Here is a 53,924-nt window from a genome sequence, read left to right on the forward strand (position 1 = left end):
GGAAAATGAGGCCGTTGGTCAGCGGTCCGGCAAACAGGATGATGATGTTGGCGAGCTTCGAAGGTGGGGGCGCCAGCATCTGCGCGTAGCCGTAGAATCCGCCGACGAGGATTTCGCCCACGGGTACGCCAAAGAGCCGGGCGAAAAGCGCGTGGCCGAACTCGTGCTGCAGCAGGATGGAAAGGAAGACACCCGCGACGAGCACCGAGAAGCCAACCAGCGACTGCTGAAGCACGCCGAAGAGAAAGATCGGCACAAGCGCAAACGTGATGTCCACCTCCACCGGGATGCCGGCGATGCGGAGCAGCTCCAGTCTCGGCGTATCGGCGAGGAAGTTCATGCGTCAGCCTCTCAAAACGCCGAGCCCTGAAGGTCCTTGGACGTGCGGCCGTACCAGCTCCGCTCAGACGATGGTCTTGGCGTAAAGATCCGTACGGCGATCGCGGAAGAAGCCCCATTCCGCGCGGTAGGTCTCGACGAGGTCGAGATCGAACGTGTGAATGAGCACGCCTTCGTCTTCGGCGCCGAACTTTTCGACGAGTTCGCCGCGGTGGTCGGCGATGAATGAGTGGCCGTAGTACTTCTGCTTCACGCCGTCGTTGTTTTCTTCGCCGATGCGATTGGCGGCAACGATGGGCACGGAATTCGAGACCGCATGACCTTGCATCGCGCGCTGCCACTGCAGGTGCGTGTCGAGCGAAGGATCATAGGGTTCCGAGCCGATGGCGGTCGGGTAGAACAGGATTTCTGCGCCCTGGAGCACCATGGCGCGGGCGCTTTCCGGATACCACTGGTCCCAGCAGATGCCGACGCCGATCTTTCCGGCCTTCGTGTTCCAGGTTTTGAAACCCGTATCGCCGGGGCGGAAATAGTACTTTTCCTGATAGCCCGGGCCATCGGGGATATGGCTCTTGCGGTAGACGCCCAGGATCTCGCCGTCGGCATCGGCAATGGCAATGCTGTTGTAATAGCGCGGCCCATCCTTCTCGAAGAAGGAGATCGGGATCACGACCTTCAGCGACTTCGCCAAATCGCGCAGCGCCAGTACGGCCGGATGCTCGTTGACGGGGCGGGCGTTCTGAAACCACTTCGGCTCCTGACGCGTGCAGAAGTAAATGCCCTCGAAAAGCTCCGAAGGCAGGATGACTTCAGCACCACGATCCGCGGCTTCGCGTACGAACGCCTCGGTCTTTTCGATATTGGTTTTGATATCGTGGCCGTAGGACGTTTGAATGCTGCCGACCGTGATCGAGCGTCGCGCCATCTACAGGGGCTCCTGTTGTGTGATGCAATGAAACGATCCGCCGCCCGCCGTGCCGCAGCCGAGAAGGCCACGGGACGAAACGCCGACGACGGCGCGGGTGGGGAAGACGGCCTGCAATGCCTGCAGCGCATCGGCCTCGGTCGCGGTGCCGTAAATGGGCACAACCACGACACCATTGGCGATGATGAAATTCATATGGGATGCGGGCGAGATTTCGCCAAGAGCATTGCGGTAAAGGCCGACGCCCGGAATGCGCACGACTTCGAGCTTGCGGCCCTGCGCGTCGGTCGCGTTTTCCAGGCTCGCCGCGATGGCGTTCAGCGTCCCGGCATTCGGATCGTCCGGGCCGGCCGGCGCCTGGCAGACGACGCGGCCCGGCGCGACGAAGCGCGCGATGTTGTCGACGTGGCCGTCGGTGTGGTCGTTCTTCAGGCCTTCATCGATCCAGATGACCTTCTTCGCGCCGAACGCCTGTGCGAGCGCCGTCTCGGCTTGTTCCTTGGTCCAGCCATTGCGGTTCGGATTGAGCAGGGTCTGACGCGTGGTCAGGATCGTGCCTTCCCCATCGTGATCGACGGCGCCGCCTTCCAGGACGAAATCGAAACGCCGGATGGCGGTTTTCGCAAGCTCGGCAACGTCGTCGCCAACGGTCGCATCATCGGGCAGGTCGTACTTGCCGCCCCAGCTGTTCGTCTTGAAGCGCAGGGCGACGGTGTCTTCGCCGATGCGGGCAAAGATCGGACCCGTATCGCGCAGCCAGATGTCGCCGTACTTGCCAGGAATGACTTCGGCGGCGTCGCCGAGCGCTGCGAGCGCCGAGTTTCTGGCTTCCTCGCCGTTGACGAGCAGGCGGACCTTGTTGCCGGCGATGCTGAGGGCGCGGATGAGAGCGGCCACGTCGCGGCGCGGCGTCTCGAGGTCGCCGCCCCATTCGTCGGGATCGGCCGGCCATGCGGTCCAAATCGCTTTCTGAGGCGCCCATTCGGCGGGCGTCACCACCGCCGTCGCGTCCGCCGCAAGCTTCATTCTCAAGGTCCTCGCCGTTCTGCTTTAGGAAAAGCATTTCATTATCCGAGCACGCGATGTCGGAGATCGAGCCCCCGCCGTCAAGGCCGGACATGCGCCGGGGCGAATATTGGCCTCAGGCGAGCTGGCGGTGAAGCCTAAGGTTAAACGCGTTTGCCGAAGACGGTCGCGAAGAGGCCGACAACGATTGCCGCAGGGATGACGATGAGGGCGATGGCGCCGATCGTGACGGCCAGTCCGAGGAAAAGGAAGGCCATGACGCCGAACAGAAGGACGGCCGCCATGAAAACCACGATCTTGACGACCCATTCGCGCCAGCCGGTGAGGACAACCGTCTCGCCGTTCCGGTTGATGACGATCATGATCTCATTCTCCGTTTCATCCGGCTCAAAACTGCCTTGCCGTCACTGGACGCGAGCGGCCATCGCATCGGCGATTTCCTGAGATCCTTGAATGACGACGTTGGCGCCGCAGGCCTTCTGATGCGCCACTTCCGCGTCGGAATGGCCGCGGACGATGATCGGCAGCAGGGGGTTTGCCGCACGCGCCTGAGCTACGATCTGTCCCGCTTCGAAGCTGTCGGGTATGGCGACGAGCAGGCAGCGTGCTTCCGGCAGATTGGAGTATTTCAGAAGCTCGATGGCATTGCCTGAGACGGCTTCGATTTTTTCCGCCCTGAGCTTGTTCACGATCTCATCGTCCTCGTCGATGACGTACATCGGCAAGCCGCGCTGTTTGAGCATTTCGCCGATCGGCCGGCCAACGCGACCATAGCCGATCAGGACGACGTGGTTCTTCAGCTCGGTCTTTTCGATTTCATCCGGCGGCTCTGGCAGGGGCTCCGCCGCTTTCGCCTCTTCGCGCTTGGCAAGCTTCTCCTTGTAGCGGTCGAGGGCAAAGAACAGCACTGGGTTCAGCATGATCGAGCCGATGGCGCCGCCGAGGACAAGCTCGCGGCCGAGCTCGGGCAGCACGCCAAGCGTCACGCCGAGGCCGGCAAGAATGAACGAGAACTCGCCGATCTGAGCGAGGCTCACGGAAATCGTCAGCGCAGTCTTGGAAGAATATCCAAACGCGCGAACGATGCCGTAGGCGGCTGCGGATTTGCCGACGATGATGATCACCAGCGTGGCGATCACGGCAAGCGGATCGCGCAGCAGAATGACCGGATCGAACAACATGCCGACGGATATGAAGAACAGCACGGCAAAGGCATCGCGCAGCGGCAGCGTTTCTGAGGCTGCCTGCTGGCTGAGCGTCGATTCACTCAGGATCATGCCGGCGAAGAAGGCGCCGAGTGCGAACGATACGCCAAAGAGCTTGGCTGCTCCGAAGGCGGTTCCAAGCGCGATTGCGAGCACCGCCAGGCGGAACAGTTCGCGCGAGCCCGTATGAGCCGCGTAATGCAAAACCCACGGGATGATGCGGCGTCCCGCCACCAGCATGATCGTCACGAAGGCAGCGATCTGCAGAAGGGTGATCGCGAAGGTCTTCATCAGATCGAAGTTGTCGGCTTTATTGGCCGTTTCGTCTGTCGTCGTAACGCCGAACAGCGGCAGCAGCGCCGGCAACAGCACCAGCGTCAGCACCATGACGATGTCTTCGACGATCAGCCAGCCGACGGCGATGCGGCCATGCTCGGTATTGAGAAGCCGCCGCGCCTGCATTGCCCGCAGCAGCACGACTGTACTGGCGACCGAGAGTGCGAGGCCCATGACGATGCCGGCACCCGGCTGCCAGCCAAGGTAAAAGGACAGCCCGACGCCGAGCAGTGTTGCGACGAAGATTTGGACGACCGCGCCCGGAATAGCGATCTTGCGGACCGACCAGAGGTCCTTCATCGAGAAATGCAGCCCGACGCCGAACATCAGCAGGATGATGCCGACCTCGGCGAGTTCGGTGGCGATCGATTGATCTGCAACAAAACCCGGTGTTTGCGGGCCGATTGCGACGCCTGCAAGAAGGTAGCCGACGAGCGGAGATGCACGGAGCCGCTGGGCTATAGCGCCAAAGACAAAGGCTAGGCTCAGGCCGACGACAATCGTTGCGATAAGAGGCGTATCGTGGGGCATCTATGCTGCTTCCGGACGGGAGGGAAGCAACACTCTTCACTACGAGCGGCGTAATTTCAACCTTGGTCAAATCTGGGCGCCTTCCGGCGGCCCAGATGATCGCGCGTTGGTTGGGCAGTGCCTGCCCTTGGCACGCGTCTTAGGATTTGTCGCGCTGGCCCAGCGTGCGCAGCCGCAGAGCATTGAGCTTGATGAAGCCCTGCGCGTCCTTCTGGTCGTAGGCGCCCTTGTCGTCTTCGAACGTCACGAGTGTTGGGGAATAGAGCGATTTAGCGCTCTCGCGGCCGACGACGATGACGTTGCCCTTGTAGAGTTCGAGCGTGACTTCGCCTTCGACGTTCTCCTGGCTCTTGTCGATCAGCGCCTGCAGCATCTCGCGCTCGGGCGAGAACCAGAAGCCGTTGTAGATGAGCTCGGCGTAGCGCGGCATGATCTCGTCTTTGAGGTGGGCTGCACCGCGATCGAGCGTCAGGCTTTCGATGGCGCGGTGGGCGGCGAGCAAAATCGTGCCGCCCGGCGTCTCGTAGACACCGCGCGATTTCATGCCGACGAAGCGGTTCTCGACGAGATCGATGCGGCCGATGCCGTTGTCGCGGCCGAGATCGTTCAGCGTCTTCAAAAGCGTCGCGGGCGACAGCTTCTTGCCGTCGATGGAGACGGGGTCGCCCTTTTCGAAGCCGATTTTGATCGTCGTCACCTTGTCGGGTGCGCTCATCGGCGAAATGGTGCGCTGATAGACGACCTCCGGCGGCTTCTTGGCCGGGTCTTCGAGCACTTTGCCTTCAGAGGAGGAGTGCAGAAGGTTGGCGTCGACCGAGAAGGGCGATTCACCCTCCTTGTCCTTGGCGACGGGGATCTGGTTGCGGCGGGCGAAGTCGAGCAGGTCTTCGCGGCCTTTGAAGGTCCATTCGCGCCAGGGTGCGATAATCTTGATGCCGGGTTCCAGCGCGTAATAGCCGAGTTCAAACCGGACCTGATCGTTGCCCTTGCCGGTGGCGCCGTGGCAGACGGCGTCGGCGCCGACCTTGCGGGCGATCTCGATCTGCTTTTTCGCGATCAGCGGGCGGGCGATCGACGTGCCGAGCATGTAGACGCCCTCATAGACCGTGTTGGCGCGGAACATCGGGAAGACGAAGTCTCGGACGAATTCTTCGCGCAGGTCTTCGATGAAGATGTTTTCTTCCTTGATGCCGAGCATCAGAGCTTTCTTGCGCGCGGGCTCCAGCTCTTCGCCTTGACCGAGATCCGCGGTAAACGTCACCACCTCGGCGCCGTAGGTCTCCTGCAACCATTTCAGGATGATCGAAGTGTCCAATCCGCCGGAATAGGCGAGAACGACCTTTTTCACGGATTTGGGCGCGGCGCTCATGAGTGATCTGGCTTTCGAATTTGGATGGGCGGGAAATCGCGCGGCACTATAGGGTCGGCGGCGCTGCCTGCAAGTCCAGTCGGGGCCATATCACGAGATGTCGCAATCCGCTCTGGCCCGTGAGAGGGTGGCAAGACAGCGAGGAACAGCAATGAAGCCAACTGTCGTTTTTTGGTACGAGTTCGCCTCCACCTATTCCTACCTCAGCGCGATGCGCATCGACGAGGCGGCGGCAAGCGCGGATGTTGCCGTCGAGTGGAAGCCGTTCCTGCTCGGGCCAATCTTCCGGGCGCAAGGCTGGGAGACTTCACCCTTCAACATTTATCCGGCGAAGGGGCGCTACATGATCCGCGATATCTCGCGGATGGCGTCTGCGCGGGGAATTCCTTTCCAGATGCCGCCGAAGTTTCCAACGAATGGCCTCAAGGCGGCGCGGCTCACGATTGCTGCGCGGAGCCAGGGCGCCGACGCAGCGTTCAGCCGTGCCGTATACGCCGCTCATTTCGGCAAAGGCTTGGATATTGCTGATGACGACGTGTTGACGGATTGTCTGACGACCGCCGGTCTCGATGCGGACGAGGTTCGCCTGCTCAGCGTGGACGCTGCAGTCAAGGCTGAACTGCGCGCCAACACGGAGGAAGCCGCTGCGCTGGGTATCTTCGGTGCACCAAGCTTCACCACGCCAGATGGCGAAGTCTTTTGGGGCGACGACCGGCTGGAACAAGCTTTGGACTGGGCGAGAAAAAGGGCGCCGAACTAATGGGATTCAAAGCTTTAGGCTCTGGTCCGCACGCGCACTAGAGAGGGCTTGGACACCAGCGTCTGTTGCGCAAATGCCCCGTGTTAACGCCTTTCGCAATGCATCAGACTCATGAACACAAAAAAGGCATTCGACGGGTGTTTGCGATGTTTCCGATCAACGTGAGCTGATAAAAGCGCGGGAACATATCTCATCGGGGGAGAGCGGCCGTGATCGGGTCTAATCGCGTCGTCGGGAAACTGGTGTGGTTGGGTGTGCTTGCCGCCGCGTTGGCGCTGCCGCTCGCTGCTGAAGAAATCACGGTCACGATCCCTCCCGATGATCCGTCGGCGCAAGCCGAAGCCGCCGCTCCGCAGGCTCAGGCGGCTCCTCAGCCGGAGGCGCAACCGGCCCATTCCGCTGCGCTTCCCTCCTATTCGCCCGCGGAACCGCTGCAACAGTCCGCCGACAGCAGCGATGTGGCGTCACCGCCGCCTGCCGCTGCTCCCCTGGCCCAGCCGAATAAGAAGGCTGCAGAGGCGCCGGCGGACGTTTCGCCCGGCCACACGGCTGCCGAAGCCCCTGCTGCACCTGCTAAGCCTGCGCAGAAGCCGAAGAAGACGGCTTCGCCGTGTCTCAATCTCGATGAAAACGCCTGTGCCGGGAACACCCAGTGTATCTGGGTCGCTGCCGGCACCAACGACGCCGGTAAGCCGACGAAGGCTCGCTGCCGGTCCCTTGCGATGCTGAAAAAGGAAGAAGAGCGGGGGAAGGCCAAAGCCAAGGCTGCTGCTGCTCACGATGCGAAGTCAGCGGCGCCGGAAGTTCTGCCATGGGCCACGAACGGCGCGGCGGCGACGCCGCCTGCTGAAGTGGCACCTGCGGCGACGACCGATACAACTAAACCTGTGAAGAAAGCTGCGGTGGCGAAGAAGGCTGCTAAGCCCAAGCCCGAAGAAGCCCCCGCTCCGCCCGTCATCACGGGACAGGATGGGGACGCGTCGGCGGGATCAGAGCCCGCGGCGCAATAGCAGCGAGCGGGCTGTCCCACGAACGGGCCGAGCGTCGTTTTCAGTGCAGATAGGCCGACCAGGGCGATTGTGCCGCGAAGTGGCGGTCGAGCGCCTTTTGGCCTTCCGGATTTCCGAATACCAGCCGCCACTGCGTGCAGGCTGCGTCGGCGGCATCCATCGCCGAGGTGCTGGCGCGCGCCGCCGGTGCGGCCACCGCATACGGGATGCCGTAGGACAGCATCATCGCCATCATCGGGCCCTGATAGAGCGCCCATGGCGTCGTGCCCCAGGCAGCGGGGATCGAGGCGGGCCAGAACGGAGCGCCGCCAGGAAAAACGCGGGAGGCGATGATCGATTGCTGAGCGCCCGGCCAGCAGGCGAGCGAGGCGCTGGCCATCGACATCCAGGCCTGCATCATATCCGACTGCACGGCCGTGGGCGCTTGAGCGACCGGCGTCCAATTGCCGAACCAGGCGGGCCAGGTCGTTTCAGGCGTGCTGCGATCTTCGGGAGCCATTTCGCTGATGAGACGCTTCTGGCAGGCCAACGCGGCCGCGACAGAGGCCTGGCCCATCTCGAACATCGCTTCGGTTGCTTTTTGCAGGAAGCGGAAATGCAGGGCGCAATCGAACAAGGATCTATCCCTTCAGCTCAGCGGACCCTAGCAGGGATGCTGCATCGCAGCAACGCTGAAGCACTTCTGCCTCAGATTTGGTTAATCAACACTTCGCGAGGTCGTCGTTAATCCGTGGGCTCTCCTTTGGAGACCGCAGCCGTGGAGGTGATCGGCTTTGGCGCCGCAATCGCTTCGCTGCGATCGTCTGGGCGGCCTGCAAACTGACCGGCGGCAAGCCAATAGAAGAAGCCGCCGAAGAAGCCGATCGTGAGAAAGGCTTTGATGGCGTAATTGTTGAGGATGGTTGGCTGGCCTGCCACCTCGCTCGCGTACTGAGCGGTGAAGCCCAGCATGGCGATGGCAATTCCTGCGAACAGATAAAATGCTGGCGAGCGGATCGAGAAAACTTCGCTCAGCAGAGCGACGATCACGACGAAAAGGCTTGAAAAAATCGCCAGATGCGTCGCGGCGAGCAGTGCGAGGTCGAAGGTATCGCCGACGGTTTTCGGCAGCCGGTCGAAGGGCTCCGTCAGCACTTCGGCGGGCGTGGTGACGAAGAGCACAGTGACGAGGCCCGCAGCCAAGCACGCGAGCGCAAATCCGAACATCACGCGTATCAGTGTGCTGAAAAATTTGAGCACGATGCCCCCCGCCCCGGCGTTGCGCATTGCGCTGACTATATTCGCCGGCGGGCAGTTCTCAAATACGAATAACGGGAGCGTGCCAGCTAGCGCGCGTCAGCCGGCTTCGGACAGGGCCTTTCGCTCGCTGGCGGAAAGCTTCAGGCTTTCAGACCTCAACTGCCCGCAGGCGGCCAGAATATCGCGGCCACGGGGTGTGCGAACGGGGCTCGCGTAGCCGGCGCGATTTACGACGTCGGCAAAGCGTTCGATCGTCTCCCAATCGGAGCACTCGTAGCGGGTATTCGGCCACGGATTGAACGGGATGAGATTGATTTTGGCCGGGATTCCCGACAGCAGGCGGACCAGGGCGCGGGCTTCGGCGAGGCTGTCGTTGACGCCCTTCAGCATGACGTATTCGAACGTGATGCGGCGCGCGTTGGAGAGGCCCGGATAATTGCGGCAGGCTTCCATCAGCTCGGCGATCGGATACTTGCGGTTGAGCGGCACCAGCTCGTCGCGCAGCGGGTCGTTCGTCGCGTGCAGCGAGATGGCGAGCATGGTGTCGGCTTCTTCGCCCCAACGCGGTATTTCGGGCACGACGCCCGACGTCGAAAGCGTGATGCGCCGCTTCGACAGCGACAGGCCTTCGCCGTCGGAGGCGATCTCCATGGCCGCTTTGACGTTGTCGAAATTGTAGAGCGGCTCGCCCATGCCCATCAGCACGACGTTCGTTATCTTGCGCTCGCTCTGCGGAATGAGGCGGCCGTCGTCCGGGCCTTTGGCACCCGGCCAGTCGCCGATGCGATCGCGCGCCAGCATGATCTGAGCGACGATCTCTTCCGTTTCGAGATTGCGCACGAGCTTCTGCGTGCCCGTATGGCAGAACGAGCAATTCAGCGTGCAGCCGATCTGGCTCGAGATGCACAGCGTGCCGCGGTCGCTTTCGGGGATGTAGACGGTTTCGATCTCGGGCGCGCGGGCTTCGTGGCCGCGCTTCGGGAGCCGCAACAGCCATTTGCGCGTGCCGTCGACCGAGATCTGCTCGGAAACGATCTCGGGGCGGTCGAGCGTGTAGAGCTCTTGGAGCTGGCGGCGCAAATCCTTCGACACGTCCGTCATGTCTTCAAAGCGCGTCACGCCGCGCACGTAGATCCAGCTCCAGAGCTGGCCGACGCGCATGCGGAGCTGCTTTTCGGGAACGCCCGCCGCTGCCAGCGCCGTCTTCAACCGGTCACGCGTCAGCCCCGCGAGCGAGAGCTTCGCTGAGGGTTCTTCGGCGGTAATCTTAATTAACGGCGCGGCGGTCATGACAAAAACATGCTTTCAGTTCGGAAAGGGCCCTTTTACAGGGCTTCGCGAAAAGTGCCTAGCGGCACATTTTCGCTGGTTTTGATCGGCGCATGGCGACTCGCGTTCCGCGAGCCCGCCGCCATGCGCGGTTAATCACAAAATAAAACGGCTGAGGTCGGCGTTCTTCGAGAGCGAGCCGACGCGTTCGGTCACGTAGGGGCCGTCGATGACGACGGTCTGCGCGCCGCGGTCGGACGCCTCGAACGACACGTCATCCAGCACGCGTTCGAGCACTGTCTGGAGGCGGCGGGCGCCGATGTTTTCGACGGTCGAATTCACTTCGACGGCGGCATCCGCAATGGCGTCGATGGCATCCGGCCTGAAGTCGAGCGTGACGCCTTCGGTCTCAAGCAGCGCAACCGACTGGCGGATGAGGCTCACCTGCGGTTCGGTCAGAATGCGCTTCATGTCTTCGCGCGTCAGAGCGTTGAGTTCGACGCGGATCGGAAGGCGGCCCTGCAGTTCGGGAAGCAGGTCGGAGGGCTTCGACACGTGGAACGCGCCTGAGGCGATGAAGAGGACGTGGTCCGTCTTCACTGGGCCATGCTTCGTGGCAACCGTCGTGCCTTCGATCAGTGGCAGCAGATCCCGCTGCACGCCTTCGCGGGAGACGTCGGCGCCGCCGCGCGCAGCGTCCGCGCGCGAGGAAATCTTGTCGATCTCGTCGAGGAAGACGATGCCGTTGTTTTCGACTGCCTGGATGGCTTCGCTCGCAATCTGATCGGCGTCGATCAGTTTGTCGCTTTCTTCCGCGATCAGAATATCGAAGCTGTCCTTGACGGTGACGCGGCGCGGCTTCGTGCGCTGGCCGAGCGCCTTGCCCAGCATTTCGCCGATATTGATCGTCGCCATAGTGCCGCCCGGCATGTCGAACGAGGGAATGGGTGAGGACGTATCGGCGACGAGGATGTCGATTTCCTTGTCGTTCAGCTCGTTGTTGCGCAGGCGCTTGCGGAAGCTGTCGCGCGTTGCGAGCGAGGCGCCGGAGCCCACCAGCGCGTCGAGCACGCGCTCTTCGGCGGCTTTCTCGGCTTTGGCGCGGACCGATTGGCGCTTCGTTTCCTTGACGAGGGCAATGCCGACTTCGACGAGGTCGCGGATGATGCTGTCGACGTCGCGTCCGACGTAGCCCACCTCGGTGAATTTCGTTGCCTCGACCTTCAGGAAAGGTGCTCCGGCAAGCTTTGCCAAGCGCCGCGAGATTTCGGTTTTACCGACGCCGGTTGGCCCGATCATCAGGATGTTCTTGGGGAGCACCTCATCGCGCAACTCGCCCGTCAGCTGCTGGCGGCGCCAGCGGTTGCGGAGCGCAATGGCGACGGCGCGCTTGGCGTCGGCCTGGCCGACGATATAGCGGTCGAGTTCGGATACGATTTCGCGGGGTGAAAAATTCGTCATTGTCTCGGTTCGGGAAGGTAAGGAGCCAGTGGAGTTTTCAGCAGGTACGGCAGCATGCGGTTTCTGATCGGGTGCCAGAGGGCGCCCAGGAACAGCACGAAAGCGCCGACGACGGCGAGCGTCAGGACGAACGAGGACGAGCCTCCAATCAGAGGCATACCGCTGTTCAAGAGATCGAAGACGGCGACCGTAAAGTAGATGAGGGAAGAGACGAGCAGCGCGCGCCGGTCGATGGCGAGCGCGAAGATAGCAAGGACGAACACTGTCGCCAGGATGATGGCGGAGGTCGCGCCGCCCATGGTCGTGCCTTCGATGAAACGGATGACCGGCGATACGATGAGCGGCGCCGCCACCAGCTGCAGCCAGAAGGCGCAATCGGACAGGCGCGTTACGCGTTTCGTGTCGCGGGCATCATAGGCAAGCGCTACGGCGAGCACGGCGAGGCCGTAAAGGAAGGCGACGAGCGACGAGTCGACGCCAGTCGTCTGCAGGATGCCTTTGCTGACGACGGCGTAGCCGAAGAAGGCGATGAGAGCGACCGCGAACGGCAGCTTAAAACGTACATAATAGATGATCGCTGCGACGAGGGCGGGCGCTCCGAACGTCAGCGAGGGGTTACGCCAGAATGCGAATTCGGAATCGACGTTCCAGTTGGCGGACGTGAAGTTCGTCCAATGCATCTGCACGACGAAGGCCGCCGCCGCGAAGGCGACGAACAGAACCGAGAGCACCATTCCCGGCAGAACGGCGCGCCTCCGCGCGACCAGGATCTCGCTCAGGATCCAGAACGTGGCTGCGGCCAGCGCGAGGGTCCCGATCCAGCTCATGCCGAAGGTGCTGGCCGTCGAACTCGCGATCAGGAATGCGCCCGCGACGAGCAGCACGCCGATCGTCAGGAAGACGTCGTTGAAGCCGTTCAAGAAGCGGAAGCGCTCTTCGTCGGCGAACGCGGCTTCTCCGTCCGGGCCGACCGCGCCTGAGCCTTTCCGCATGGCTGCGAGCTTTTCGGCCTGCGCCGCGTCGATGACGCCGGCTTCGACGGCAGCCTTCAGGTCTTCAGGTGATAATGCGCTTGGCATCTGTCGGTGGTCCGGCTGTTGGCTGTTGGTCAGCGTCGCGGCGTTCAAGCCCTAGGGCCTACCGTTAGCTTGCGGCGTCGAGGGCTTCGACGACGATGTTCCTGTTCGTATAGACGCAGATCTCGGCGGCAATGGTCATCGCTTTCCGGGCGATCTCCTCGGCGTCGAGCGGCTGGTCGAGCAGCGCGCGGGCGGCGGCCAGCGCATAATTTCCGCCCGAGCCAATGCCCGCCAGCGAATTTTCGGGCTCCAGAACATCGCCCGTGCCGGTCAGGACCAGCGTGGTCGTGGCGTCCGCTACGATCATCATGGCCTCGAGGCGGCGCAGGTAGCGGTCGGTGCGCCAATCTTTCGCCAGTTCAACGGCGGCGCGGGTCAGCTGGCCCGGATACATCTCGAGCTTGGCTTCGAGGCGTTCGAAAAGGGTGAAGGCGTCGGCGGTGGCGCCGGCAAAGCCGCCGATCACGTCGCCCTTGCCCAGGCGGCGGACCTTACGGGCGTTGGATTTGATGATCGTCTGGCCGAGGCTGACTTGGCCATCACCGGCAACTACAACCCGGCCGCCCTTGCGAACGGTAAGAATTGTGGTGGCGTGCCACGAGGAATCGCCAGCATTTTGGCTCTGTTGGGTCATTTGTACCGCGTCAGTTAAGCTTTTGCAGGCAGGATGCAAGGGAAGCCGGTCGCCTGCGGCCACGGGGCCTCAGTGCCGGCCTTGGCCGGGCGGGCAACAAGCTGATAAACGCTCTCGCAGGTTTCGGGAAAGAGTCTTTGTTGAATTGATCCTGGCGACTCTCCTTCGGAGAGCCGGCCGCCAGGATAGAGTGGGTTAACGACATGGCGGGCGCCGGAGAGATTCACGTGAAGCAAAGACAGGCCTCGATTACACGCAAGACGAAAGAGACGGAGATCTCTGCAACCGTCAATCTCGACGGGTCGGGCGCCTACGACATCTCGACCGGCATCGGCTTTCTCGATCACATGCTGGAGCAACTCGCCCGGCATTCGCTGATCGACATCACGCTGCGGGCCAAGGGTGACCTTCACATCGATTTCCACCACACGGCCGAAGACACGGGCATTGTCATCGGGCAGGCCATTGCGCAGGCGCTGGGCGACAAGGCCGGGATCGTTCGCTATGCCGATGTGCATCTACCGATGGATGAAACGCTGACGCGCGTGGCGCTCGACGTCTCTGGGCGGCCGTTCCTCATCTGGAAGGCGGAGTTCACACGGCCGAAGATCGGCGAAATGGACACCGAGCTTTTCCGTGAGTGGTTCCAGGCCTTTGCCCAGAACGCCGGCATCACGCTGCACGTCGAAAACCTGTACGGCGAGAACAATCACCATATAGCCGAGACCTGCTATAAGGGTTTGGCGCGGGCGCTTCGGGCCGCTATTGCCGTCGATCCGCGGCAGGCGGGGCGCATCCCGTCGACGAAGGGCATGTTGCAGGGCTGAAGCCGCGGCGCGCGCGTTGGAGTGAGCGCCGGCAAACGTTTGAAGGATCAAGGAGTGTCGAGTTCCGTGGCGACCTATACCGTGCACGAACCCCCTGAAGCCGACGCTGACCGCGTCGATCGCGCAGTCGAGCTCGTGTTCGTCAAGGACGGTTTTTCCTGGCTGACGGCGATTTTTCCGCCTCTCGGGTTCATCGTGAACGGGCTATGGCTCATGGCGCTCGCCTATTTCGCGGGCGTGGGCCTTCTCAGCTATGTGCTCGCCGCGATGAAGGTTGAGCCGGGCTGGATCAGCCTCATCGTCTTCTTCATCGACATCTATCTGGCGTTTGAAGTCTCGACGCTGAAGCGCTGGATGCTGGCGCAGAAGGGCTATCAGATGCTCGGCGTCGTCAACGGCCGGACCTATGCCGAATGCGAGCGGCGGTTCTTCGAGAGCTGGCTGCCGGACCAGCCGGTCATTCAAAGCGATTTGCCCGCGGGTTCGAACAAGCCGGCTGGTGGCGCGAGCGGTGCGCGCTTCTGGCCGTTCGGCGCGGGGGCTTGAGGCCAAAGCCCTGATGCAGAACGTCGTCATCATCGATTACGGGTCGGGAAATCTTCACTCGGCCGCCAAAGCTTTCGAGAGCGCAGCTCGCGACAGCTCAAATCCGTCGAAAATCATCGTCAGCCCGCGTCCGGAGGACGTTCTGGCCGCCGATCGTATCGTGCTGCCGGGCGTCGGAGCCTATGGCGACTGCAAGGCAGGTCTCGAACGCGTTCCGGGGCTCATCCCGGCGCTGGAAGAGGCCGTCCGGCAAAAGGGACGGCCGTTTCTCGGCATCTGCGTCGGCATGCAGCTCTTGAGCGAACGGGGGCTCGAATTCACCGAAACGCCAGGGCTCGGGTGGATCAAGGGCGAGGTGCGGGCGATCAAACCTAAGGATCCGGCGCTCAAGATCCCGCACATGGGCTGGAACACGCTCAACGTTTTGACCCCGCACGCGCTGCTCGATGGCGTGCCGACGGGGCCCGATGGCTGGCACGCCTATTTCGTGCATTCCTTCGCGATGGCGCCGAAAGAGCGCCGCGTCGTCGTCGCCGAGACGGACTACGGCGGGCCGATCACAGCGCTCGTCGCCGACGGCAACATCGCCGGCACGCAATTCCATCCCGAGAAGAGCCAGAAGCTCGGCCTCAAGCTGATTGCGAACTTCCTCGGCTGGAAGCCGTAACGGCATCCTTGGCTGATGCTGCGGCGCCGGCCAGAAGCTCGAGTGCGGAGTTCAGCGTCGAGAGCACGCTGCGGGGCATGTGCCAGGAGCCGTCCTGCTCGTCATCGTCTTCGAGACGGCCCTGCAGCCAGTTGAGGCGGCCCGTCGCGGCGCGGTCGGCGCGGCCCAACTCATGCACGTTCAGTTCGTCGGGATGATCGAAGAGAATGGCGAGGCGGCGCTTGATCTGCTCGGCGCCGAGCCATGTCCGCACGTACCAGACGCCGTTGCCGGCGGGGGCGTATTCCGTTGCGATGTAGGGGAGCGAGAATGTCACCGTCCAGGTGTCCTGGTTGGCGGCTTTCGGCGTGTGGTGGAGCAGGAAAGTTTTCATGGCGAAGCATTCCGGTGCGGGGGGCTCAAACGGAAACGCAGGAACGCAACTAGGCTACAGATGGTGATAAATGCGGTCGTTTCAAAGGGAGCCGGAGATCATGAGCTGCTAGGGGGCTGTTCGCGCATGATCCCCGGGCTTCCTGCATCGGGCTTTGGACGGAGCGAACCCCGTTTTTGAACGGCGAGGGGGAGAAGGCCCGCCCCGCCCAAAGACCGGAAGTGTTTTGTTCGTGCCGCTTTCGGCGACACAGCTTCAAATCAAACCGCTTGAGCGAACGGCAGCTCAGGCTCCATCGGCTCGGGTGCGGCGATTGCCGGAAGCGGGAAGGCGATGACGTTGCCATCGGGTGCCAAGTCTAGGCCCGGACGACGCTGGCGAAACCAACGCAGCGACGTATTCGTCAGCACCGCGTCACGCTTCGTCGCCTGGATGAGCAGACCGTCCTCTTCGGTGAGGAGCTCGCGCAGCTCGCTCTCGAGTTCGAACTCCTCGCGATCGGACGTCACGTACCAGGTGTTTGAGAGAGGGCGCGCCCACTTATCGCCGAGGCCCATGATGAGCTGCGCAAGAACATGCTGGTTGCGGGTCGGGTGAGCGAGATCATAAGAGATGAGATAGGTGCGCATGGGGGCTCTCCTGTCGTTTCGGGGAGGGTCTAACACGCTACACTGACCCGGTGAGGCGCCTGTTTTGGGGCGCCAGTGAACATAGACAGAACATGCCACGACTCACGGGCTTTGTCCAGGGTTTGTTCCGAAAATGTTCTGCTGAAGTGCTTAACGTGGTTGCCCGCGCAACCTGCTTTTAAGCGCCGTAATTAGCGGATTTTGAACCGATGAATCGTGGTCGGGCAGGCAAAAGGCCGGCAACGACGGTGCCGGCCCTTTTCAGAACTTCCGCTGGTAATCGTCAGAACCGGTAATTGATGCCGGCACGGCCGATGTGCATCTGCTGGTCGGCCGAGAAGGTCTCGACGTAAGGCACATTGCCTCCGGGTTTCGTGGTCCCCTGGAGTTGGTAGTCCTCGCTGCCGAAGTCGAGGAAGAGGTACTCTGCCTTGAGCGACCAATGTTGGGTCAAAGCCCATTCCAGGCCGCCGCCTACTACGAAACCGAGATGATTGAAATTCCCCGAGGTGCGGCTGCCTTCGCAGTCGACAGAGCATCCAGAGCCCTCGACGAACGTCGTTGCTTGCTTCACGTCGAATTGCCCCCAGGCCAGACCGCCCGTCGCATAAATGAGCAAGTCCGGGCGGACGAGAACGCCGGCCTTGCCGCGCACTGTTCCGAAAATGTCCGGACTCGATTTGATATTCCACTGCGAGCCGAGCGGTGTCGTGAAGGTCCCTTCATTCTCCGTATCGGTCCAGGAGACATCGGCCGCGACGCCGACGACGATACTATTGAACTGGTGGTTGAAGCCCACTTCAACGCCGCCGACGACGCTGTCGTCGGAGCCGAGGTGTCCGGCCGACGGGACGAACGGGTCATTGTAAAAGATTGCGCCGGTCGAATGCGAAAGATCAACGTCGGTTCTGCTTTCGCTGAAACCAACGTTCGCGCCGACATACAAGCCGGACCAGTTGTAGCCCTCGATGATCGCTGGGCCGTCTTTCAAGCTGCCGCGGTATTCGTCGGCAGAGCCTGTTTGAATGCTTAGAGCAAACGCGGACATGCATGCCGCTGCACCAACTAATTCACGCAACATAACTTACCCCACTCAACGCTACGAAACTGCGCGGGAGGGTAACGATGCTCCGTATGCGGTGCTATTTATGAATGGTATTCACAAATTGGTTGTAGTCAGCGTGTGTCTTACATGCAACCGCTTGCGCCCTGCGTTCACAAGTTCAAGAGAACAGGCTCAGCTGGTCCGGGTTGGGCTGAGCCGAAACCCTGCGGTGAGGACCCGGATCGAAGCGCGGTTCGAGGCCTGGAAAGCGGCGCTGGAACTCTTCGAGGGCCTTCTTGCGGCTGCCGGGAAAGCGGCTTTCCTCCCAAATCTCATAAAGCCGCCGCGGGTCGCAGGCGTAGCGGCGCTGCAGGTCCACGGGCCTAATCCTCAGCCAGCGCGCGATCCAAATGTCGACGGCGTCGTTCTCGGTCAGAGGACGGCGGGCGACAGGCGGCGGGGGCTCGTTGAGGAACACGGTGGCCATGTTCATTATCTTCGCATTGGGACCGGGCTTCGCCAAGCCTGCCGCAATGTGCGAAAGCTGATGCTTGACGCCGGACGCGATCCGCGATTGATCGCACTGAAAAATTAGAAACCCAAGATAGCAATCTGATGGCCGCGTACGCACATTCGGGCGTCGCGGAGGCAAGCGAGACCCGTTGATCCTTTTTCCTGCAATCGACCTCAAGGACGGCCAGTGCGTCCGGCTGAAGCTCGGCGAGATGGACGCCGCGACCGTGTTCAACGACGATCCGGCGGCGCAGGCGGCCAGCTTCGAGAGCCAGGGCTTCAAATATCTGCACATCGTCGATTTGAACGGCGCGTTCGCGGGCAAGCCCGTCAACGGCGCGGCGGTGGAAGCGATTTTGAAGGCGATCACCATCCCGGCGCAACTCGGCGGTGGCATCCGGGATCTCGCGACCATCGAGGCTTGGCTCGACAAGGGCATTGCCCGCGTCATTCTGGGCACCATTGCGGTTCGCGATCCGGCCCTCGTGCGGGAAGCCGCGAAGCGCTTTCCGGGGAAAGTTGCCGTCGGGATTGACGCCAAGGGCGGCAAAGTGGCCGTCGAAGGCTGGGCGGAAACGTCGGAGCTCACGGCTGCCGATCTGGCGCAGCGGTTCGAGGATGCGGGCGTCGCCGCGATCATCTATACCGACATCGAGCGCGACGGGGTCCTGAAGGGCCTCAATCTGCCGGCAACTGCGGCCTTGGCGAACGCGACGCGCATTCCGGTGATTGCGTCGGGCGGTCTCGCCTCGATTGCCGACGTGCGGGAGCTCATCAAACCGGAATATCGCATGCTCGAAGGCGCGATTACGGGGCGTGCCCTATATGATGGGCGGATCAACCCCAAAGAGGCGCTCGAACTTCTGGAGACGGCATGAACATTGGTGACAAGGTCCGCGTGCTGAGAGTGCCCGCCGACCTGCCGAAGGACAACAAGCAGCTCACAACGCTTTTCCGCGGCTGCGTCGGCAAGACCTTCCCGATCGTCAAGTTCGACGACGGCCTGGTCGAGCTGCACGTGGGCGAAGTTTTTGGGAAACCCGCCGAATATCACCAGATCTGGCTCGAGCCGAGCCAGGTTGCGCTGGTCGAGGCCTGATACTTTTGAATTTGATGGACCAATCCACGCTCGCCGAAACCGAGCTGCCGCCCGAGATTGCGCGGCGGCGCACGTTTGCGATCATTTCGCATCCCGACGCCGGTAAAACGACGCTGACGGAAAAGCTGCTGCTGTTCGGCGGAGCGATCCAGATGGCCGGCGCCGTCAAGGCGCGCGGTGAGCGGCGCCGCACGCGTTCGGACTGGATGCAGATCGAGCAGCAGCGCGGCATCTCGGTGACCTCCTCGGTCATGACGTTCGAGCGCAACGGCATCGTCTACAATCTGCTCGATACGCCGGGCCACTCCGACTTCAGCGAAGATACCTACCGCACGCTTTCGGCCGTGGACGCGGCCGTCATGGTGATGGACGCGGCCAAGGGCATCGAGAGCCAGACGCGCAAGCTTTTTGAAGTCTGCCGCCTGCGCGACATTCCGATCGTGACGTTCATCAATAAGATCGACCGCGAGGCGGAAGACCCGCTGACGCTGCTCGATCTGATTGCGTCCGACTTGGCGCTCGATCTTGTGCCGATGGGCTGGCCCGTCGGCATGGGCTCGGATTTCCGCGGTGTTCTCGATCTCATGGGCAATAAGCTCCTGCTGCCGGAGAGCGCGGAGCGTGGTGCGCAGTACGGCCGCTCACAGCCGCTCGATACCTTTGAAGACTTGCGCCGTGTCGAGGGTATCGACGAGCGCATTGCGGAACGGACGATCGAGGGCGTGGAGCTGGCGCAAGGCGCGCTGCCGCAGTTCGATCTCGCCGCCTTCCGCGAGGGGCATCTGTCGCCCGTCTTCTTCGGGAGCGCGCTCAAGAATTTCGGCGTCGAGCAGTTGCTCGATGCGCTGGCGCTGTGGGCGCCGGGTCCGTTGCCGAGAGCCGCGACACAGCGGGTCGTTGAACCCGGCGAAGACCAAGTGACGGGCTTCGTCTTCAAGGTGCAGGCGAACATGGACCCGAACCATCGTGACCGCATGGCGTTCGTGCGGCTCTGCTCCGGCCGGTTCAAGCGCGGGATGAAGCTCATCCACGTACGCGAGAACAAGGCGATGACGGTGTCCTCGCCGACGTTCTTCTTCGGCCAGGGCCGCGAGACGGCGGACGAAGCCTGGGCCGGTGACATCATCGGCGTGCCCAACCACGGCACGCTGCGCGTCGGCGATACGCTGTCGGAGAAGGAAGCCCTGAAGTTCACGGGCATCCCGAACTTCGCGCCGGAGCTTTTGCGCCGCGTCGTCATTCAGGATGCGATGAAGGCGAAGCAGCTCAATCGGGCGCTCGACGACCTTGCCGAGGAAGGCATCGTGCAGGTGTTCACGCCGATCGCCGGCGGCCGGCAGATCCTGGGCGTCGTCGGGCAGCTGCAGTTCGAGGTTCTGCAGTCGCGCGTGGCGGCCGAGTACGGCGTGCCGGTGACGCTGGAACAGCCGCCTTATGAGCTGGCGCGCTGGGTATCGTCGGACGATCCTGCAAAGCTGCAGAAGTTCGTTGACGGGCACCGCGGCGAGCTTGCGACCGACCGCGACGGGGCGCTCGTGTTCCTCGCGGAAAGCGCCTGGATGCTGAAGTACAAAACCGAGAAATTCCCCGACATCAAATTTGCCGCGCTGCGGGAGCGGGGCACCTAAGGCTTAGGGAATGGTGACGTTGGGCTTGCGCTGGGGATCAGCGAAGCTCTTCTCGACGGTTGCGAGCCAGTCGGTCAGCGCCTTTTCCAGGGCGTCGGTTTGCGCTGACGCCTTGCTGTGCTGAAGCTCGGTCACGGTGCCTTCGGTGTCGAGGGAGCCGCGGATCGCGTCGTGCTGGTCGATGAAATTCGTGAGCGCATCGGCTTGGTCGCCGACGATGCCATGCGCTTCCAGCTGATGTCTCGCCTGAGCGATGCGATCCTGCACCGCGTCGAGGCGGGCGCGCAGGTTCTTGGGAGCAAATTCTTCGACCATAAAGCCGTTCCTTGGAAGCGTGCCGGAAATTAAGCGAAACGTTCCAACGCAGCTGGTCGTGGGAAAGTTCCATGGCCGGCTAAAAGTCTCGACGTTATCTTGAGGCCCGTGATACTTGCCAAGCCTCACCGCAGAAAGCTGACTTTGCAAATATGCTGAAAATCCGCATCATTCCCTGCCTTGATGTCAAAGACGGGCGCGTCGTCAAGGGCGTCAACTTCGTCGATCTTATCGATGCCGGGGATCCGGTCGAAGCCGCAGCTGCCTATGACGCGGCCGGCGCGGACGAGCTTTGCTTTCTCGACATCACGGCGAGCCACGAGAACCGCGATACCATCTTCGATGTGGTAGAGCGGACCGCCAACCGGTGCTTCATGCCGTTGACAGTCGGCGGCGGCGTGCGGACGGTGGATGACATTCGCCGGCTGCTCGAAGCCGGCGCCGACAAGGTTTCGATCAATACGGCAGCCGTCACCAATCGCGCCTTCGTCAAGGAGGCGAGCGAGAAGTTCGGCGCGCAGTGCATCGTCGTTGCGATCGATGCGAAGAAGGTATCGGGCGAGGGCGAGCCGCCGCGCTGGGAGATCTTCACGCACGGCGGGCGCAAGCCGACGGGGCTGGATGCCATTGCCTATGCGCGGGAGGTGGCGGACTTGGGAGCGGGCGAGATCCTGCTTACGTCAATGGACCGCGACGGCACGAAGGCCGGCTTCGATGTGGAGCTGACGCGGGCCATAGCGGACGCGGTGTCGATCCCGGTTATCGCGTCGGGCGGTGTTGGCACGCTGCAGCATCTCGTTGATGGCGTCGAGAAGGGGCACGCGAGCGCGGTGCTTGCCGCTTCGATCTTCCACTTCGGCACCTATTCGATCCCCGAGGCGAAGGATTTCATGGCGAAAGCCGGCCTCGCCATGCGGCTCGATACGTAAGGGGCAGCAATCATAAACGCCGTCGGAGCGCGATGCTCGATGGATCCTCGGGACGAGCCCGAGGATGACATTTGGGGTTCTCAAAGAGCCGCGTTACCGGGATCGTTGAGTTATCCGAGCAATGGGTCCCGGGTCTCGCAAGTGGGCTCGCCCGGGATGACAGCTGTGGGCTTCGTCTCTGCCGACACAACCCTTGTCATCCCGGCCGGAGCGCAGCGGAGAGCTGGGACCCAGAACGTGCAAAGGCGACGTCGAACGAGGGATCCCCGGGACAAGCCCTCAACTGTGGGTGCAGCGTAGCCGGAGCCGACCAACTAGGGCAGTGGCTTATCCGCTTGGATTCCCCTCCCCTTGACGGGGAGGGGTTAGGGGTGGGGTGAATGCCAGGTGCATGGACGCCGCTTGTCTCGCTCGCCCTCGGCAGTGTCGATTGAGAACGTGGGGCTCAAGCTTTGAAGCCCCCCACCCCCGACCCCTCCCCGCGAGGGGGAGGGGAGAAGAGGGTAGCGGCGCGCTCAGAGCGCGCATATCCACCGCAGCTGTTGAAGCTTGTCGTGGATCCCGGCCTTCGCCGGGATGACGTCGGGTGCGGGCGGTCACAGCACCCGTCACGTCCGTGTCATCCTCGGCTTCATGCCGAGGATCCATCGTTCCAAAGGCGCCGGAGCATGCTGCTCAATGGATCCTCGGGACAAGCCCGAGGATGACAACCGTGGCTTAGTATCGCCACCGCTGCTCAAGGTGCCGGGGTTTTGTCCGGATAGAGGCAGATGTCGTTGATGAGGCAGCGCCAGCATTCAGGCTTGCGGGCCTTGCAGACGTAGCGCCCGTGCAAAATCAGCCAATGATGCGCGTGCATCGCGTATTCCGCAGGCACGACGCGCAGCAGATCTTCTTCGACGGCAAGCGGGTTCGCGCCGTGCGAGAGGCCGACGCGATTGGCGACGCGGAAGACGTGCGTATCGACCGCCATCGTCGGTTGCTCGAATGCCATGTTCATCACGACATTCGCGGTCTTACGGCCGACGCCGGGCAAGGATTCCAGCGCGTCGCGGTCGGCGGGGACCTGTCCGCCGAAATCATCGACGAGGCGCTGCGATAGGCCAATGACGTTCTTCGCTTTGGCGCGGTAAAGGCCGATCGTCTTGATGTAATCGCGCAGCTTTTCTTCGCCGAGCGCCAGCATTTTCTCTGGCGTATCGACCACTTGAAAGAGCGGGCGCGTCGCCTTGTTTACACCGGCGTCGGTGGCCTGCGCTGACAGCACCACCGCGACCAGGAGCGTGAACGGGTTGATGTGCTCCAGTTCGCCCTTAGGCTCAGGGTTTGCCTCTTTGAAGCGGCGGAAAACCTCCGCGATTTGCGCTTCGTTCAGCAGCCGGGCCTTGCGGGTTTTGCTGGTGGCGATGGGTCCCGGCTTTCCCGTCTTGCCTTTTGAAACGGAACTGCCGATCTTTGGGGTGACTATGTTCAAAGGCCCTTTGGCCATCAGAGCTCCGGTTCTTTGATGCGCAGCGGCCTTGAAAAGACATTTACGCGAGGTCCCCAGTCAGGGACGACGAGAAATGATCGATAACTGGTCCGAAAAGCAACCCTCGACGGCGGCGCAGTTTCTGCTTCATCCGCACAGGTCGCTGCCGCCCAGCGGCTTCGTGATCATGATGGTGCTGATCGGCCTTGTCAGCTTCACGGTCGGGATGGTCTTCTTCCTCATGGGAGCCTGGCCCGTCTGCGGATTTTTCGGCCTCGACGTGGCGCTGATCTATTGGGCCTTCAAGCTCAACTACCGCTCGGGCCGGCTTTATGAGACGGTTGAGCTGTCGCCTGAGCTTTTGAAGCTGACGCGGGTGCATCCCTCCGGCAAGCGCGAGGAGTTCGACTTCAATCCCTATTGGGCGCGTGTTCGTTGCACAGTCGACCAGCCCGACGGGCGCACCTCGCTCAGACTTGCCGCGCAGGGCCGGGAAGTTCTGTTCGGGCAGTTTCTGACCGACGACGAGCGGCGCAATTTCGCCGATGCTCTGAGTGGCGCGCTGGTCGCTGCGCGCGGCTCGCGTTTTTAGGGCGCCGCGTCAGCCGTTCAGCATCGTCAGCGCCGCGCGGCGGTCGCCGGGCTTTAGCCGCAGGAATTGCGTTCGCGCGGCCTTGATGTCTTTTTCAGCGCCCGTTTCGGATGCGGTTTTCAGCGCCTTCGTGGCGGCGTGATCGCCGCCAACGATAAACGACAAGGCGGCTGCAAGGCGGCCCATCATGGCCGCGTCGAACTTGAAGTCGTCGTCGGCCATTGCCATCCCCGCTCGTTACTGGAAGCGCCCGCCGCGTTCCAGGACTTCAATTTTGTAGCCGTCGGGATCTTCGACGAAGAAGAACGTCGCGAAGGGCTCACCTTCGAAGTTCATCGTCTTGATGTCTTTCGGCTGGTAACCCGCATCTGCGATCCGCTTGTGGGCGGCTTTAAGGTCGGGCGTTACGAAAGCGACATGGCCATAGCCGTCGCCCAAATTGTAAGGCTCGGTGCGGCCTTTGTTGACCGTCAACTCAACCTCGAAGCCCGTTTCGATGTTCCGCATGTAGGTCAGCGTGAAGTCCGGCCATTCCTTGCGCTCGGCGATTTCGAGCCCAAAGCACGCCTGGTAGAATTTCACCGAGCGCGCCTCGTCGAGCACGCGGATCATCATGTGGACGAATTTGGCCATTTAGGGCTCTCCTGTTTCAGCGTGCTCAGTGGCGGTCAGAAAGACATTGGCGCCAAGCCACCAGCTCACGGCTGCCGTCACGAACATGAACGGCACGAACAGAGACGCTGTGATCCCGTACCAATGAAGCAGCTCCGGCGACGCCGCGAAGGCAAGAAACACGACATTGGGAACGAACAGCGCCAAACCGATGCCAGCTGGCATGACGGCCGGTGTGAATAGTAGAACCGAGGCAATCACGAAGACCGCCTGCCGGTTCCAGTTCGACAGCGGGACTCGGGCAAGAATGGCGCGGAGCCTATAGAGAAGCGCCGCTTCCAGTATGATCAATGCGAAAACGTTGATGACCAGAAGCGTGAGCAAGCTATGCCATGCCCGAATCTAGAGCCAGGGGCGCGATGAAGCCGTCGCCGTTTCGAAGGAGGCGATCTCGTTGCCCTTCTCGAGCGTCAGGCCGATGTTGTCGAGGCCGTTGAGCAGGCAGTGCTTGCGGAACGGGTCGATCTCGAACTTGATGACGCCGCCGTCGGGCCCATGAATTTCCTGCTTCTCGAGGTCGACGGTCAGCCGCGCGTTGGCGCCGCGGCTCGCGTCGTCCATCAGCTTGTCGACATCGCTCTGCGGCAGCTTGATCGGCAGAATGCCGTTCTGGAAGCAGTTGTTATAAAAAATGTCGGCGAAGTCCGTGGCGATGACGCAGCGGATGCCGAAGTCGAGAAGCGCCCAGGGCGCGTGCTCGCGCGAGGAGCCGCAGCCGAAGTTGTCGCCCGTGACGAGGATCGTCGCATCGCGGTACTGCGGCTTGTTCAGGACGAAATCGGGGATCTCGTTGCCGGTCGCGGGATCGTAGCGCATTTCGTAGAACAGCGACTTGCCGAGACCCGTGCGCTTGATCGTCTTCAGGAACTGTTTCGGGATGATCATGTCGGTATCGACATTGCGGATCGGCAGAGGGGCTGCGACCCCAGTCAGAACCGTGAACTTGTCCATATTCCAAAGTCTCCGCTAAATTCCTGGCCGTCAGGCGCGCAACGTATCCGCAAGCGCCCGGAAATAGCCTTCCGCCGAAGAGAGACGCCGGGCGTGCCGGAAAGCACCAAACTCCCGGATGGCGGCCTCGAGATCGAAGGGCTGCAAATGTTCTAGGCGCCGTTTAACGCCAGCGCGCTTGCGCCCGTCAAGATGATCTTCGAGCGTCGCGACAATCGTTTCGACATAGCCTGAAATGCGGCCCAATTCGCGGGTGGCCGAGAGGAGCGCTGCGCGGTCGCTGGGGCATACCTCCAGAGACGCAAGGCTTGCTGCGGCCCGGGCGAGGGTGGCGGCCACCTCTTCGGCATAAAGCGCGACCTTTTCGCGCCGCAGAATGTCGAGCCGGGCCGCGAGCGCCAGCCAACGGTTAACGGTCTTGGCAAGCTCGGAAAGGCGCGTCGTGTAGTCGGCAAACCGCATCGCAGATCCTCAAGCCGTCGGATCTGCGATTGTAAGCGCCCCCCAGGGAGCGGGGATAAGTTTAGGCCGATGCCTAACCACCGACGTCATCGCCGCGTAGGCGGGGATCCGTCCAAGTGTCTGGTCCACGCCAAGTCCTTGGGCCTGGACAGATCCCGGCCTTCGGCGGGATGACGACGCTGAGAGAGGGCGGCAGTGACGGCCTCGGTGCAGCCCGCGTCAGCGGATATTGGGGTCCGCGTAGCACTTGCGCATGTATTCGCAGCGGTAGGAGCCCGAGAAATGCATGCTGTCGCCCTTGGCGGGCTTGATGAAGGTGCAGATCTCTTCCAGTCCGTCAGGTGTCAGCCATCCCTGGCGGCGGCCGCGCTGGACGGCGAAGCAGTCGGCGGTCTCTTCATCGGGGCCGCGGAACTGGTGGCCGCACTCGTGGGCGTAGATCCACTGCTTCACGGGCGTCGAGACGCGGTCGAGCAACTTCGGGTTCATGATCAGGAAGCCGGGGTAGGCGGCGCCGTAATCATCGAGCTTGTTGTCGATCACGGTCGGACGCTGGCCGCAGTATTGCTGCCGGCCGTCGAGCTTGAATTCGCCGGGCGGCACGATGTGGCTCTCGCCGCCGACGGTCGCCACGTACTGCTCGGGCGTCGGGATGCCGTCACGAATGGGCGTCGTCGTGTCCTGGGCGGTGGCGACCGGCATAATGGCCAGCGAAGAAGCCAAAATTACGCTCAAGACGAATCCGCAAATGAATCGCCGTGCTCTCATCCGCCCATGCTTTCAGAAATTGCCCCGCATGCCCTGCTCGGCCTGCCCCTACAACATGGCCTGAAACGGTCCGAGGCTCAAGCTGCGCTGTCTTGTGACATATTGGAGGTTAAGTTGATGTGACCACCGCGACGTGCCCGACGCCATCAGCCGGACGTCTGCTGCTCGATCTCTTCCATGTCCTCATCGGAAAAACCGAAGTGGTGGCCGATCTCATGAATCAGCACATGGGCGATGAGATGGCCGAGTTCCTCGTCGCTCGATGCCCATTCATCGAGAATGGCGCGGCGATAGAGAAAGACCATGTCCGGCTCGCGGGTCTCGGGCGTCGCGCCCTGCCGGTTCAGGCTCACGCCCGAGTAGAGCCCGGTGAGTTCGAAGGGATCTTCAATGTCGAGTTCGTCGAGGACATCCTCGGAGGCCAAGTCCTCGATGCGGATGACCACGTCGCCGGCCATCGCGCGAAACTCGGACGGCAACGTCATCCACGCCGCCTGTGCCAAAACTTCGAAATCGGCAAGCGTCGGCGGCGTTGCGTGGGTCCAATCAGTCGGCATGCGCTCTCTCCGGAAAGCTGAGTGCAGGAGATAGGTCCGGTCGCTGCAAATAGAAAGGCTAATGCGCTCAATCAGTTTTTGCAGGCGACGAGCAGCAACTCCTGCAGCGTGAAATGCAGTTCACCTTGCGGGTCGCGCCGTGGTTTCAGGAACGATCGCAGGCATGAGCCCTCCTCGTCCAAGATTCGCTTCAGTTCGGCAATCACGTCTGGCGTGCAGCGCATGCGCGCAACCCACGCATCGAACGCCAGTTCTTTTTCCATCTGCTCGCGTGCCACGATCTTGAAGCCAGCTGAGCTGAGGACATCGCACCAATGATCGGGCGGCGGTGCGAAGCCGTGACTAGGATCGCGCAGCGTCTCGAACGCATTGTACGCGCGAACGGCGTCGCTGATTTGAGCGGGGCTGGCGCTGGGAAGGCGTTCGCGATCGGGCGCCACGTTATCGACGAGCGCGAAGCGGCCACCCGGTTTCAAAACGCGGTGGGCTTCGCGGGCGAAGTTTTCGAGGCTCGGAAAGTGATGCGCCGCGAGGCGGCAGCAGACGAGGTCGAAACTTGCGTCGGGAAACGGCAGCGCATCGGCGGACGCGACTGCCGTCGTCATATTGGCGAGCCCGCGTGAGGCGGCAAGCTTCGCCGCTTCCCTCAGCATCTCATCGGTGATGTCGCTGGCGATGATGCTTGCAACGTGCGGAGCGAAGATCGCTGCGGTATGTCCGGCGCCTGTCGCAACGTCGAGCGCGCGCCAATCTCGCCGTGGCGATACAAGCTCGACGATGCGCGCCAGGCTCTCGCCCTTTGCATGCACGTCGGATGTCGCGTAGTCGGCGGCCGCAGGTCCGAATTTCGAGCGGACTACGGCACTCAAGTCATCTGTCATGTTGCAGCCTAGCATCAGTTGGGGAGCAGCTTCGTGGCTCTCGGGTAACGACTGCGGTGCTAATACCACTCAAAGAACTTTTGCCACATCGGCGGGGTAGCAAAGGATCAATATCTCTGCGACTAACATAGCAAAACAAATCCTCCGCAGTCCTTTCGAGAATACCATTCATGTCCATACCGCTGTCGTTTCGTCCCCGGCAGGAGTCACTGCCGCCTGAGGAAGGCTCTTGGCATGGGGACAGACAGTCGTTCGAATTGCGCGTCCTCACCGAAGAAGCCGACATCGCAGATGCGACCGCGCTTCGGCTGCGCGCCTATCAGGCGATCGGCTACGACGTCTCGAGCGATAACGGCCAATACACCGATCGGTTCGACGATCTGAAAACGACGGTGATCCTCGGGGCCTACGACCGCGGCCGTCTCGTCGGCTGCGTCCGCCTTTGCTTCAACCATCCCTGGCAGACGATCGCGTCGTTGCCCTGCGGCTCGTATTATCCGGCGCTGAAAGAGATCAAGAGCAAAGCCGATGGTCCGCTCGTCGAAGTCTCGCGGCTGTCCATCGAGCCTGAAATCAACAACACGTCTTATCGCACGACGCTTTACGCATTCCTCGTGCGCGCTGCATTGACGGCGGCGCAGGCGGCGGAAGTTTCGATGCTGCTGATCGCGACGCGGCCGGACTGGGTGAAGTTCTACAAGTACATGCTGGGCTTCCAGCAGATCGGGAAGCCCGCTCTCTATCCGCCGGGCGATTTCAAGATCACGCTGTTGGGCGGCAGCCTGAAGCTCGCAGAGACGCGGCAGAAGCTGCAGAATCGCTTCTTCAAAATCACGCCCGAGGAAATCGCCAGCATGCGGATCGCCATTCAGCCCGCGATCGATGCTGCGGCCGGTCCAGACGACGACGGCAAGATCGCCGCGCAGGCCTCTTAAAATCCCAGGCGCGCAATCGAACGCTCGAGCGAGCGATCGATCACGCGGGATTTCGGCAGGCCGTTAGGCCTGCCAGTTTCTCACATCGACGAAGTGGCCTTCGAGCGCCGCCGCCGCCGCCATGATCGGCGAGACGAGATGCGTGCGGCCCTTGTAGCCCTGACGGCCTTCGAAGTTGCGGTTGGACGTCGAGGCGCAACGCTGACCGGGCTTCAGCTGGTCGGGGTTCATGCCGAGGCACATCGAGCAGCCGGGCTCACGCCATTCAAAGCCCGCATCCTTGAAGATCTTGTCGAGACCTTCGGCTTCCGCCTGCTCTTTGACGAGGCCCGATCCCGGCACGATCATCGCGTAGGCGAGGCGCGAAGAGATCTTCTTGCCATCGACGATCTTGGCGACGGCGCGCAGGTCTTCGATACGGCCGTTCGTGCAGCTGCCGATCCAGACGACGTCGAGCGGAATGTCGGTCATCTTGGTGCCGGGCGTCAGACCCATGTAGTCGAGCGCGCGCTGCATTGACACGCGCTTGTTCTCGTCCTGCACGTCGGCGGGGTTGGGAACGGTGGCGGTGATCGCGGCCACGTCCTCGGGGCTCGTGCCCCATGAGACGATCGGCGGGAGCTTCGCCGCATCGAGGCGGACGACGCGGTCGAAGTGCGCGCCTTCGTCGGTGTGCAGCGTTTCCCAATACTTCATCGCCATGTCCCAGGCTGCGCCCTTCGGCGCGCGGGGGCGGTCCTTGATGAAAGCGAACGTCTTCTCGTCGGGCGCGATCATGCCGGCGCGAGCGCCGCCCTCGATCGACATGTTGCAGACCGTCATGCGGCCTTCCATCGACAGCGCGCGAATGGCTTCGCCCGCGTATTCGATGACGGAGCCGGTGCCGCCTGCCGTGCCGATCTCGCCGATGATGGCGAGGATGATGTCCTTGGCGCCGACGCCTTGCGGTGCCACGCCATCGACCTGCACCAGCATGTTCTTGGCTTTTTTCTGGATCAGCGTCTGCGTGGCGAGCACGTGCTCGACCTCGGACGTGCCGATGCCGTGGGCCAGCGCGCCGAATGCGCCGTGCGTGGAGGTGTGGCTGTCGCCGCAAACGATCGTCGTGCCCGGCAGCGTGAAGCCCTGCTCGGGTCCGACGACGTGAACGATGCCCTGGCGCTTGTCGAGTTCGTTGAAGTACTCGATGCCGAAGTCGCGGGCGTTCGTTGCCAGCGTCTCGACCTGCACGCGGCTCTGCTCGTCGGCGATGCCCTTTGTGCGGTCCGTGGTCGGAACGTTGTGGTCGACGACGGCCAGCGTCTTCTCAGGCGCGCGGACCTTGCGGCCGGCCATGCGCAGGCCTTCGAATGCCTGCGGGCTCGTGACCTCGTGGACGAGGTGGCGGTCGATATAAAGGAGGCTCGTTCCGTCCGGCGACTGTTCAACTACGTGATCGTCGAAGATTTTATCGTACAGCGTTTTTGCCATGACTTCGTTGAGCCTTTGGAGGACGGCGGATGAGGATGAGCCCGTTAGATAGCGTCTCGTGCCCGTTTGCGCAAATCAGCGCTGGTCGCAGCTGCCATGAGCGCAGAGCGGAGCGTTTTCAGGCCGTCGCAGGCAAAGCTTAACGCCTGAGGCAGCCCACCACGGACAGAGCTGGCGGGCTGATTAATTGTTTCTGTTCTTCGAGATCTTGGAGACCAGGAAGTCGCGGAGCAGCTGCACCTTCTTGGAGGATTTCAGCTCTTCCGGATAGGCGAAGACCATGTTGAGCGAGGGCTGCTCGATCTCCGTCAGCACGGGTACGAGATCGGTCTGCTCTTCGGTCAGGTAGTCCGGGATCATGCCGACGCCGATGCCGGCACGGATGGCGTACTTGATCGCCACGACGCTGTTGACCCGGAGCGCCGCTTCTCGCGACGAGCCCGGGCCGTTGCGGCCGGCGGTCTCGATCCAGGACATCGCGTCCAGGTGCTGCGCGGAGGGTCCGGTGTAGCCGATGATCCGGTGCTGATCGAGGTCTTCCAGGCTTTTCGGCGCGCCGTACTTGCGCACGTACTGGGCGGAAGCAAACGCGCGCACGCGGCTTTCGAACAGCGGCCGGCGGATGAGGTCGGCCTGTTCGGGCTCGCGCGTCCAGATCGCAGCGTCGGCCGCGCGCATGCCGATATCGACCTGATCGTCGTTGAGGATCAGCTCGACGCGGATTTCGGGATAAAGCTCGCCGAACTCTCTGAGGCGCGGCGTCAGCCAGATCGTGCCGAAGCCGATCGGCGCGGTGATGCGGAGATCGCCCGAAGGCTTGGTCGTCGAATCCGACAGCAGGGTCTCAGCCGTCTGCAGCTTGGCGAAGACTTCCGCGACGGTCCGGTTCAATAGCTCGCCCTGCTCGGTCAAGACGAGACCGCGCGCATGGCGATGGAAGAGCGTGACGCGGAGGGTGGCTTCCAGGGCGGAAATCTGCCGGCTGACGGCCGATTGGCTCATATGGAGCTGTTCGCCGGCGTGCGTGAAGCTGCCAGCCTCAGCGGCCGCATGGAAGATGCGAAGCTTATCCCAATCCATTCTCGGAGACCTGCTAGGGCAGTTGGTGGGTCATTGCATTTAGCTATGCGCTAAACGCAATGCAACAGAAGCATGGCAGAATCCCGGCGCGGTGGGGCGCCGAGGGCGCTCTTGTCGCGCCGGTTAAGCAGATTGAACCGCCGTTACGGCCTATTCCGCCGCGTCGGCCTGGTTCTCGACGGCTGCCAGATAGCGCTCGGCCTCAAGTGCAGCCATGCATCCCATACCGGCGGCGGTGACCGCTTGGCGGAAGACTTCGTCTTTGACGTCGCCTGCTGCGAACACGCCGGGGATCGCCGTCGCCGTCGAATCGGGCGCCGTGATCAGATAGCCGGACGGCTTCATCTCGAGCTGGCCCTTGAAGAGCTCGGTCGCCGGGGCGTGGCCGATCGCGACGAAGACGCCGTCCGTCTGCAATTCGGACGTCATGCCGGCTTTGAGGTTCTTCAGCACGACGCCGGTCACGGACTTGGGCGCATGCGTACCGACGATCTCTTCGACGACGCTATCCCAGATGACCTCGACCTTCGGGTTCTTGAACAGGCGTTCCTGCAGGATCTTCTCGGCGCGCAGGAAATCGCGGCGATGGATGAGCGTCACCTTGCTTGCGAAGTTCGTAAGGAAGATCGCTTCTTCGACCGCGGTATTGCCGCCGCCGACGACAACGACTTCCTTGCCCTTGTAGAAAAAGCCGTCGCACGTTGCGCACGCCGATACGCCGTGGCCCTGGAAATGCTCTTCCGATTTGAGCCCCAGCCAACGCGCCTGCGCGCCCGTCGCGATGATGAGCGCATCGCACGTGTAGGTGTCGCCGCTATCGCCTTCGAGGCGGATCGGACGGCTGCGCAGTTCGACCTTGTTGATGTGGTCCATCACGATGTGCGTACCGACGTGCTCGGCCTGCGCCTGCATCTGCTCCATGAGCCAGGGGCCCTGGATCGGATCTGCAAATCCCGGATAGTTCTCGACATCGGTCGTGATGGTGAGCTGGCCGCCGGGCTGTGTGCCCTGAATGAGGGTCGGTGCGAGCATGGCGCGGGCGGCGTAGATCGCAGCCGTGTAGCCTGCGGGGCCGGAGCCCAGGACGATCACCTTCGCGTGATGCGGTTTTTTGGTCATGCTCAATCTCCGGCCCGTCGCGGGGCAATCAGGGGTGCTAATTAGGGGGGCCGTCTGCCAATCGTCAATGTCGCCAGGGGAGGCGTCCGCGTTACGCCGATATGTGCGGCACTCAGGCACAGCGCGGGCAGAAGCGGCCAAATGGGGAGAAATGGACGCGTGCAAGACATGAAGCCTCAGGCAGGGCTCAGCCTGTCGCAACGAATCAAGTCTATTCTGGTGGGCTCTTCGGGCAATCTCGTCGAGTGGTACGATTTCTACGTCTACGCGGCTTTTTCCCTCTATTTCGCCAAAGCGTTCTTCCCGGAAGGCAATCAGACGGCGCAGCTCTTGAACACGGCTGCGATTTTCGCCGTCGGCTTTCTGATGCGTCCGATCGGGGCGTGGTTTTTCGGACGGATGGCGGACAGGCATGGACGGCGCGTGGCGCTGACTGCATCCGTGCTGTTGATGTGCTTTGGCTCGGCGCTCATTGCGGTGACCCCCGTCTATGCAACGATCGGTGTCGCCGCGCCCATCATTCTGCTCTGCGCGCGGATGATCCAGGGTTTGAGCCTCGGCGGCGAGTACGGCACCAGCGCCACGTATCTGTCAGAAATGGCGACGTCCGAGCACCGCGGGTTCTATTCGAGCTTTCAGTACGTGACGCTGATTGGCGGGCAGCTGACGGCGATGCTCGTGCTGATCATCCTGCAGAAGTTCGTGCTGACGCAGGCGGAACTGGAAGACTGGGGTTGGCGCATCCCGTTCGTCATCGGCGCGGTTCTCGCCATTATCGCCTTCGTGATGCGCCGCGATCTCGCGGAGACGGATTCTTTCAAGCGCGCGAAGCGCCACGAAGGATCGATCTCGGCGCTGATGAAACACCCGCGCGAAGTCGCGATTGTCGTCGGGCTGACGCTTGGGGGAACGCTCGCGTTCTATACGTTCACGACCTACATGCAGAAATTTCTCGTCAACACGTCGGGCTTTTCGAAAGATACGGCGACGATGATTTCGGCATCGGCGCTGTTTCTTTACATGCTGCTGCAGCCTGCGATCGGCGCGCTGTCGGATGTCGTCGGGCGCCGTCCGGTGCTGATCACTTTCGGCGTGCTCGGATCGCTCTGCACTGTGCCCATTCTTACGACGCTGCAGGGCGTCAGCGATCCATTGCATGCGTTCTTTCTGGTGATGGCGGGACTCGCTATCGTGTCCTGCTACACGGCGATCAATGCGGTCGTGAAGGCCGAACTCTTTCCCACATCGGTGCGCGCGCTGGGCGTCGGCTTGCCGTATGCGGTCACGGTGGCGGTCTTCGGCGGCACGGCGGAGTGGATGGCGCTCTGGTTGAAGCACCTCGGCAACGAGCACTATTTCTACTGGTACGTCACGGGCTCGATCCTCGTTTCGCTGTGCGTCTACGCGACGATGCGCGATACGCGGAAGGATAGCGCGATCGACAAAGCGGGCGGCTAGAACAGAAAACCCACCCCTAGCCCCTCCCCGCAAGGGGGAGGGGGATTCTCAGATCAAGCGCAGGGCTCTGAGGCTCGCGTGGCCGTTGCGGCCGACGATGATGTGGTCGTGAACGGTGACACCGAGCGGGCGCGACGCGTCGATGATCTGCTTCGTCATGTCGATGTCGGCGCGCGAAGGCGTCGGATCGCCGGATGGATGATTGTGCACGAGAATGATGGCCGACGCCGAGAGTTCGAGCGCGCGCTTGACGACCTCGCGCACGTAGACTGGCGTGTGATCGACCGTGCCGCGTCCCTGCACTTCGTCGGCGATGAGCTGGTTCTTCTTGTCGAGGAACAGGATGCGGAACTGCTCGCGCGTCTCGAAACCTTGCACGAGGCGCAGGTAGTCGAGCACCCCGTCCCATGACGACAGAGCGGGCCGGGATTTGATCTGGCCTTTCGTCAAGCGTTCGGCCGCGGCTTTGATGAGCTTTAGTTCGTCGACCGCGCGATCGCCGACGCCTTCGACTTCCTTCAGGCGTTCGGGGGCGGCGTTGATGACGTCCGCGAACGATCCAAATTTTGCGAGCAGCCGTTTCGCGATCGGCTTCGTGTCGATCCGCGGGAAGGCGCGGAAGAGGATCATCTCAAGCAGTTCGTAATCGGGTACGGCGTCGGCGCCGCCGTTCTGGAAGCGCTCGCGCAGACGCTGGCGATGGCCCGCCTTGTCGTCCGGCGCGGGCTTTCGCTCGGTCTTGGGTTCGGCCTTTGCCTCAGCCGTGATGGAAAAGAAAGTCGCTTGCTCGGCGGCGCTTGTCTTGTCGCGAAATCCATCGGAGCGCGACATCGACAGTCACTCCATCAAGCGGCAGCGCGGGCGCCATAGGGCGGGAAGTGCAGCCCGGCAGGACTTTCGGTGAAGATCTCGCAGCCGGTTTCCGTCACGCCGACGGTGTGCTCGAATTGCGCGGAGAGTTCGCGGTCGCGCGTCACCGCTGTCCAGCCGTCGGCCAGAATTTTCACGTGCGGCTTGCCGAGGTTGATCATCGGCTCGATCGTGAAGAGCATACCCGGCTCGAGCACAGTGCCTTCGCCCGGCTCACCGTAATGGAGAATGTTCGGGCGGTCGTGGAAGACGCGGCCGAGGCCGTGGCCGCAGAAGTCGCGGACGACGCTGCAGCGCTCACCCTCGGCAAAGCGCTGGATCGCGGCGCCAATGTCGCCCGTGGTGTTGCCGGGCTTCACGACGGCGATGCCGCGCATCAGCGATTCGTAGGTCACGTGCATCAGGCGCTCGGCGCGGCGCGAGACGTCACCCACGGCATACATGCGGCTCGTGTCGCCGTGCCAGCCGTCGACGATCAGCGTCACGTCGATATTGACGATGTCGCCCGGGCGCAGCGGCTTGTCGTTGGGCATGCCGTGGCAGACGACGTGGTTGATGGACGTGCAGGTCGCGTAGCGATAGCCGCGGTAATTCAGCGTTGCCGGAATGGCGCCGTGGTCGAGCGCGAAGGAGAGCACCAGCTCGTCGATTTCCGACGTCGTGACGCCGGGCTGGACGATGGGGACGAGCATGTCGAGTGCTTCGGCTGCAAGGCGGCCCGCCTTACGCATGGCGGCGAAGGCTTCGGGTCCGTGCAACGGGATTTTGCCGTCGCGGCTGGCCGTCTTTGAAACTTCGATGTTCGACATACTACTCCACGCCGCGCCGGGCTGATGGCTTTTACTTGATGCCTCTATACTTAGTGCGAAATCGCCTCCGGCGGAATGCCTTGCGTCCCTGTGCGGCACTTCCCGTGCGAAAGCTCAGCAAAAAAGCGCCGGAGAGGTTCTCCGGCGCTTTGAATTTTAGCATTCCATGAGCCTTGCGTTAGCTCTTAGCCCTTGTTTTCTTCGGCCGGGACTTCGGCGGCGGTCAGCTCAGCGAGGAGACGCTGTGCCTGGCCGGTCCAGTCCTGCTTCTCGATCGCGCCCTTGAGGTTGAGCGTCTCGTCGAGGTTGGCGATGTCTTCGTCCGACAGGTTCGCGATCTGCTCCACCTTGTAGCAGTTGAGCTGCTTCAGGCGGTTCTGCAGGTCGATGTCGATGCCCTTGATCTGCGTCAGATCCTCGGCCTCGCCCTTCGGCTTCTTGAAGCCCTTCCAGGCGGCGTTCAGGCGGCGGGCGCGTGCGTCCGTACGTTCGAAAATACGGGCAGCCTTACCGCGACGTCCGCGGAGATAGTAAAGCTTGGCGCGGCGGACCTTGCCGCGGCGGATAACTTCGATCTCGCCGATGTAGGGCGAGTAAACCGGGAATACGCGCTCAACGCCTTCGCCGTAGGAAATCTTGCGGACGGTGAAGCTCTCGTTGAGGCCGGCGCCCGAACGCGCGATCACGACGCCTTCGTAAGCCTGAAAGCGGATCGTCGGCTCCTTGACGGCGCCCTTCTTCTTCTTGTCCTTCGGGTCGTCAGCGGCTTCGACGACCTTGACCATCACCTTGACGGTGTCGCCGGGACCAAATTCGGGGACGCCTCGCTTGGCGAGGATGGCGTCCATCTGCTCGCGCTCGAGCTGCTGGATAATGTTCATCTTGTTGATTCCGTTTAGTTATTTGATGACGCAGAGGATCAGCTTGGCATCCATCAGGACCCGAGCCGGTCATGCAACCCATAAAGGGCGCCCCGTTTGTGGGAATTATTGTTGGGCGCGTGATAGCGGAGAAGGCTCGTTTTGTCGAGTGGGCGCAGAGCCTATCGCGGCGATCAGACCGCGATGCGGCAAAGTTTCTGGCTCGCGCCTGATCAGAAGCTCAGGCCCAAGGCATTACCGATCAGGTCGGTGACGTTTGCGCTCTTCTTTTTCGACGGCGGCCCGTACGGGTAGTCGCTGTTCAAATTCTGGCTGCGTGCGGCCACCGCGGCCGGGTTGAACGAGGGTTCAACCGGCGCCAGGTGATCGCGGCCCTTGCTGATCTTCTCCCACTTGCCGTCGAGCGCGAGTGTGATGCGCTTCTCGTGGCCGTAGACGTCGCGGAAGGTTTTGAGCTTGCCGTCTTCGCCGACCCAGGCCGTGAAATAGACGAGGTGGATCGGGATTTCCTTCTCGATCGAGATCTCGTTGTTCAACGGTCCGGACCGGTCGAGTTCGGCGATTTTTGCTGCATCCCAGCCCTTGTCCTCTTTGAGGATCATTTCGGCCAGCTGCATCGGCTTCTGCACGCGCAGGCAGCCATGGCTCAGCGTGCGTTGCGCCGACTTGAACATCCATTTGTCCGGCGTGTCATGCATGTAAATCGTGTGCTGGCTCGGGAATGAAAACTTCACGTGGCCGAGCACGCTTTTCGCCCCCGGCGGCTGCATCACGACATAGTCGCGAATGTCGCTCGTGGACCAATCGATGCTGCGATAGTCGACAAGCTTGTCGGTATTCTTCGTGCGGATCTGCAGCCCGTACTGGCGCATCATGCCGCCGCCGCGGATGAGGTTCGGCCAAAGTTCGTTGACCATGATGCTTTCGGGCACGCGCCAAGCCGGACGCAGCACGACATGCTTCAAGGGCCGTGAAAAAATCGTCGACTGCTTGTCGAGCATCCCGGCGACGATCTTCTCGGAGCGGATGATCTGTCCGTCCTTGTAGACGTACTGCATGAACTCCGGGATGTTGTTCAGCACGTAGAAGTCGCCCATGTTGAGCCACATCCAGCGCCACATCTCCATGTTCGCCCGGATGCGCTTGGCGGCGGGGCTGAGCTGGCCGGGCTTACCGTCCTTGCCATCCTTCGACAGCATGGTGAGATAAATCTGGCGGAGCTTTTCGAACTGCGGTTGCTGCGGCTGCAGGCTGCGCAGATAGGCATCGGGTTCGTGCGTTTGCGCCAGCGCGTCGATGACGATCTTGGGCTCGATCCACTGCGGGCGGCGGTCGAGGTTTGTCGAGAGCATGCCGGCGGGATCGGGAATGCGGCCGCCGCGCGCGTCGCGGGCGTAGAGAAGGGCGGCTTTCGAGAATTGGATTTCGGCCGCTGCGAGCGCGTCCGTATCGGTCGCGGTCAGGTCGCCGTTCGTGCGCTCGGGCAGCTTAAAGCGGGCTTTATCGAGGCCATAGCTGTCCGCATTTTCGATCTCGGTCGCCAGCGTTTTGGCTTCGGGTTTCAGGCCCGACGCCATCACCCAAAGCGCTTCGCCGTGGCGGGCATTATAGAATTCGATGAGTGCCGAATGATCTTTGCGGTCGCGTTCCTCATCGGCTGCCGGTTCGGCAGCAAGCTTTGCGCGCACGGCCATTAGAACGGCGTCGTCTTGAACGTCGGGCGCTGGGGTCGCTGTCGCGGCGGGGGTCTCTGCGGGAGCCGCCGCTTCCGTAGGCGGGGTGGCCTCCTCGGCGCGGATTGGTGATGCTATCAGCAACTCACTGACGAGCACCGAGGCCGAAACACCCAGCAAAAGGTTCTTGAAGATCTTCATTCGCCGTCTCGCAAATGGCAACGCGCACGTGGCCTGAAGAGCCCTATTCGCGAACGCCTCCGAGGCATGCCGGCGAATCTCTTCCCGGCGCATTTGCGCAAGAAATCCGGGCCATGCAAAGGCGAAGCGGCGCTGGCCGTCACTTTGAGGAGCGGGTGGGGCGCAGGAGATCCGGCCGGCGGTTCGCGGTCAACGCTTCGGACTGGCGGCGTCTCCACTCCGCGACCTTCTTGTGGTCGCCGGACGTGAGGATCTCGGGGATCGCGCGGCCTTCCCAGTCACGGGGCTTAGTGTACTGGGGATACTCGAGAAGTCCGGTCTCGAAGCTTTCGCTGGCAAGGCTCTCGGCCGCTCCCAGCACGCCCGGCAGCAGGCGGACGCAGGCTTCGATGAGGACCATGGCGGCGAGTTCGCCGCCCGCCAGCACGTAATCGCCAATCGAAATCTCCTTGAGGCCTCGGGCGTCGATCACGCGCTGGTCGATGCCTTCGAAGCGGCCGGCGAGCAACGTCACGCCCGGCCCTTCGGCGAGATCGCGCGCGAGGCTTTGCGTCAGCGGGGTGCCGCGTGGCGACAGGTAGATGAGCGGCGCATCGGGTGAGAGGGCCTGCGCATAATCGAGAGCTGGGCCCAGAACGTCGGCCCGCAGCACCATGCCGGCACCGCCGCCTGCGGGCGTGTCATCCACCTGCCGATGGCGGCCGAGGCCGAAGTCGCGGATCTGAAGCGTATCGAGCGACCAGATGTTCGCGGCGCGGGCTTGCCCCAGCAGCGAGACGTCAAGCGGGCCCGGAAACATTTCCGGAAACAGCGTCAGCACGAGTGCGCGCCATGCCGGGCGTCCATCATTGGCAGGGAAGTGAGGCATGGGGCCGGACTCGGTTCGACGCCTCGGTTGGACGTCTCGGTTGGAGCATCCCCGGGGATGGCCCCGGGGATGGAAGAGTGAGCTTATCGCGAAAGTCGTCTCAGACGCCTTCGACGATGGTGATGTCGATTGTGCCGGCGCCCTGGCGCAGCGCCTTAGCTTCAGCGTATTCGGGCGAGGTCGCGTAGCCGTGCGCGTGCTCGTAGCTCGGGAATTCGAGCACGACGTTGCGCGTCGTGCCGTTGCCTTCGATGACTTCGCTTCTGCCGCCGCGGACGATCGGCTTGCCTTCATACTTGTCGAGAGCGATCTTCGACTTCGCCACGTACTCGGCCCACTTGTCCGGGTTGGTGACGGTAGCGTGGGCGATGACGTATCCCTTCGGCATTGCGATCTCTTTCCTTTGGGCCCTGTCTTCGAGCCAAGCCAGATTTTCAGGTGAGGAGCCATAGCCGGACCGGCCCGGTTTCGGCAACTGGGCACTATCGGCGGATCGGCGATACGCCGGTTAGCGGGCGGTGATGGGCTGGACGGCGCCGAGGGCGGCATCGCTCTCGTTCTGCGAGGGCTTGCGCGGGGCGGAGGCGACCGTCGTCCTCGGGGTTGTCGTCGTCGTGGTCCCCCAGCCGAACATCGAGCCCGATACGAAGGACGACCAGCCGGTGTTCGCCGGCTGCGCGACCTTCAGCTTCGGGCCTTGGGCTTCGAGTTTGGGGTCGGCTTTGACGAGGCGTTTCGCCGAGCGGGGTGACAGCGGCGCGATGCGTTTGCCAATGAGGGTCGGGCAGGGTGCGTTCGGATCGTTGCCGACGGGCGTCAGAGAATTGACGACGTAGCGCCTGCCGCACATGCCGATCTTGGGCGGCTCGCGGGTGCGGGCGAAGTCGTCATAGGCTTCCTTCAGCGGCTTCCAGGTATCGCGCGCCGGATTATCGGTGTGGCGCTTCATGTTCTCGGCCGACATGCGGAACGGGAAAACGTGAACCGGGATGAAGGTTTCGCCCGCATTAAACGCATCGCGCGCGAAGGCGTAGATCTCTTCGATGTATTTGTCCGACATGGCGAAGCAGCCGACGCTTTTGCAGTCGCCGTGCACCATGATGTAACCGCCCGTGCGGCCGAGCGCCCGGTCGAGCGCGTTCGGATAGCCGATGTTGAAGGCCAAGTGATATTTGCTGTCCGGCTTCATCGCGCCCGGCGTGACGCCGTAGAAGCCTTCGGGCGACATGAGATCGCCGGTCATGCGTTTGGGACCAAGCGTTCCGCCCCAATTGCAAATGGGGAAGGTCTTCACCAGCGCGTAGCGGCCGTTGGGGCGCGCCTTCCAGACTTCGAGCTCGGACTCTTCCTTGAAGACGCGGATATAGACCGGCGCTTCCGGCACGATTTCCTTCATGATGAGGGCGGCTTCGACGATCGAGGGCAGCGGCTTTTCAGCAGCGGCTTCGTCGGCGCGCGCATGGGGCTGCAGCAGGGCCAATTGAGCCGCAACGACCATCAAGCCAAGCAACCGGACCTGCTTGGTCAAACGCCAAAGACAACGCAACACGCTCGTGAAACCCCGCCCACTTTCATTCTGAAGGCCGTCCGGGATCTAGTCCTCTGCACGGTTAATGCCGGGTAAACCGGGAGTGTGGGTTTGGCGTGATCAGAGGTGGGCGAAGGTATGGCAGTGCGTATGCACCATAAAAATCGGGCGCCCGCTGACGACCTTTCAGGCGCTCGCGATGTGCTTCAGGAACGTCTCGGCGGCGGCCTTGGGATCGGGCGCGGCGTTGATCGGGCGGCCGACAACCAAGTGGTTGGCGCCAAAGCTCAAGGCCTGTTCCGGCGTCGTGACGCGTGTCTGGTCGCCGGCATCGGCGCCGGGGAGACGAATGCCGGGGGTGACGATCAAGAATTGCGGATCGGTTTCGGCGCGGACGGCGGCGGCTTCCTGGCCCGAGGCGATGACGCCGTCGAAACCCGCTTTTTCTGCCATGCGGGCGCGGCCGATGACGAGACCGGCCGGCGTTGCGGCGATGCCCTGCTCGTCGAGGTCGGACTGATCGAGGCTGGTCAGAACGGTGACGGCGAGCAGCTTCAGGTTCGTGTCGCCGCGTCCGCGCACGGCTGCCGAGAGCGTCTTGGTGTCGGTCCCGTGCACGGTGATGAAGTCGACGCCGAGCTTGGCGGCGGCGCGCACGGCCTGTTCGACCGTGTTGCCGATGTCCAAGAACTTCAGGTCGAGGAAGACGCGTTTGCCTTCCTGCTTCAGCTCCTGTGCCAGCGACAGGCCGTCGGAAAACAGAAGTTCAAGCCCGATTTTGTAGAAGCTCACGGTGTCGCCCAAGCGATCGACCAGCGCGCGCGCCTCGTCGTAGCTGGGCAGGTCGAGAGCGACGATGAGTTTGTCCCGCGTGGCGCGATCGATCATGGGCTCGCTCAGCCGTGCAGCACGCGGGCGGCGCGTGCAAGTTTCTGGATGACGACCTTCAATTGCTCGGTCTGGTCCTTGTTTTTCAAGTGGCCATGATCGTCGTAGGCTTCGCGCGCGCGGGGCAGGGCGAACTGCTCGGGCAGCACGAGGGCGCCGGTGCCGAGTTCGAGCACGATGCGCAATTGCGTCAGGCCGCGCAGGCCGCCGAGACCGCCACCTGAGGCGGAAGCGAGTGCGAAGACGCGCGTTTTAAAAACTTCGAGCGGCGCCTCGCCATCTTCGCGGGTGTGGCTCACCCAATCGATGACGTTCTTGAGGAGCGGCGAGAACGAGGCGTTGTACTCGGGGCTGACGATGAAGATGCCGGTATGGGCCTTCATCAAATTCTTCAGCTTCACGGCGTTCTCGGGCGGGCCTGATTCCGCTTCGAGGTCGCCGTGATAGATCGGCATCGGATAGTCGGCGAGGTCGACGAACGTCGAGGGAATGCTGTTGGCTTCCGCGATCATCGCGCCCAGTTTCGCCAGCCGCTTGTTGATCGAGTGCTGGCGGGCGCTGCCGGCGAAGAAGAGCAGGCGCGGGTCGGATGAGGCAGATGCTGTCATGGGCCTTCGAATGTCCGGATTTAGAGAAGGGCGACCCTAGCGGCTTTCAGACCGTTAGCAAGATCGGGCCTCACTCTTGCTCCGGACGGGCGCTCAGCTGCTCTTGCCTTCGAAAAACTCTTTCACCCGCGAGAAGAAACCGGCGCTTTCCGGGCTTGTTTCCTTATGGCTTGCGCGCTCGAATTCTTCCAGGAGCTCACGCTGCCGGCGTGTCAGATTCTTCGGGGTCTCGACTTCGACCTCGATGTACATGTCGCCTGAGACCTTGGCGCGAAGCACGGGCATGCCCTTGCCGCGCAGGCGGAACTGCTTCCGGCTCTCGGTGCCTTCGGGGATCTTGACGCGTGTGGTGGTGCCTTCGAGCGTCGGCACCTCGATCTGGCCGCCGAGCGCGGCAGTCGTCATCGAGATCGGCACCTTGCAGAAGACGTCGGCGCCATCGCGCTGGAAGAACTCGTGCGGCTTGATCGAGAGGAAGATGTAAAGGTCGCCCGGGGCACCGCCACGGAGACCGGCTTCGCCTTCGCCGGCGAGGCGGATGCGCGTGCCGTCCTCGACGCCGGCCGGAATGTTCACCGAAAGCGTGCGCTCCTTCTGCACGCGGCCGGAGCCCGAGCAGTCGGCGCACGGATCGTCGATCATCTCGCCGCGGCCCTGGCAATGGGGGCAGGTGCGCTCGATCGTGAAGAAGCCCTGGCTCGCGCGGACTTTGCCGACGCCGCCGCAGGTGGTGCAGGTTTTCGCCTTCGTTCCGGGCTTGGCGCCCGAGCCCGAGCACGTCTCGCACTTGACGCTCGCGGGGACGCGGATTTGTGCGGTCTTGCCGCTGTAGGCTTCGGCCAGCGTGATTTCGAGATTGTAGCGAAGGTCGGCGCCAGCCTCGCGGCCGGTGCGGGAGCGGCCTTGGCCGCGCCGTCCACCCATGAACTCGCCGAAGAGATCGTCGAAGATGTCCGACATCGAAGAAGCGAAGTCGGGGCCAAATCCCGGACCGCCGCGTCCGCCCATGCCGCCATCAAAGGCCGCATGACCGAACTGGTCGTAGGCAGCGCGCTTCTGGGGATCCTTCAGGGCCTCGTAGGCTTCGTTCAGCTCCTTGAAGCGTTGCTCGGCCTGTTTGTCTCCCGCGTTGCGGTCGGGATGACATTCCTTGGCGAGGCTTCGATAGGAGGATTTGATCTCAATATCGGTGGCGGTCCGCTTGACGCCTAGAATTTCATAATAATCGCGCTTAGCCATGATGCGCTGTTCTATGACCCGTTGGGTGAAAAGTTGCTGGTCGGCGAATGGTCGCAACTATAACAAGCGTTTTATCTCAATTTTTCGCCCTCAGGCCAGCACGGCCTTCCATTTTGTGGAGAGCCGGGGGCCTGAGGGCGGTTTTGAGCTCGAACTTTAAGCTGAGCGCTTCTTGTCGTCTTTGACTTCTTCGAAGTCAGCATCGACGACGTCATCGCCGCTTTCCGACTTCTTCTCGGCCGAGGCCTCGCCACCTTCGACGCCTTCAGCGCCACCCTTGGCGGTGTAGACGGCTTCGCCGATCTTCATCGCGATCTGGGTCAGGTTGGTCGAGGCGGTGCGGATCGCTTCGGCGTCTTCGCCGGCAATCGCCGTCTTGGCGGCTTCGATTGCGGATTCGACGTCGCCCTTGATCGCAGCAACGGCCGGGATCGAAGAGTTCTCCGACAGCGACTTCTCGGTGCCGTGGATGAGCGCTTCGGTCTGGTTGCGGAGTTCGACCAGTTCACGGCGCTGCTTGTCTTCAGCGGCGTGTGCTTCGGCATCCTTCACCATCTTGTCGATGTCGGCATCGGAGAGGCCGCCAGAGGCCTGGATGCGGATCGACTGTTCCTTGCCCGTTGCCTTGTCCTTGGCCGACACGTGCACGATGCCGTTGGCGTCGATATCGAAGGTGACTTCGATTTGCGGCACGCCACGCGGCGCCGGCGGAATGCCGACGAGATCGAACTGGCCGAGCAGCTTGTTGTCGGCCGCCATCTCGCGTTCGCCCTGGAACACGCGAATGGTCACGGCGCCCTGGCCGTCTTCAGCGGTCGAGAAGGTCTGGCTCTTCTTGGTCGGGATCGTCGTGTTGCGATCGATAAGACGCGTGAAGACGCCGCCCAAGGTCTCGATGCCGAGCGACAGCGGCGTGACGTCGAGCAACAGAACGTCCTTGACCTCGCCCTGCAGAACGCCGCCCTGGATCGCCGCGCCGATGGCAACGACTTCGTCCGGGTTGACGCCCTTATGAGGCTCCTTGCCGAAGAGCTGCTTCACGACTTCCTGGACCTTCGGCATGCGCGTCATGCCGCCGACGAGAACGACTTCGTCGATCTCGGCAGCTTTCAGGCCGGCGTCCTTCAACGCCTTTTCGCAAGGCGCCTTCGTGCGGTTGATGAGGGTGTCGACGAGGCTTTCGAGCTTGGCGCGCGTCAGCTTCATCGTGAGATGCTTCGGACCGGAGGCGTCGGCCGTGATGAAGGGCAGGTTGATTTCGGTCTGCGGCGCGCTCGAAAGCTCGATCTTCGCCTTTTCAGCAGCTTCCTTCAGGCGCTGAAGCGCGAGCTTGTCGGAGCGCAGGTCGATGCCCTGCTCCTTCTTGAACTCGTCGGCGAGGTAGGACACGAGCACCATGTCGAAGTCTTCGCCGCCCAAGTGCGTGTCGCCGTTCGTCGACTTCACTTCGAAGACGCCGTCGCCGATTTCGAGGATGGACACGTCGAAGGTGCCGCCGCCGAGGTCGTAGACCGCGATCGTCTTGGCTTCCTTCTTCTTGTCGAGGCCGTAGGCGAGGGCAGCCGCCGTCGGCTCGTTGATGATGCGGAGAACTTCAAGGCCCGCGATGCGGCCGGCGTCTTTCGTCGCCTGGCGCTGAGCGTCGTTGAAGTAGGCCGGAACGGTAATGACCGCCTGCGTGACCTTCTCGCCGAGCTTGGCTTCGGCGGTCTCTTTCATCTTCTGAAGGATGAAAGCCGAGATCTGCTGCGGCGAATACTGTTTGCCGTGGCTTTCGACCCAGGCGTCGCCGTTCGGACCCTTCACGATGTGATAGGGGACGAGCTTTACGTCCTTCTGGACTTCGGGATCCTCGAAGCGGCGGCCGATGAGACGCTTGATGGCAAAAAAGGTGTTGGTCGGGTTGGTCACAGCCTGACGCTTGGCGGGCAGGCCGACCAGGCGCTCGTCATCGGCAGTAAATGCAACAATAGACGGCGTGGTGTTGGCGCCCTCGGAGTTTTCCAGGACCTTAGGCTTGCCGCCTTCCATCACGGAGACGCACGAGTTGGTCGTGCCAAGGTCGATACCGATTACTTTAGCCATTCGTCTCAATCCTTCTCAGTTGCGGCAGACCGGGTGGACCCTGTTTGGCATCCGTCGTGCTCCCCAACGAGAGGTTAGAGGCACCGGTCCCCAGGATTTCAATTGTGTAACCGACGGTTATATAGGGGCCTGTTTAAGGGGTGCAACGCTTCTTCCACCCGCGACAGATCACTTTCTAGCCTTTTCGATTACACGACAGCGGTCAGCACTGGTCTTGTAAAAATCATCTATTTTCAGGGCGTTCGAGCAGGGGTTTGAAGCACCCTGCGGATGTGAGCCCCTTTATGCGGGGCTCATATCTTATTTTTTCTAAGGTTTGCCTCCGGACGACAGAAAGCGACACGTCTCATTGTCAGGCGTCCGACGGGGGCGTGTCCTGCGGGGCCTCCGGGGCGGGCTGATCCGAATTCTTTGCGGCCTTCGGGCCGCCGCGCGAGACGACAACCATCGCAGGGCGCAAGCAGCGGTCATCGAGGAGATAACCGACCTGATAGACCTGCAGCACGGTGCCGGCGGGCACGCTTGCATCTTCCTTCTCCATCACCGCCTGATGGTGATGGGGATTGAAGGGCTGACCCGTGGGGTCGATCATGCGAACGCCGTGGCGCTCAAGCGCCGTCCTATAGTCGCGTTCGGCAAGAACGACGCCGTCGAGCAGTGTCTTCAACGCCGGATCGGTTTCGACCGCGTCCTTGGGAACCGCGGCGATCGCGCGCTGGAAATTGTCGCCAACGGTCAGAATGTCCTTGGCGAACTTGCCAATCGCGTACTTGGCGGTCTCTTCCTTTTCCTTCTCGAGGCGGCGGCGAACGTTCTCGGTTTCGGCAACGGCGCGAAGGTACTGATCGTGCTTGCTCGCCGCTTCTTCCAGCCTCTTGTCGAGGTCGGTTTGGAGGGCTGAGATCATGGCCTTGAGCTGCTCGACGCCAACGTTGTCGGTGGCAGAGGCCGATGCCGTCGCTTGGGGCGATTGAACAGGTTCGTCGACCGGCTTGTTTTCGTCGCTCATTTTTCTCTTCGCTGATAGTGCCAATAGTGAAATCGCAGGCAGTGCGCGGATATCGGCCGCGTCACGGGAAAAATCAAGGCGCTTGAGCTTTGCAACGCCCTGGCGGCCAAAGAGCCGCCCTCATCTCTAGCCGATGAGGCGGCTTACGAGCTTGGCTGTATAATCCACCATCGGAATGATACGCGCGTAATTGAGGCGGGTTGGCCCGATCACGCCCAAAACGCCGACGACATGGCGCGTCTGGTCGCGGAACGGCGCCACAATCAAGGATGAGCCGGAAAGGGAGAACAATTTGTTCTCCGAGCCGATAAAAATGCGCACGCCTTCGGCGGACTCGGAGGCGCCCAACAGCTCCACAATGTCCTGCTTGGCTTCGAAGGCGTCGAAGAGCTGGCGGATGCGCTCGAGATCCTCCGCGGCAGTGACGTCTTTCAGAAGATTGCTCTGGCCACGCACGATGAGGCTTTTGCGGTCGTCCGAGACGCCCGACCATTCGGCGAGGCCCGCCTTGATGACCTTCTGGGTCAGCTGGTCGAGTTCGGCCTTGGCAGCGTTCAGGGATTTTTCGAGTTCGGCCTTGGCTTCTGCCAGCGTCATGCCGCGCAGATGGGTGTTGAGATAGTTGGAAGCTTCCTGCAGCGCCGAGGGCGGCAGGCCTTCCGGCAGATTGATGATGCGGTTTTCGACGTTCTGATCTTCATCGACCAGGATCACAAGGCCGCGGGTTGGCTCCAGCGGCACGAATTCGATGTGGCGCAACCGGGCAACCTGCTTTTCGGCAAGCACCACGCCGGCGCAATGGGACAGGCCCGAGATCAGATCGCCGGCCTCGCTGAGCAGCTGATCGACCGACTTGTCGCGGCGGTAGGCGATCTGGGCCTCGATCTGGCGGCGCTCGTCCATCGACACGTCGCCGACCTCGAGCAGACCATCGACGAAAAGCCGGAGGCCCAGCTGGGTCGGCAGGCGGCCGGCCGAGGTGTGGGGCGAAATGATCAGGCCGAGCTGTTCCAGATCCGACATGACATTGCGGATCGAGGCGGGAGACAGGGCGATGGGGAGCGCGCGCGACAGATTGCGCGACCCGACCGGTTCGCCGGTCGCGAGGTAACTTTCGACAATCCTTCGAAGAATGGTCCGTGACCGCTCGTCCAGTTTCTGGAGCTGGGTCTTGCCGTCCAGCAGCGTCGCACGCGCCATAGTGTCCTCAATTCTCACGCTTTGAATCTATGAACCGCGGGGCCTGCCGTCAAATGCCTCGCGCAGCTTGAGGTAAAGTTAGCCTTGTTTACGGTTGCTGGACCCCAGGGCGTTCATTAGGGTCGCGGCCGCAATGTCAGCAATTCAGGGAAATCATGCGACCTTCTAAACGCAAGCCGGACGAGCTGCGCCGGGTTTCGATCGAGCGCGCCGTTTCAAAACACGCCGAGGGCTCATGCCTTATCAAGTTCGGCGATACTCATGTTCTATGCACGGCGAGTTTGGAAGAACGGCTGCCGCAGTGGCTCAAGGGACAGGGCCGCGGCTGGGTCACGGCTGAGTATGCGATGCTGCCGCGCGCTACCCATGAGCGCACCCGGCGCGAGGTCACGAGCGGTCATCCTTCGGGCCGGACGCAGGAAATTCAGCGCCTCGTCGGGCGGGCCCTCAGGGCCGTCGTCGACCTCAACAAGCTCGGCGAGCGACAGATCACGGTCGATTGCGATGTCATCCAGGCCGACGGCGGCACGCGCACGGCTGCCATCACCGGGGCCTGGGTCGCTCTTCACGATTGCATCCAATGGATGAAGATGCGGGACATGGTGAAGGAGAACCCGCTTCGCGATCACGTGGCGGCGGTTTCCTGCGGGCTCTACAAGGGCGAACCTGTCCTTGACCTCGATTATGCCGAAGACAGCAATGCGGACGCCGACGCCAATTTCGTGATGACCGGTACGGGCGGCATCGTTGAAGTCCAGGGCACGGCCGAGACGACGCCCTTCAGCGAGGAGCGGTTTACGGAGCTCATGCAACTCGCCAAGAAGGGCATCGGCGAACTGGTGCAACTTCAAAAGCTGACCGTCGCTTAAACGACGGTAACAGAAGGTAGCAGGGCATGTTCGGAGTGTTTGCCCTTGTCACCGCCGCGCTCTTTACGGGCGCGGCCGTCTACGTCAGCTGGGCGGAGCAACCCGCCCGGCTAGGGCTCGACGATTCCGCCATGCTCGCGCAATGGAAGCCCAGTTACGATCGCGGGCTCCAGATGCAGGCGTCTCTCGCCGTCATCGGATTCGTTCTGGGTACGCTGGAAGCTATCGTGACAGAGCGATGGATCTGGTTCGCGGGCGCCCTGGCCCTGGTTGCGAACTGGCCGTTTACGCTTTTTGTCATCATGCCGGTCAATAAGAAACTCAAAGCGACGCCAATCGAACTCGCCGGGCCGCAAACCCGCGCCCTGGTCGAGCGGTGGGGGACGCTGCACGGCATCCGCAGCGCCCTTGGGGCGCTCAGCGTTGGACTGTTCCTATGGGCGTCGATCTGAACCCTAGCCCCGCGCCGCTCAGGATCTTAGAGACGGTTCTTTATGCGCCCGATCTCGCGCGGATCGAGGCCTTCTATCGCCGCGTTCTCGGGCTGGAGCCGTTCGCGGTCGTGCCGGGGCGCCATATTTTCTATCGCTGCGGAGACCAGATGCTGCTGATTTTCAATCCCGACGCGACGCAGTTCGCGGCGGCGCAAGGCTCGCTTCCGGTGCCGCCGCACGGCGCGGAGGGTGAGGGGCATGTGTGCTTCCGCGCGTCGGCCGAAGACATCGCCGCCTGGCGGGAGAAGCTTGAAAGCCTTGGCGTGCCCATCGAGTCGGACTTTGAATGGCCGCGGGGCGGGCGATCGATTTATTTCCGCGATCCCGCGGGTAACTGCATCGAGATCGCCGAGGCGCGCATCTGGGGTCTCGCGTGATGCGTCTTGCGAAAGGCACGCCCGTCGTCGTCGCCAGCCACAACCCGGGCAAGGTCTGGGAAATCAACCAGCTCATTCAGCCGTATGGCCTCGACGCCGTGTCGGCGGGCGATCTCAATCTCGATGAGCCCGAGGAGACCGAGACGACGTTCGAGGGCAACGCGCGGCTGAAAGCCGTTGCTGCCGCTAAGGGCTCGGGGCTACCGGCGCTGGCGGACGATTCCGGGCTTGAGGTCGATTGCCTCGACGGTGCTCCCGGCATCTATTCGGCGCGCTGGGCGGGTCCCGGCAAGGACTTCGGCCTCGCCATGAAGAAGGTCGCCGACGAGATCACGCGCCGCGACGGCTGGAAGGGCGCCGGGCCGCGCGCCAATTTCATTTCCGTGCTCTGCCTCGCGTGGCCCAACGGCGAGGTCAAAACCTTCGAGGGCAAGGTCTTCGGAACGCTTGTGTGGCCAGCTCGTGGCGGCAACGGCTTTGGCTACGATCCGATGTTCGTTCCGGAAGGCGATACGCGGACGTTCGGCGAGATGGATCCGAAAGAGAAGTATGCGATTTCGCACCGGACGCGCGCCTTTGCGGCTTTCAAAGCAGCTATGCTCGATGACATCGCGCCGGATGCGGGACAGGCGAAACCGGAAGGCCGGGATATCGCTGCATTCGCGGCAGCTGCCGCCAGTCTTTCGACGCGCCTGGAAGCGGCGGCGTTCGTTGGCCGGTTGAAAGAAGATTTCGCGGCTCACCGTGCCGAATGGAAGAACGCAACGCTTGAGGCTTATCTCGCGGCGCTGGAGCGCGAACTCTCTCAGGTGAAAAACAACGACGAGCCGGCTTGGCGGCAGCTGGCCAAAGCAATGTTGGCGGCAAGTGAGCGCAGCTAGGATAATCATTGCACCAACTTCACTTTGCCCCTCCCCTTGACGGGGAGGGGTTAGGGGTGGGGGTGAAGCAGAAAGACGATGACCAACGTGTCGAACGAACAAGCCTCATCCCCCCACCCCCGCCCCCTCCCCGCGAGGGGGAGGGGAGGTACCGACGCGACATTCGGCGTCTATGTCCACTGGCCGTTCTGCGCGCAGAAATGCCCGTATTGCGACTTCAACAGCCATGTGCGTTTCAAGGGCTGGGACGAGGCGCAGTTTCTTGCAGCCTATAAGCGCGAGATCGATTGGGTGGCCGACAACATCGGCCCGCGCACGGTGACTAGCATTTTCTTCGGCGGGGGAACGCCGTCGCTGATGCAGGCCGGAACCGTGGCTGCGATCATCGAGCATACGGCCACGCGCTGGGGCATCGCGCCTCAAGCCGAGATCACGCTCGAAGCCAATCCGGGCAGCGTCGAAGCGGGCCGCTTTCGCGGGTTCCGCGATGCGGGTGTCAATCGCGTTTCGATCGGCGTGCAGTCACTGCGGGATGAAGAGCTTCGCAAGCTCGGCCGCATTCATAGCGTCGCTGAGGCGAAGGCCGCGCTTGAGATCGCGCGCGCAACGTTCGAGCGATTTTCGTTCGATCTGATTTACGCGCGCCCGGGGCAGACCGCCGACGCGTGGCGCACCGAGCTTGCCGAAGCGCTCGCTCTCGCGGGCGATCACCTGTCGCTCTATCAACTGACGATCGAGCCCGACACGCCGTATGCGGCGCTGCATGCGGCGGGCAAACTCGTCATTCCCGACGATCACGATGCGAGCACGCTTTACGAGATCACGGAAGAGATGACGGGTGAGCGCGGGTTCGCGGCGTACGAGGTTTCGAACTACGCGCGACCGGGCTCGGAGAGCCGGCACAATCTTCTCTATTGGCGCTACGGCGAATATGCGGGCATCGGGCCCGGCGCGCACGGTCGCATCCGGATTGGAGACGCGCGTACGGCGACGGTCGCCGAGCGGCATCCTGAGTCTTGGGCGGCCCGCGTCGCGGAGGCTGGGCACGGCTTCACGGAACTGACGGAGCTTTCGCGCGCCGAGCAGGCTGATGAAATGCTACTAATGGGGCTGCGTCTCAGCGAAGGCATCGATCTTGATGAACTCGCCGAGCTTGGCGGCGGTACGCGGCCGTCGGCTGAGACCATTGCTGAACTCGAACGTCTCGGATTGCTCGAGTCCAACCTTCGGTCATCGGCTGTTCAAGGGAACTGGCGGCGGAACGAACTCGACGACATTCCGATGTGCGCCGGGCCGGGATTGCCACCGGAAAAGCCTATACTCGCCCCGGAGAGAATCCGTGTGACGCCCGCGGGCCGGCTTGTGCTCAATGCAGTTGTCGCGGAGCTGTCAAAAAGCTTCCAGACTATCGAGCGCATGGACAAGTTCAAAACCGCCGTCTAAGCAACAAAGATGCTTCGTGGACTCTACGATTGGACGATGCGAAAGGCGGCCAGCGATAAGGCCCCGCAGGCGCTTGCGACGGTGTCGTTCGCCGAAAGCTCGTTCTTCCCCATTCCTCCCGACATTATGCTCATTCCGATGGTGCTGAGCCAGCCGCGCAAGGCGTGGTGGTACGCCACGATCGCGACTGTTTCATCCGTCATCGGCGGATTGTTCGGATACGCGATCGGCTACTATCTGTTTGACGCTGTCGGCCTGCCCATCCTCAAGTTCTACGGCAACGAGCACGCGCTTGATGGTTTCGAGGCGTTCGTCCGGGAGTACGGGGTGGCCGCCGTCATCGTCAAAGGCATGACGCCGATCCCGTATAAGGTCGTGACCATTGCCGCCGGTGTCGGCAAGATGGATCTTCTCGCGTTCATCGGGGCCAGCATCGTCGCGCGAGCGATGCGCTTTTACTTGGTCGCCGGGCTCTTATATTTCTTCGGTGAGCCCATCCGGTCGTTCATCGAGGAGAGGCTCGCGCTCGTCACCACGGCGTTTCTCGTGCTGCTCGTCGGTGGTTTCGTGGCGGTCCGGTACGTCTTTTAAGCCCTCGGGTCCCGATCATGACATTTGGCGCTGGCGCCTCGCGCGGAACGGATTATCAGCTGGGCGCGCTGGCGCTGTTTCTGTCCATCGCGACGATCGCGACGGCGCTGGGATACCAATACATCGGCGGCTACGTGCCGTGCATGCTCTGCCTGTGGGAGCGTTACGCCTACTATCTTGCTATTCCGCTGCTGTTCATCGCCCTGGTGCTGTTGACCGGCGGGCATCGCGGCTCGGCGACGGCCCTCTTCGTCATCGTCGGGCTCGCGTTCTTGGGCAACACCGTGCTCGGCATCTATCACGCGGGCGCGGAGTGGAAGTTCTGGCCAGGCCCAGCCGCTTGCGGCGGCGGTCAATCTCTCACGACCTCGGCTGGTAATCTGCTGAGCCAGCTCGACAGCATCCGCGTCGTCAACTGCGAAGAGGCGGCGATGCGGTTCCTCGGCATCTCGTTTGCCGGATGGAATGCCGTTGCTTCGTTTTTCCTGATGATGATCTCATTCGGCGCCGCTTTGACCGCTCGCGAGCAGAGCGCAGAGGCTTCCGCACCCAATATTTGACGCTTGTCCACAATTCTTACGTTCTGAAAAAACGTTGATTTTGTTGCTTGATCGAGACTGTCAAGCGTTCGGCAATTCGAATTTCATCCAACAGACAGAATCGCGCCTTCCCGTTGCCTGAATGTGACGGCTATTCTTGCTTCGTTCGCGGGACACGAGCGTAACCGGAAAGTGTGGATATCCGTTCAAGCGTAGGGAGCATTCCCAGTGGCGTATGCGTTGCACTCTTCGAAGACGAAGATTGAAGCTGTTTCCACCGTTCCGAGTGAAGCTGTCTCCGCCCCGTCTTTGAGTACGCGTAGCGTTGTTGCGTTTCGTAAGCGTTCGTTGCGTAGCGTTGAGTCAGAGTACGGCCAGACCCCGAAAGAGGTCCTGTCCGATGCGTTCATAAAACTCAGGCGAACCGCCTCGACAAATCAGTCGACGCGTATGTCCCGGCGGTTCGCCCGCACTGATCATCCGGAACGGTCCGCCGATCCGTGGATCGATGCGAAGCAGGAGGATTGGGCTTGGCGTCCGATTGGAGATGTCGCGCTGACCGTCATGCGGAGCGCCGCTCTTTCAGCCGCCGTCGCGAAGTTGCGATAGCCCGCAGGCGTATCAGTTGCGTTCTCGTGCGTGTCGAAGTTGTGCGGCGTTGGACAAAGGATTTCGGAAAGCAGCCGGCTTTCCAACGAGCT

61 protein-coding genes (1 of these 61 only partly in view) are annotated in these 53,924 nt (G+C 62.3%); 19 read left to right on the forward strand and 42 right to left on the reverse strand.

What is annotated here, in order from left to right:
- From VFG26_RS05700 to VFG26_RS05725, 6 genes are all read right to left on the reverse strand, one after another.
- Positions 1–340: the 5' end (the start) of a site-2 protease family protein gene (locus tag VFG26_RS05700; protein WP_325023132.1), read on the reverse strand. Its footprint begins 386 nt before the window's first position; 340 of the gene's 726 nt are visible here — the first part of the coding sequence; it begins with the start codon at positions 338–340; its stop codon lies off the left edge, out of view.
- 63 nt (positions 341–403) lie between these two features.
- Entirely contained in the window at positions 404–1,264 is an 861-nt protein-coding gene (gene aguB, locus VFG26_RS05705; RefSeq protein ID WP_325023134.1) for an N-carbamoylputrescine amidase, read from the reverse strand.
- Entirely contained in the window at positions 1,265–2,290 is a 1,026-nt protein-coding gene (locus VFG26_RS05710) for an agmatine deiminase family protein (RefSeq protein WP_325023136.1), read from the reverse strand.
- Between the two features lie 143 nt (positions 2,291–2,433).
- Positions 2,434–2,652 (reverse strand): hypothetical protein, encoded by a 219-nt coding sequence (locus VFG26_RS05715; RefSeq protein ID WP_325023138.1) that lies wholly within the window; start codon positions 2,650–2,652, stop codon positions 2,434–2,436.
- 42 nt (positions 2,653–2,694) lie between these two features.
- Positions 2,695–4,362 (reverse strand): YbaL family putative K(+) efflux transporter, encoded by a 1,668-nt coding sequence (gene ybaL / locus VFG26_RS05720; RefSeq protein WP_325023140.1) that lies wholly within the window; start codon positions 4,360–4,362, stop codon positions 2,695–2,697.
- A gap of 139 nt (positions 4,363–4,501) precedes the next feature.
- Entirely contained in the window at positions 4,502–5,731 is a 1,230-nt protein-coding gene (locus VFG26_RS05725; RefSeq protein WP_325023142.1) for an argininosuccinate synthase, read from the reverse strand.
- A 151-nt stretch (positions 5,732–5,882) separates the two neighbouring features.
- Here VFG26_RS05725 and VFG26_RS05730 point away from each other — a divergent pair, with 151 nt between their 5' ends.
- A complete protein-coding gene (locus tag VFG26_RS05730; RefSeq protein WP_325023144.1) occupies positions 5,883–6,491 on the forward strand; it encodes a 2-hydroxychromene-2-carboxylate isomerase in 609 nt (202 codons plus the stop codon).
- A gap of 209 nt (positions 6,492–6,700) precedes the next feature.
- Positions 6,701–7,501: a hypothetical protein gene (locus VFG26_RS05735; protein ID WP_325023146.1), complete on the forward strand. Its 801-nt coding sequence runs from the start codon at positions 6,701–6,703 to the stop codon at positions 7,499–7,501.
- A gap of 40 nt (positions 7,502–7,541) precedes the next feature.
- On the opposite strand, the gene VFG26_RS05740 is transcribed toward VFG26_RS05735, so the two are convergent.
- From VFG26_RS05740 to hslV, 6 genes are all read right to left on the reverse strand, one after another.
- Positions 7,542–8,117, reverse strand: coding sequence for a hypothetical protein (locus VFG26_RS05740; protein WP_325023148.1), 576 nt, complete (start codon positions 8,115–8,117; stop codon positions 7,542–7,544).
- Between the two features lie 107 nt (positions 8,118–8,224).
- Positions 8,225–8,740, reverse strand: coding sequence for a hypothetical protein (locus tag VFG26_RS05745; protein ID WP_325023150.1), 516 nt, complete (start codon positions 8,738–8,740; stop codon positions 8,225–8,227).
- 96 nt (positions 8,741–8,836) lie between these two features.
- Positions 8,837–10,030, reverse strand: a complete 1,194-nt coding sequence (gene rlmN, locus VFG26_RS05750) for a 23S rRNA (adenine(2503)-C(2))-methyltransferase RlmN (protein ID WP_325023152.1) — start codon at positions 10,028–10,030, stop codon at positions 8,837–8,839.
- Positions 10,031–10,165: 135 nt separating this feature from the next.
- Positions 10,166–11,470 (reverse strand): ATP-dependent protease ATPase subunit HslU, encoded by a 1,305-nt coding sequence (gene hslU, locus VFG26_RS05755; RefSeq protein WP_325023154.1) that lies wholly within the window; start codon positions 11,468–11,470, stop codon positions 10,166–10,168.
- Positions 11,467–12,549 carry a hypothetical protein gene (locus VFG26_RS05760; RefSeq protein WP_325023156.1) on the reverse strand — a complete coding sequence of 361 codons (1,083 nt, stop codon included), beginning with the start codon at positions 12,547–12,549 and terminating at the stop codon, positions 11,467–11,469. The genes hslU and VFG26_RS05760 overlap by 4 nt, the downstream gene beginning before the upstream one ends.
- Before the next feature lie 64 nt (positions 12,550–12,613).
- Entirely contained in the window at positions 12,614–13,183 is a 570-nt protein-coding gene (gene hslV, locus VFG26_RS05765; protein WP_325023158.1) for an ATP-dependent protease subunit HslV, read from the reverse strand.
- A gap of 203 nt (positions 13,184–13,386) precedes the next feature.
- Here hslV and hisB point away from each other — a divergent pair, with 203 nt between their 5' ends.
- From hisB to hisH, 3 genes are read left to right on the forward strand one after another with little or no spacing between them, the layout of a single operon-like run.
- Positions 13,387–14,010, forward strand: coding sequence for an imidazoleglycerol-phosphate dehydratase HisB (hisB, locus tag VFG26_RS05770; protein ID WP_325023159.1), 624 nt, complete (start codon positions 13,387–13,389; stop codon positions 14,008–14,010).
- A gap of 54 nt (positions 14,011–14,064) precedes the next feature.
- On the forward strand, positions 14,065–14,556 hold the full coding sequence (locus VFG26_RS05775) for a DUF2628 domain-containing protein (RefSeq protein ID WP_325023161.1): 492 nt from the start codon (positions 14,065–14,067) through the stop codon (positions 14,554–14,556).
- Positions 14,557–14,569: 13 nt separating this feature from the next.
- On the forward strand, positions 14,570–15,223 hold the full coding sequence (gene hisH, locus VFG26_RS05780; protein WP_325023163.1) for an imidazole glycerol phosphate synthase subunit HisH: 654 nt from the start codon (positions 14,570–14,572) through the stop codon (positions 15,221–15,223).
- Here the strand turns inward: hisH and VFG26_RS05785 are convergent.
- From VFG26_RS05785 to VFG26_RS05800, 4 genes are all read right to left on the reverse strand, one after another.
- Complete coding sequence (locus tag VFG26_RS05785) at positions 15,186–15,596, reverse strand: hypothetical protein (RefSeq protein WP_325023165.1); 411 nt, start codon at positions 15,594–15,596, stop codon at positions 15,186–15,188. The genes hisH and VFG26_RS05785 overlap by 38 nt on opposite strands.
- Before the next feature lie 260 nt (positions 15,597–15,856).
- Positions 15,857–16,225: a hypothetical protein gene (locus VFG26_RS05790; protein WP_325023167.1), complete on the reverse strand. Its 369-nt coding sequence runs from the start codon at positions 16,223–16,225 to the stop codon at positions 15,857–15,859.
- A 283-nt stretch (positions 16,226–16,508) separates the two neighbouring features.
- A complete protein-coding gene (locus VFG26_RS05795; protein WP_325023169.1) occupies positions 16,509–17,273 on the reverse strand; it encodes an outer membrane protein in 765 nt (254 codons plus the stop codon).
- Positions 17,274–17,448: 175 nt separating this feature from the next.
- Entirely contained in the window at positions 17,449–17,757 is a 309-nt protein-coding gene (locus tag VFG26_RS05800) for a hypothetical protein (protein ID WP_325023171.1), read from the reverse strand.
- 175 nt (positions 17,758–17,932) lie between these two features.
- Here VFG26_RS05800 and hisA point away from each other — a divergent pair, with 175 nt between their 5' ends.
- The 3 genes from hisA to VFG26_RS05815 are packed head-to-tail and all read left to right on the forward strand — an operon-like array spanning position 17,933 to position 20,510.
- The gene (gene hisA, locus VFG26_RS05805) at positions 17,933–18,661 is read left to right on the forward strand and encodes a 1-(5-phosphoribosyl)-5-[(5-phosphoribosylamino)methylideneamino]imidazole-4-carboxamide isomerase (RefSeq protein ID WP_325023173.1); all 729 of its coding nucleotides are present in this window, start codon (positions 17,933–17,935) and stop codon (positions 18,659–18,661) included.
- Positions 18,658–18,882, forward strand: coding sequence for a hypothetical protein (locus VFG26_RS05810; RefSeq protein WP_325023175.1), 225 nt, complete (start codon positions 18,658–18,660; stop codon positions 18,880–18,882). Before hisA ends, VFG26_RS05810 begins: the two co-directional genes overlap by 4 nt.
- 14 nt (positions 18,883–18,896) lie before the next feature.
- On the forward strand, positions 18,897–20,510 hold the full coding sequence (locus VFG26_RS05815; protein ID WP_325023177.1) for a peptide chain release factor 3: 1,614 nt from the start codon (positions 18,897–18,899) through the stop codon (positions 20,508–20,510).
- Positions 20,511–20,513: 3 nt separating this feature from the next.
- Here VFG26_RS05815 and VFG26_RS05820 read toward each other — a convergent pair whose 3' ends face one another.
- The gene (locus VFG26_RS05820) at positions 20,514–20,825 is read right to left on the reverse strand and encodes a hypothetical protein (RefSeq protein WP_325023179.1); all 312 of its coding nucleotides are present in this window, start codon (positions 20,823–20,825) and stop codon (positions 20,514–20,516) included.
- A gap of 152 nt (positions 20,826–20,977) precedes the next feature.
- Between VFG26_RS05820 and hisF the strand changes: the two genes are divergently transcribed.
- On the forward strand, positions 20,978–21,754 hold the full coding sequence (hisF, locus tag VFG26_RS05825; protein ID WP_325023181.1) for an imidazole glycerol phosphate synthase subunit HisF: 777 nt from the start codon (positions 20,978–20,980) through the stop codon (positions 21,752–21,754).
- Positions 21,755–22,490: 736 nt separating this feature from the next.
- Here the strand turns inward: hisF and nth are convergent.
- Positions 22,491–23,243: an endonuclease III gene (nth, locus tag VFG26_RS05830; protein ID WP_325023183.1), complete on the reverse strand. Its 753-nt coding sequence runs from the start codon at positions 23,241–23,243 to the stop codon at positions 22,491–22,493.
- Positions 23,244–23,319: 76 nt separating this feature from the next.
- Between nth and VFG26_RS05835 the strand changes: the two genes are divergently transcribed.
- A complete protein-coding gene (locus tag VFG26_RS05835; RefSeq protein WP_325023185.1) occupies positions 23,320–23,817 on the forward strand; it encodes a DUF2244 domain-containing protein in 498 nt (165 codons plus the stop codon).
- 9 nt (positions 23,818–23,826) lie between these two features.
- Here the strand turns inward: VFG26_RS05835 and VFG26_RS05840 are convergent, their stop codons facing one another.
- The 8 genes from VFG26_RS05840 to VFG26_RS05875 all read right to left on the reverse strand — a co-directional run bounded on the left by VFG26_RS05840 (position 23,827) and on the right by VFG26_RS05875 (position 28,108).
- The gene (locus tag VFG26_RS05840) at positions 23,827–24,039 is read right to left on the reverse strand and encodes a hypothetical protein (protein ID WP_325023187.1); all 213 of its coding nucleotides are present in this window, start codon (positions 24,037–24,039) and stop codon (positions 23,827–23,829) included.
- A gap of 15 nt (positions 24,040–24,054) precedes the next feature.
- Positions 24,055–24,450 carry a VOC family protein gene (locus tag VFG26_RS05845; RefSeq protein WP_325023189.1) on the reverse strand — a complete coding sequence of 132 codons (396 nt, stop codon included), beginning with the start codon at positions 24,448–24,450 and terminating at the stop codon, positions 24,055–24,057.
- Positions 24,451–24,813 (reverse strand): hypothetical protein, encoded by a 363-nt coding sequence (locus VFG26_RS05850; protein WP_325023191.1) that lies wholly within the window; start codon positions 24,811–24,813, stop codon positions 24,451–24,453.
- Positions 24,814–24,831: 18 nt separating this feature from the next.
- Positions 24,832–25,440: a 3-isopropylmalate dehydratase small subunit gene (gene leuD / locus VFG26_RS05855; protein ID WP_325023193.1), complete on the reverse strand. Its 609-nt coding sequence runs from the start codon at positions 25,438–25,440 to the stop codon at positions 24,832–24,834.
- A 30-nt stretch (positions 25,441–25,470) separates the two neighbouring features.
- Complete coding sequence (locus VFG26_RS05860) at positions 25,471–25,902, reverse strand: hypothetical protein (protein ID WP_325023195.1); 432 nt, start codon at positions 25,900–25,902, stop codon at positions 25,471–25,473.
- A gap of 219 nt (positions 25,903–26,121) precedes the next feature.
- Positions 26,122–26,625, reverse strand: coding sequence for a hypothetical protein (locus VFG26_RS05865; RefSeq protein WP_325023197.1), 504 nt, complete (start codon positions 26,623–26,625; stop codon positions 26,122–26,124).
- A gap of 191 nt (positions 26,626–26,816) precedes the next feature.
- Positions 26,817–27,227 (reverse strand): metallopeptidase family protein, encoded by a 411-nt coding sequence (locus VFG26_RS05870; RefSeq protein WP_325023199.1) that lies wholly within the window; start codon positions 27,225–27,227, stop codon positions 26,817–26,819.
- Positions 27,228–27,298: 71 nt separating this feature from the next.
- On the reverse strand, positions 27,299–28,108 hold the full coding sequence (locus tag VFG26_RS05875; RefSeq protein WP_325023201.1) for a class I SAM-dependent methyltransferase: 810 nt from the start codon (positions 28,106–28,108) through the stop codon (positions 27,299–27,301).
- A gap of 170 nt (positions 28,109–28,278) precedes the next feature.
- On the opposite strand from VFG26_RS05875, the gene VFG26_RS05880 reads away from it, so the two are divergent.
- Positions 28,279–29,043, forward strand: coding sequence for an N-acyl amino acid synthase FeeM domain-containing protein (locus VFG26_RS05880; protein ID WP_325023203.1), 765 nt, complete (start codon positions 28,279–28,281; stop codon positions 29,041–29,043).
- A gap of 63 nt (positions 29,044–29,106) precedes the next feature.
- Here the strand turns inward: VFG26_RS05880 and leuC are convergent, their stop codons facing one another.
- From leuC to trxB, 3 genes are all read right to left on the reverse strand, one after another.
- A complete protein-coding gene (leuC, locus tag VFG26_RS05885) occupies positions 29,107–30,513 on the reverse strand; it encodes a 3-isopropylmalate dehydratase large subunit (RefSeq protein ID WP_325023206.1) in 1,407 nt (468 codons plus the stop codon).
- A gap of 183 nt (positions 30,514–30,696) precedes the next feature.
- Positions 30,697–31,593 (reverse strand): LysR family transcriptional regulator, encoded by an 897-nt coding sequence (locus VFG26_RS05890; RefSeq protein ID WP_325023208.1) that lies wholly within the window; start codon positions 31,591–31,593, stop codon positions 30,697–30,699.
- A gap of 150 nt (positions 31,594–31,743) precedes the next feature.
- Positions 31,744–32,712: a thioredoxin-disulfide reductase gene (gene trxB / locus VFG26_RS05895; protein WP_325023210.1), complete on the reverse strand. Its 969-nt coding sequence runs from the start codon at positions 32,710–32,712 to the stop codon at positions 31,744–31,746.
- A gap of 141 nt (positions 32,713–32,853) precedes the next feature.
- On the opposite strand from trxB, the gene VFG26_RS05900 reads away from it, so the two are divergent.
- Entirely contained in the window at positions 32,854–34,170 is a 1,317-nt protein-coding gene (locus tag VFG26_RS05900) for an MFS transporter (RefSeq protein ID WP_325023212.1), read from the forward strand.
- Positions 34,171–34,218: 48 nt separating this feature from the next.
- Here VFG26_RS05900 and radC read toward each other — a convergent pair whose 3' ends face one another.
- The 13 genes from radC to hrcA all read right to left on the reverse strand — a co-directional run bounded on the left by radC (position 34,219) and on the right by hrcA (position 48,029).
- Positions 34,219–35,001, reverse strand: coding sequence for a RadC family protein (gene radC / locus VFG26_RS05905; protein WP_325023214.1), 783 nt, complete (start codon positions 34,999–35,001; stop codon positions 34,219–34,221).
- Between the two features lie 14 nt (positions 35,002–35,015).
- Complete coding sequence (gene map / locus VFG26_RS05910) at positions 35,016–35,849, reverse strand: type I methionyl aminopeptidase (RefSeq protein WP_325023216.1); 834 nt, start codon at positions 35,847–35,849, stop codon at positions 35,016–35,018.
- A gap of 185 nt (positions 35,850–36,034) precedes the next feature.
- Positions 36,035–36,730, reverse strand: coding sequence for a 50S ribosomal protein L19 (gene rplS, locus VFG26_RS05915; RefSeq protein WP_325023218.1), 696 nt, complete (start codon positions 36,728–36,730; stop codon positions 36,035–36,037).
- A gap of 212 nt (positions 36,731–36,942) precedes the next feature.
- On the reverse strand, positions 36,943–38,604 hold the full coding sequence (locus tag VFG26_RS05920; RefSeq protein WP_325023220.1) for a L,D-transpeptidase family protein: 1,662 nt from the start codon (positions 38,602–38,604) through the stop codon (positions 36,943–36,945).
- Positions 38,605–38,743: 139 nt separating this feature from the next.
- The gene (trmD, locus tag VFG26_RS05925; RefSeq protein WP_325023222.1) at positions 38,744–39,472 is read right to left on the reverse strand and encodes a tRNA (guanosine(37)-N1)-methyltransferase TrmD; all 729 of its coding nucleotides are present in this window, start codon (positions 39,470–39,472) and stop codon (positions 38,744–38,746) included.
- 100 nt (positions 39,473–39,572) lie between these two features.
- A complete protein-coding gene (locus tag VFG26_RS05930) occupies positions 39,573–39,860 on the reverse strand; it encodes a DUF1330 domain-containing protein (protein WP_325023224.1) in 288 nt (95 codons plus the stop codon).
- A 120-nt stretch (positions 39,861–39,980) separates the two neighbouring features.
- Entirely contained in the window at positions 39,981–41,021 is a 1,041-nt protein-coding gene (locus VFG26_RS05935; RefSeq protein ID WP_325023225.1) for a murein L,D-transpeptidase family protein, read from the reverse strand.
- Between the two features lie 165 nt (positions 41,022–41,186).
- Positions 41,187–41,888 (reverse strand): orotidine-5'-phosphate decarboxylase, encoded by a 702-nt coding sequence (gene pyrF / locus VFG26_RS05940; protein ID WP_325023228.1) that lies wholly within the window; start codon positions 41,886–41,888, stop codon positions 41,187–41,189.
- 8 nt (positions 41,889–41,896) lie between these two features.
- Positions 41,897–42,496 carry an NAD(P)H-dependent oxidoreductase gene (locus VFG26_RS05945; RefSeq protein ID WP_325023230.1) on the reverse strand — a complete coding sequence of 200 codons (600 nt, stop codon included), beginning with the start codon at positions 42,494–42,496 and terminating at the stop codon, positions 41,897–41,899.
- 93 nt (positions 42,497–42,589) lie between these two features.
- Complete coding sequence (dnaJ, locus tag VFG26_RS05950) at positions 42,590–43,735, reverse strand: molecular chaperone DnaJ (protein ID WP_325023232.1); 1,146 nt, start codon at positions 43,733–43,735, stop codon at positions 42,590–42,592.
- A gap of 156 nt (positions 43,736–43,891) precedes the next feature.
- The gene (gene dnaK / locus VFG26_RS05955) at positions 43,892–45,820 is read right to left on the reverse strand and encodes a molecular chaperone DnaK (protein WP_325023235.1); all 1,929 of its coding nucleotides are present in this window, start codon (positions 45,818–45,820) and stop codon (positions 43,892–43,894) included.
- A 352-nt stretch (positions 45,821–46,172) separates the two neighbouring features.
- A complete protein-coding gene (gene grpE, locus VFG26_RS05960; RefSeq protein ID WP_325023237.1) occupies positions 46,173–46,829 on the reverse strand; it encodes a nucleotide exchange factor GrpE in 657 nt (218 codons plus the stop codon).
- A 126-nt stretch (positions 46,830–46,955) separates the two neighbouring features.
- On the reverse strand, positions 46,956–48,029 hold the full coding sequence (gene hrcA / locus VFG26_RS05965; protein WP_325023239.1) for a heat-inducible transcriptional repressor HrcA: 1,074 nt from the start codon (positions 48,027–48,029) through the stop codon (positions 46,956–46,958).
- 155 nt (positions 48,030–48,184) lie between these two features.
- On the opposite strand from hrcA, the gene rph reads away from it, so the two are divergent.
- The 7 genes from rph (at position 48,185) to VFG26_RS06000 (ending at position 53,244) form a co-directional block, all read left to right on the forward strand.
- Positions 48,185–48,898 carry a ribonuclease PH gene (gene rph / locus VFG26_RS05970; protein WP_325023241.1) on the forward strand — a complete coding sequence of 238 codons (714 nt, stop codon included), beginning with the start codon at positions 48,185–48,187 and terminating at the stop codon, positions 48,896–48,898.
- A gap of 26 nt (positions 48,899–48,924) precedes the next feature.
- Positions 48,925–49,350, forward strand: coding sequence for a DUF1772 domain-containing protein (locus tag VFG26_RS05975; protein WP_325023243.1), 426 nt, complete (start codon positions 48,925–48,927; stop codon positions 49,348–49,350).
- Entirely contained in the window at positions 49,335–49,769 is a 435-nt protein-coding gene (locus VFG26_RS05980) for a VOC family protein (protein WP_325023245.1), read from the forward strand. Before VFG26_RS05975 ends, VFG26_RS05980 begins: the two co-directional genes overlap by 16 nt.
- A complete protein-coding gene (gene rdgB, locus VFG26_RS05985) occupies positions 49,769–50,650 on the forward strand; it encodes an RdgB/HAM1 family non-canonical purine NTP pyrophosphatase (RefSeq protein ID WP_325023247.1) in 882 nt (293 codons plus the stop codon). Before VFG26_RS05980 ends, rdgB begins: the two co-directional genes overlap by 1 nt.
- Before the next feature lie 78 nt (positions 50,651–50,728).
- The gene (gene hemW / locus VFG26_RS05990) at positions 50,729–52,093 is read left to right on the forward strand and encodes a radical SAM family heme chaperone HemW (protein WP_325023249.1); all 1,365 of its coding nucleotides are present in this window, start codon (positions 50,729–50,731) and stop codon (positions 52,091–52,093) included.
- Positions 52,094–52,102: 9 nt separating this feature from the next.
- Positions 52,103–52,684, forward strand: a complete 582-nt coding sequence (locus tag VFG26_RS05995; RefSeq protein ID WP_325023251.1) for a YqaA family protein — start codon at positions 52,103–52,105, stop codon at positions 52,682–52,684.
- 17 nt (positions 52,685–52,701) lie between these two features.
- Entirely contained in the window at positions 52,702–53,244 is a 543-nt protein-coding gene (locus VFG26_RS06000) for a disulfide bond formation protein B (RefSeq protein ID WP_325023253.1), read from the forward strand.
- The last annotated feature ends 680 nt before the right edge of the window (positions 53,245–53,924 follow it).

Source organism: Hyphomicrobium sp. (assembly GCF_035687085.1).
Classification (GTDB): domain Bacteria; phylum Pseudomonadota; class Alphaproteobacteria; order Rhizobiales; family Hyphomicrobiaceae; genus Hyphomicrobium_B.

What these genes read in the sequence shown, in the direction of transcription:
- aguB (WP_325023134.1), bottom strand. Translation starts at nt 1,264, where the DNA reads ATGGCGCGACGCTCGATCACGGTCGGCAGCATTCAAACGTCCTACGGC.
- hisF (WP_325023181.1), top strand. Translation starts at nt 20,978, where the DNA reads ATGCTGAAAATCCGCATCATTCCCTGCCTTGATGTCAAAGACGGGCGC.
- dnaJ (WP_325023232.1), bottom strand. Translation starts at nt 43,735, where the DNA reads ATGGCTAAGCGCGATTATTATGAAATTCTAGGCGTCAAGCGGACCGCC.
- VFG26_RS05875 (WP_325023201.1), bottom strand. Translation starts at nt 28,108, where the DNA reads ATGACAGATGACTTGAGTGCCGTAGTCCGCTCGAAATTCGGACCTGCG.
- VFG26_RS05710 (WP_325023136.1), bottom strand. Translation starts at nt 2,290, where the DNA reads ATGAAGCTTGCGGCGGACGCGACGGCGGTGGTGACGCCCGCCGAATGG.
- radC (WP_325023214.1), bottom strand. Translation starts at nt 35,001, where the DNA reads ATGTCGCGCTCCGATGGATTTCGCGACAAGACAAGCGCCGCCGAGCAA.
- VFG26_RS05900 (WP_325023212.1), top strand. Translation starts at nt 32,854, where the DNA reads ATGGGGAGAAATGGACGCGTGCAAGACATGAAGCCTCAGGCAGGGCTC.
- VFG26_RS05715 (WP_325023138.1), bottom strand. Translation starts at nt 2,652, where the DNA reads ATGATCGTCATCAACCGGAACGGCGAGACGGTTGTCCTCACCGGCTGG.
- pyrF (WP_325023228.1), bottom strand. Translation starts at nt 41,888, where the DNA reads ATGATCGATCGCGCCACGCGGGACAAACTCATCGTCGCTCTCGACCTG.
- hrcA (WP_325023239.1), bottom strand. Translation starts at nt 48,029, where the DNA reads ATGGCGCGTGCGACGCTGCTGGACGGCAAGACCCAGCTCCAGAAACTG.
- VFG26_RS05845 (WP_325023189.1), bottom strand. Translation starts at nt 24,450, where the DNA reads ATGGCCAAATTCGTCCACATGATGATCCGCGTGCTCGACGAGGCGCGC.
- VFG26_RS05795 (WP_325023169.1), bottom strand. Translation starts at nt 17,273, where the DNA reads ATGTCCGCGTTTGCTCTAAGCATTCAAACAGGCTCTGCCGACGAATAC.
- hisB (WP_325023159.1), top strand. Translation starts at nt 13,387, where the DNA reads ATGGCGGGCGCCGGAGAGATTCACGTGAAGCAAAGACAGGCCTCGATT.
- VFG26_RS05820 (WP_325023179.1), bottom strand. Translation starts at nt 20,825, where the DNA reads ATGGTCGAAGAATTTGCTCCCAAGAACCTGCGCGCCCGCCTCGACGCG.
- hslU (WP_325023154.1), bottom strand. Translation starts at nt 11,470, where the DNA reads ATGACGAATTTTTCACCCCGCGAAATCGTATCCGAACTCGACCGCTAT.
- VFG26_RS05790 (WP_325023167.1), bottom strand. Translation starts at nt 16,225, where the DNA reads ATGCGCACCTATCTCATCTCTTATGATCTCGCTCACCCGACCCGCAAC.
- VFG26_RS05730 (WP_325023144.1), top strand. Translation starts at nt 5,883, where the DNA reads ATGAAGCCAACTGTCGTTTTTTGGTACGAGTTCGCCTCCACCTATTCC.
- VFG26_RS05930 (WP_325023224.1), bottom strand. Translation starts at nt 39,860, where the DNA reads ATGCCGAAGGGATACGTCATCGCCCACGCTACCGTCACCAACCCGGAC.
- VFG26_RS05945 (WP_325023230.1), bottom strand. Translation starts at nt 42,496, where the DNA reads ATGACAGCATCTGCCTCATCCGACCCGCGCCTGCTCTTCTTCGCCGGC.
- rdgB (WP_325023247.1), top strand. Translation starts at nt 49,769, where the DNA reads ATGCGTCTTGCGAAAGGCACGCCCGTCGTCGTCGCCAGCCACAACCCG.
- VFG26_RS05760 (WP_325023156.1), bottom strand. Translation starts at nt 12,549, where the DNA reads ATGCCAAGCGCATTATCACCTGAAGACCTGAAGGCTGCCGTCGAAGCC.
- grpE (WP_325023237.1), bottom strand. Translation starts at nt 46,829, where the DNA reads ATGAGCGACGAAAACAAGCCGGTCGACGAACCTGTTCAATCGCCCCAA.
- VFG26_RS05980 (WP_325023245.1), top strand. Translation starts at nt 49,335, where the DNA reads ATGGGCGTCGATCTGAACCCTAGCCCCGCGCCGCTCAGGATCTTAGAG.
- trxB (WP_325023210.1), bottom strand. Translation starts at nt 32,712, where the DNA reads ATGACCAAAAAACCGCATCACGCGAAGGTGATCGTCCTGGGCTCCGGC.
- VFG26_RS05835 (WP_325023185.1), top strand. Translation starts at nt 23,320, where the DNA reads ATGATCGATAACTGGTCCGAAAAGCAACCCTCGACGGCGGCGCAGTTT.
- VFG26_RS05870 (WP_325023199.1), bottom strand. Translation starts at nt 27,227, where the DNA reads ATGCCGACTGATTGGACCCACGCAACGCCGCCGACGCTTGCCGATTTC.
- rph (WP_325023241.1), top strand. Translation starts at nt 48,185, where the DNA reads ATGCGACCTTCTAAACGCAAGCCGGACGAGCTGCGCCGGGTTTCGATC.
- VFG26_RS05810 (WP_325023175.1), top strand. Translation starts at nt 18,658, where the DNA reads ATGAACATTGGTGACAAGGTCCGCGTGCTGAGAGTGCCCGCCGACCTG.
- map (WP_325023216.1), bottom strand. Translation starts at nt 35,849, where the DNA reads ATGTCGAACATCGAAGTTTCAAAGACGGCCAGCCGCGACGGCAAAATC.
- hisH (WP_325023163.1), top strand. Translation starts at nt 14,570, where the DNA reads ATGCAGAACGTCGTCATCATCGATTACGGGTCGGGAAATCTTCACTCG.
- nth (WP_325023183.1), bottom strand. Translation starts at nt 23,243, where the DNA reads ATGGCCAAAGGGCCTTTGAACATAGTCACCCCAAAGATCGGCAGTTCC.
- rplS (WP_325023218.1), bottom strand. Translation starts at nt 36,730, where the DNA reads ATGAACATTATCCAGCAGCTCGAGCGCGAGCAGATGGACGCCATCCTC.
- leuC (WP_325023206.1), bottom strand. Translation starts at nt 30,513, where the DNA reads ATGGCAAAAACGCTGTACGATAAAATCTTCGACGATCACGTAGTTGAA.
- ybaL (WP_325023140.1), bottom strand. Translation starts at nt 4,362, where the DNA reads ATGCCCCACGATACGCCTCTTATCGCAACGATTGTCGTCGGCCTGAGC.
- rlmN (WP_325023152.1), bottom strand. Translation starts at nt 10,030, where the DNA reads ATGACCGCCGCGCCGTTAATTAAGATTACCGCCGAAGAACCCTCAGCG.
- VFG26_RS05800 (WP_325023171.1), bottom strand. Translation starts at nt 17,757, where the DNA reads ATGGCCACCGTGTTCCTCAACGAGCCCCCGCCGCCTGTCGCCCGCCGT.
- VFG26_RS05860 (WP_325023195.1), bottom strand. Translation starts at nt 25,902, where the DNA reads ATGCGGTTTGCCGACTACACGACGCGCCTTTCCGAGCTTGCCAAGACC.
- hemW (WP_325023249.1), top strand. Translation starts at nt 50,729, where the DNA reads ATGACCAACGTGTCGAACGAACAAGCCTCATCCCCCCACCCCCGCCCC.
- VFG26_RS05840 (WP_325023187.1), bottom strand. Translation starts at nt 24,039, where the DNA reads ATGGCCGACGACGACTTCAAGTTCGACGCGGCCATGATGGGCCGCCTT.
- leuD (WP_325023193.1), bottom strand. Translation starts at nt 25,440, where the DNA reads ATGGACAAGTTCACGGTTCTGACTGGGGTCGCAGCCCCTCTGCCGATC.
- VFG26_RS05995 (WP_325023251.1), top strand. Translation starts at nt 52,103, where the DNA reads ATGCTTCGTGGACTCTACGATTGGACGATGCGAAAGGCGGCCAGCGAT.
- VFG26_RS05890 (WP_325023208.1), bottom strand. Translation starts at nt 31,593, where the DNA reads ATGGATTGGGATAAGCTTCGCATCTTCCATGCGGCCGCTGAGGCTGGC.
- VFG26_RS05815 (WP_325023177.1), top strand. Translation starts at nt 18,897, where the DNA reads ATGGACCAATCCACGCTCGCCGAAACCGAGCTGCCGCCCGAGATTGCG.
- hslV (WP_325023158.1), bottom strand. Translation starts at nt 13,183, where the DNA reads ATGACCCAACAGAGCCAAAATGCTGGCGATTCCTCGTGGCACGCCACC.
- VFG26_RS05785 (WP_325023165.1), bottom strand. Translation starts at nt 15,596, where the DNA reads ATGAAAACTTTCCTGCTCCACCACACGCCGAAAGCCGCCAACCAGGAC.
- VFG26_RS05920 (WP_325023220.1), bottom strand. Translation starts at nt 38,604, where the DNA reads ATGAAGATCTTCAAGAACCTTTTGCTGGGTGTTTCGGCCTCGGTGCTC.
- VFG26_RS06000 (WP_325023253.1), top strand. Translation starts at nt 52,702, where the DNA reads ATGACATTTGGCGCTGGCGCCTCGCGCGGAACGGATTATCAGCTGGGC.
- VFG26_RS05725 (WP_325023142.1), bottom strand. Translation starts at nt 5,731, where the DNA reads ATGAGCGCCGCGCCCAAATCCGTGAAAAAGGTCGTTCTCGCCTATTCC.
- trmD (WP_325023222.1), bottom strand. Translation starts at nt 39,472, where the DNA reads ATGCCTCACTTCCCTGCCAATGATGGACGCCCGGCATGGCGCGCACTC.
- VFG26_RS05975 (WP_325023243.1), top strand. Translation starts at nt 48,925, where the DNA reads ATGTTCGGAGTGTTTGCCCTTGTCACCGCCGCGCTCTTTACGGGCGCG.
- dnaK (WP_325023235.1), bottom strand. Translation starts at nt 45,820, where the DNA reads ATGGCTAAAGTAATCGGTATCGACCTTGGCACGACCAACTCGTGCGTC.
- VFG26_RS05880 (WP_325023203.1), top strand. Translation starts at nt 28,279, where the DNA reads ATGTCCATACCGCTGTCGTTTCGTCCCCGGCAGGAGTCACTGCCGCCT.